This is a genomic window from Pseudomonas sp. MF5691, assembly GCF_016405645.1.
GTDB lineage: Bacteria > Pseudomonadota > Gammaproteobacteria > Pseudomonadales > Pseudomonadaceae > Aquipseudomonas > Aquipseudomonas shahriarae.
This window is the reverse complement of sequence record NZ_JAEKDC010000008.1, coordinates 57,672-114,420: the sequence shown is the minus strand read 5'-3', so window position 1 is coordinate 114,420 and position 56,749 is coordinate 57,672. Positions and strand designations below refer to the sequence as shown.

The 56,749-nt window shown below is 57.3% G+C and carries 54 protein-coding genes, 1 tRNA gene and 1 pseudogene (2 of these 56 only partly in view); 24 read left to right on the top strand and 32 right to left on the bottom strand.

All coding sequences use genetic code 11. The features are described 5' to 3' along the window. The 3 genes from hmpA to JFT44_RS13855 all read left to right on the top strand — a co-directional run. Positions 1-699: the 3' portion of an NO-inducible flavohemoprotein gene (gene hmpA, locus JFT44_RS13865; protein WP_057958353.1), read on the top strand. Its footprint begins 483 nt before the window's first position; only the last 699 of its 1,182 coding nucleotides appear in the window; the start codon falls outside the window, past its left edge; its stop codon occupies positions 697-699. Positions 700-939: 240 nt separating this feature from the next. Beyond that, positions 940-1,446, top strand: a complete 507-nt coding sequence (locus tag JFT44_RS13860) for a disulfide bond formation protein B (RefSeq protein ID WP_057958354.1) — start codon at positions 940-942, stop codon at positions 1,444-1,446. A gap of 155 nt (positions 1,447-1,601) precedes the next feature. Continuing rightward, positions 1,602-1,922 (top strand): hypothetical protein, encoded by a 321-nt coding sequence (locus JFT44_RS13855; protein ID WP_128593286.1) that lies wholly within the window; start codon positions 1,602-1,604, stop codon positions 1,920-1,922. 77 nt (positions 1,923-1,999) lie between these two features. On the opposite strand, the pseudogene JFT44_RS28990 reads toward JFT44_RS13855, so the two are convergent. Then, positions 2,000-2,214 (bottom strand): annotated as a pseudogene (locus tag JFT44_RS28990) (hypothetical protein). A gap of 27 nt (positions 2,215-2,241) precedes the next feature. Here JFT44_RS28990 and cyoA point away from each other — a divergent pair. Genes cyoA through cyoE form a run of 5 tightly spaced genes read left to right on the top strand, consistent with a single transcriptional unit; the run spans position 2,242 to position 7,066 of the window. After that, a complete protein-coding gene (cyoA, locus tag JFT44_RS13850; protein ID WP_029300208.1) occupies positions 2,242-3,180 on the top strand; it encodes a ubiquinol oxidase subunit II in 939 nt (312 codons plus the stop codon). Between the two features lie 3 nt (positions 3,181-3,183). Next, positions 3,184-5,202 carry a cytochrome o ubiquinol oxidase subunit I gene (cyoB, locus tag JFT44_RS13845; RefSeq protein WP_057444528.1) on the top strand — a complete coding sequence of 673 codons (2,019 nt, stop codon included), beginning with the start codon at positions 3,184-3,186 and terminating at the stop codon, positions 5,200-5,202. A gap of 3 nt (positions 5,203-5,205) precedes the next feature. Further along, the gene (cyoC, locus tag JFT44_RS13840; protein WP_038446230.1) at positions 5,206-5,832 is read left to right on the top strand and encodes a cytochrome o ubiquinol oxidase subunit III; all 627 of its coding nucleotides are present in this window, start codon (positions 5,206-5,208) and stop codon (positions 5,830-5,832) included. Beyond that, entirely contained in the window at positions 5,832-6,167 is a 336-nt protein-coding gene (gene cyoD, locus JFT44_RS13835; RefSeq protein WP_029300215.1) for a cytochrome o ubiquinol oxidase subunit IV, read from the top strand. The genes cyoC and cyoD overlap by 1 nt, the downstream gene beginning before the upstream one ends. Positions 6,168-6,178: 11 nt before the next feature. Next, on the top strand, positions 6,179-7,066 hold the full coding sequence (gene cyoE, locus JFT44_RS13830) for a heme o synthase (protein WP_029300217.1): 888 nt from the start codon (positions 6,179-6,181) through the stop codon (positions 7,064-7,066). A 647-nt stretch (positions 7,067-7,713) separates the two neighbouring features. Here cyoE and JFT44_RS13825 read toward each other — a convergent pair. The 8 genes from JFT44_RS13825 to JFT44_RS13790 form a co-directional block, all read right to left on the bottom strand. Then, positions 7,714-8,418, bottom strand: a complete 705-nt coding sequence (locus JFT44_RS13825; protein WP_198830811.1) for a hypothetical protein — start codon at positions 8,416-8,418, stop codon at positions 7,714-7,716. 108 nt (positions 8,419-8,526) lie between these two features. Further along, positions 8,527-9,444, bottom strand: a complete 918-nt coding sequence (locus JFT44_RS13820) for a GTP-binding protein (protein WP_057960594.1) — start codon at positions 9,442-9,444, stop codon at positions 8,527-8,529. After that, positions 9,441-11,177, bottom strand: coding sequence for an amidohydrolase (locus tag JFT44_RS13815; protein WP_198830810.1), 1,737 nt, complete (start codon positions 11,175-11,177; stop codon positions 9,441-9,443). Before JFT44_RS13815 ends, JFT44_RS13820 begins: the two co-directional genes overlap by 4 nt. Before the next feature lie 132 nt (positions 11,178-11,309). After that, a complete protein-coding gene (locus JFT44_RS13810; RefSeq protein ID WP_057960592.1) occupies positions 11,310-12,491 on the bottom strand; it encodes a pyridoxal phosphate-dependent aminotransferase in 1,182 nt (393 codons plus the stop codon). A gap of 21 nt (positions 12,492-12,512) precedes the next feature. Beyond that, positions 12,513-13,202, bottom strand: coding sequence for an ABC transporter permease (locus JFT44_RS13805; protein WP_057437876.1), 690 nt, complete (start codon positions 13,200-13,202; stop codon positions 12,513-12,515). 12 nt (positions 13,203-13,214) lie between these two features. Then, positions 13,215-13,928 carry an ABC transporter permease gene (locus tag JFT44_RS13800; RefSeq protein WP_057437878.1) on the bottom strand — a complete coding sequence of 238 codons (714 nt, stop codon included), beginning with the start codon at positions 13,926-13,928 and terminating at the stop codon, positions 13,215-13,217. Between the two features lie 18 nt (positions 13,929-13,946). After that, positions 13,947-14,720 carry a transporter substrate-binding domain-containing protein gene (locus JFT44_RS13795; RefSeq protein ID WP_057960591.1) on the bottom strand — a complete coding sequence of 258 codons (774 nt, stop codon included), beginning with the start codon at positions 14,718-14,720 and terminating at the stop codon, positions 13,947-13,949. 47 nt (positions 14,721-14,767) lie between these two features. Beyond that, positions 14,768-15,550 (bottom strand): ABC transporter ATP-binding protein, encoded by a 783-nt coding sequence (locus JFT44_RS13790; protein WP_038446245.1) that lies wholly within the window; start codon positions 15,548-15,550, stop codon positions 14,768-14,770. 234 nt (positions 15,551-15,784) lie between these two features. On the opposite strand from JFT44_RS13790, the gene JFT44_RS13785 reads away from it, so the two are divergent. The 3 genes from JFT44_RS13785 (at position 15,785) to JFT44_RS13775 (ending at position 20,593) form a co-directional block, all read left to right on the top strand. Continuing rightward, the gene (locus JFT44_RS13785) at positions 15,785-16,669 is read left to right on the top strand and encodes a LysR substrate-binding domain-containing protein (RefSeq protein WP_057960590.1); all 885 of its coding nucleotides are present in this window, start codon (positions 15,785-15,787) and stop codon (positions 16,667-16,669) included. Between the two features lie 118 nt (positions 16,670-16,787). Continuing rightward, on the top strand, positions 16,788-18,395 hold the full coding sequence (locus JFT44_RS13780) for a 5-guanidino-2-oxopentanoate decarboxylase (protein WP_170044835.1): 1,608 nt from the start codon (positions 16,788-16,790) through the stop codon (positions 18,393-18,395). A 164-nt stretch (positions 18,396-18,559) separates the two neighbouring features. Beyond that, positions 18,560-20,593, top strand: coding sequence for a c-type cytochrome (locus JFT44_RS13775; RefSeq protein WP_120731713.1), 2,034 nt, complete (start codon positions 18,560-18,562; stop codon positions 20,591-20,593). Between the two features lie 32 nt (positions 20,594-20,625). Here the strand turns inward: JFT44_RS13775 and JFT44_RS13770 are convergent, their stop codons facing one another. The 3 genes from JFT44_RS13770 to JFT44_RS13760 all read right to left on the bottom strand — a co-directional run bounded on the left by JFT44_RS13770 (position 20,626) and on the right by JFT44_RS13760 (position 24,110). Further along, a complete protein-coding gene (locus JFT44_RS13770; RefSeq protein WP_198830809.1) occupies positions 20,626-20,889 on the bottom strand; it encodes a hypothetical protein in 264 nt (87 codons plus the stop codon). Next, complete coding sequence (locus JFT44_RS13765) at positions 20,877-22,145, bottom strand: aspartate aminotransferase family protein (protein WP_198830808.1); 1,269 nt, start codon at positions 22,143-22,145, stop codon at positions 20,877-20,879. Before JFT44_RS13765 ends, JFT44_RS13770 begins: the two co-directional genes overlap by 13 nt. Positions 22,146-23,183: 1,038 nt before the next feature. Then, complete coding sequence (locus tag JFT44_RS13760; RefSeq protein WP_128593804.1) at positions 23,184-24,110, bottom strand: LysR substrate-binding domain-containing protein; 927 nt, start codon at positions 24,108-24,110, stop codon at positions 23,184-23,186. A gap of 148 nt (positions 24,111-24,258) precedes the next feature. Between JFT44_RS13760 and JFT44_RS13755 the strand changes: the two genes are divergently transcribed. After that, positions 24,259-25,287 carry an amino acid ABC transporter substrate-binding protein gene (locus JFT44_RS13755; RefSeq protein WP_057437889.1) on the top strand — a complete coding sequence of 343 codons (1,029 nt, stop codon included), beginning with the start codon at positions 24,259-24,261 and terminating at the stop codon, positions 25,285-25,287. A 3-nt stretch (positions 25,288-25,290) separates the two neighbouring features. On the opposite strand, the gene JFT44_RS13750 is transcribed toward JFT44_RS13755, so the two are convergent. After that, complete coding sequence (locus tag JFT44_RS13750; protein WP_169960768.1) at positions 25,291-26,304, bottom strand: GGDEF domain-containing protein; 1,014 nt, start codon at positions 26,302-26,304, stop codon at positions 25,291-25,293. Between the two features lie 138 nt (positions 26,305-26,442). Then, on the bottom strand, positions 26,443-28,362 hold the full coding sequence (locus JFT44_RS13745; RefSeq protein WP_198830807.1) for an alkaline phosphatase D family protein: 1,920 nt from the start codon (positions 28,360-28,362) through the stop codon (positions 26,443-26,445). A 174-nt stretch (positions 28,363-28,536) separates the two neighbouring features. Between JFT44_RS13745 and JFT44_RS13740 the strand changes: the two genes are divergently transcribed. Further along, positions 28,537-28,995 carry a transposase gene (locus JFT44_RS13740; RefSeq protein WP_057960582.1) on the top strand — a complete coding sequence of 153 codons (459 nt, stop codon included), beginning with the start codon at positions 28,537-28,539 and terminating at the stop codon, positions 28,993-28,995. Between the two features lie 172 nt (positions 28,996-29,167). Here JFT44_RS13740 and JFT44_RS13735 read toward each other — a convergent pair whose 3' ends face one another. The 3 genes from JFT44_RS13735 to JFT44_RS13725 form a co-directional block, all read right to left on the bottom strand. Further along, entirely contained in the window at positions 29,168-31,408 is a 2,241-nt protein-coding gene (locus JFT44_RS13735; RefSeq protein WP_198830806.1) for an ATP-binding protein, read from the bottom strand. Continuing rightward, positions 31,405-32,019: a biliverdin-producing heme oxygenase gene (locus tag JFT44_RS13730; RefSeq protein WP_057437896.1), complete on the bottom strand. Its 615-nt coding sequence runs from the start codon at positions 32,017-32,019 to the stop codon at positions 31,405-31,407. Before JFT44_RS13730 ends, JFT44_RS13735 begins: the two co-directional genes overlap by 4 nt. Positions 32,020-32,221: 202 nt before the next feature. Beyond that, positions 32,222-32,599 carry a response regulator gene (locus JFT44_RS13725; RefSeq protein WP_057444523.1) on the bottom strand — a complete coding sequence of 126 codons (378 nt, stop codon included), beginning with the start codon at positions 32,597-32,599 and terminating at the stop codon, positions 32,222-32,224. A gap of 193 nt (positions 32,600-32,792) precedes the next feature. Here JFT44_RS13725 and JFT44_RS13720 point away from each other — a divergent pair, with 193 nt between their 5' ends. Then, on the top strand, positions 32,793-33,725 hold the full coding sequence (locus JFT44_RS13720) for a hypothetical protein (RefSeq protein WP_057960580.1): 933 nt from the start codon (positions 32,793-32,795) through the stop codon (positions 33,723-33,725). Positions 33,726-33,742: 17 nt separating this feature from the next. Here the strand turns inward: JFT44_RS13720 and JFT44_RS13715 are convergent, their stop codons facing one another. Beyond that, on the bottom strand, positions 33,743-34,462 hold the full coding sequence (locus tag JFT44_RS13715; RefSeq protein WP_170045509.1) for an SDR family oxidoreductase: 720 nt from the start codon (positions 34,460-34,462) through the stop codon (positions 33,743-33,745). A gap of 178 nt (positions 34,463-34,640) precedes the next feature. Between JFT44_RS13715 and JFT44_RS13710 the strand changes: the two genes are divergently transcribed. Together JFT44_RS13710 and JFT44_RS13705 are read left to right on the top strand one after the other, a co-directional pair. Next, positions 34,641-35,201 carry a hypothetical protein gene (locus tag JFT44_RS13710; protein ID WP_081044300.1) on the top strand — a complete coding sequence of 187 codons (561 nt, stop codon included), beginning with the start codon at positions 34,641-34,643 and terminating at the stop codon, positions 35,199-35,201. Between the two features lie 55 nt (positions 35,202-35,256). Continuing rightward, complete coding sequence (locus JFT44_RS13705; protein WP_057437904.1) at positions 35,257-35,640, top strand: cytochrome c family protein; 384 nt, start codon at positions 35,257-35,259, stop codon at positions 35,638-35,640. Positions 35,641-35,703: 63 nt separating this feature from the next. On the opposite strand, the gene phnX is transcribed toward JFT44_RS13705, so the two are convergent. The 10 genes from phnX to JFT44_RS13655 form a co-directional block, all read right to left on the bottom strand. Continuing rightward, positions 35,704-36,531, bottom strand: a complete 828-nt coding sequence (phnX, locus tag JFT44_RS13700; protein ID WP_057960578.1) for a phosphonoacetaldehyde hydrolase — start codon at positions 36,529-36,531, stop codon at positions 35,704-35,706. Positions 36,532-36,613: 82 nt separating this feature from the next. Further along, positions 36,614-37,486, bottom strand: coding sequence for a LysR substrate-binding domain-containing protein (locus JFT44_RS13695; protein ID WP_057437906.1), 873 nt, complete (start codon positions 37,484-37,486; stop codon positions 36,614-36,616). Between the two features lie 37 nt (positions 37,487-37,523). Then, the gene (locus JFT44_RS13690) at positions 37,524-38,819 is read right to left on the bottom strand and encodes an MFS transporter (RefSeq protein ID WP_198792267.1); all 1,296 of its coding nucleotides are present in this window, start codon (positions 38,817-38,819) and stop codon (positions 37,524-37,526) included. 92 nt (positions 38,820-38,911) lie between these two features. Next, positions 38,912-40,003: an iron-containing alcohol dehydrogenase PsrA gene (gene psrA, locus JFT44_RS13685; protein WP_115127475.1), complete on the bottom strand. Its 1,092-nt coding sequence runs from the start codon at positions 40,001-40,003 to the stop codon at positions 38,912-38,914. 281 nt (positions 40,004-40,284) lie between these two features. Then, positions 40,285-40,509: a hypothetical protein gene (locus JFT44_RS13680; protein WP_120731725.1), complete on the bottom strand. Its 225-nt coding sequence runs from the start codon at positions 40,507-40,509 to the stop codon at positions 40,285-40,287. After that, positions 40,506-41,642: a colicin E3/pyocin S6 family cytotoxin gene (locus JFT44_RS13675; protein ID WP_120731727.1), complete on the bottom strand. Its 1,137-nt coding sequence runs from the start codon at positions 41,640-41,642 to the stop codon at positions 40,506-40,508. Before JFT44_RS13675 ends, JFT44_RS13680 begins: the two co-directional genes overlap by 4 nt. A 352-nt stretch (positions 41,643-41,994) precedes the next feature. Next, a complete protein-coding gene (locus JFT44_RS13670; RefSeq protein ID WP_115127478.1) occupies positions 41,995-42,237 on the bottom strand; it encodes a hypothetical protein in 243 nt (80 codons plus the stop codon). A gap of 12 nt (positions 42,238-42,249) precedes the next feature. After that, on the bottom strand, positions 42,250-42,729 hold the full coding sequence (locus tag JFT44_RS13665; protein WP_120731731.1) for a hypothetical protein: 480 nt from the start codon (positions 42,727-42,729) through the stop codon (positions 42,250-42,252). A 330-nt stretch (positions 42,730-43,059) separates the two neighbouring features. Continuing rightward, complete coding sequence (locus JFT44_RS13660) at positions 43,060-43,431, bottom strand: PH domain-containing protein (protein ID WP_057437917.1); 372 nt, start codon at positions 43,429-43,431, stop codon at positions 43,060-43,062. A 34-nt stretch (positions 43,432-43,465) separates the two neighbouring features. After that, entirely contained in the window at positions 43,466-43,795 is a 330-nt protein-coding gene (locus JFT44_RS13655; RefSeq protein WP_057437918.1) for a hypothetical protein, read from the bottom strand. A gap of 233 nt (positions 43,796-44,028) precedes the next feature. On the opposite strand from JFT44_RS13655, the gene JFT44_RS13650 reads away from it, so the two are divergent. The 3 genes from JFT44_RS13650 to JFT44_RS13640 all read left to right on the top strand — a co-directional run bounded on the left by JFT44_RS13650 (position 44,029) and on the right by JFT44_RS13640 (position 47,972). Further along, positions 44,029-45,348: a DUF6538 domain-containing protein gene (locus tag JFT44_RS13650; protein ID WP_028624202.1), complete on the top strand. Its 1,320-nt coding sequence runs from the start codon at positions 44,029-44,031 to the stop codon at positions 45,346-45,348. 291 nt (positions 45,349-45,639) lie between these two features. Further along, on the top strand, positions 45,640-46,014 hold the full coding sequence (gene mobC / locus JFT44_RS13645) for a plasmid mobilization relaxosome protein MobC (RefSeq protein ID WP_033050921.1): 375 nt from the start codon (positions 45,640-45,642) through the stop codon (positions 46,012-46,014). Between the two features lie 11 nt (positions 46,015-46,025). Further along, the gene (locus tag JFT44_RS13640) at positions 46,026-47,972 is read left to right on the top strand and encodes a relaxase/mobilization nuclease domain-containing protein (RefSeq protein WP_161781308.1); all 1,947 of its coding nucleotides are present in this window, start codon (positions 46,026-46,028) and stop codon (positions 47,970-47,972) included. A 15-nt stretch (positions 47,973-47,987) separates the two neighbouring features. Here JFT44_RS13640 and JFT44_RS13635 read toward each other — a convergent pair whose 3' ends face one another. From JFT44_RS13635 to JFT44_RS13620, 4 genes are all read right to left on the bottom strand, one after another. Next, positions 47,988-48,212 carry a hypothetical protein gene (locus JFT44_RS13635; RefSeq protein WP_143129380.1) on the bottom strand — a complete coding sequence of 75 codons (225 nt, stop codon included), beginning with the start codon at positions 48,210-48,212 and terminating at the stop codon, positions 47,988-47,990. A gap of 400 nt (positions 48,213-48,612) precedes the next feature. Beyond that, positions 48,613-50,196 carry a replication endonuclease gene (locus JFT44_RS13630; RefSeq protein ID WP_047296348.1) on the bottom strand — a complete coding sequence of 528 codons (1,584 nt, stop codon included), beginning with the start codon at positions 50,194-50,196 and terminating at the stop codon, positions 48,613-48,615. Between the two features lie 685 nt (positions 50,197-50,881). Then, positions 50,882-51,238 (bottom strand): hypothetical protein, encoded by a 357-nt coding sequence (locus tag JFT44_RS13625; RefSeq protein WP_143129379.1) that lies wholly within the window; start codon positions 51,236-51,238, stop codon positions 50,882-50,884. A 424-nt stretch (positions 51,239-51,662) separates the two neighbouring features. Further along, positions 51,663-51,747 (bottom strand) — tRNA-Leu (locus tag JFT44_RS13620). Positions 51,748-51,855: 108 nt separating this feature from the next. Between JFT44_RS13620 and queA the strand changes: the two genes are divergently transcribed. From queA to secF, 5 genes are all read left to right on the top strand, one after another. After that, on the top strand, positions 51,856-52,905 hold the full coding sequence (gene queA, locus JFT44_RS13615; RefSeq protein WP_057437921.1) for a tRNA preQ1(34) S-adenosylmethionine ribosyltransferase-isomerase QueA: 1,050 nt from the start codon (positions 51,856-51,858) through the stop codon (positions 52,903-52,905). Positions 52,906-52,910: 5 nt separating this feature from the next. Beyond that, positions 52,911-54,026, top strand: coding sequence for a tRNA guanosine(34) transglycosylase Tgt (tgt, locus tag JFT44_RS13610; RefSeq protein ID WP_162947783.1), 1,116 nt, complete (start codon positions 52,911-52,913; stop codon positions 54,024-54,026). 43 nt (positions 54,027-54,069) lie between these two features. Next, positions 54,070-54,408 carry a preprotein translocase subunit YajC gene (gene yajC / locus JFT44_RS13605; RefSeq protein WP_003175975.1) on the top strand — a complete coding sequence of 113 codons (339 nt, stop codon included), beginning with the start codon at positions 54,070-54,072 and terminating at the stop codon, positions 54,406-54,408. Positions 54,409-54,470: 62 nt separating this feature from the next. Further along, entirely contained in the window at positions 54,471-56,339 is a 1,869-nt protein-coding gene (gene secD / locus JFT44_RS13600) for a protein translocase subunit SecD (RefSeq protein WP_057960572.1), read from the top strand. Between the two features lie 9 nt (positions 56,340-56,348). Then, on the top strand, positions 56,349-56,749 hold the beginning of the coding sequence (gene secF, locus JFT44_RS13595; protein ID WP_057960571.1) for a protein translocase subunit SecF. 514 nt of this gene lie beyond the right edge of the window; only the first 401 of its 915 coding nucleotides appear in the window; it begins with the start codon at positions 56,349-56,351; its stop codon lies off the right edge, out of view.

The window sequence follows — 56,749 nt, the reverse complement described above, 5'->3', positions numbered from 1 at the left end:
AAGCGTGTGGAGGAGAGCAGTGAAATCGTCTCCCTGTACTTTGCCCCGGTGGACAATGGCCCGATCCTCGCCGCCGAGCCCGGCCAATACATCGGCCTGAAGCTGATCCTCGATGGCGAAGAAGTGCGCCGCAACTATTCATTGTCGGCGCGCACCGATGCGGGCCTGTACCGCATCAGCGTCAAGCGTGAAGCGGGCGGGCGCGTGTCCAATTACCTGCATGACCAGATGCACGTGGGCGCGACCATCGACCTGTTCCCGCCATCGGGGGAGTTCACCCTGGTGCCCAGCGACAAACCCCTGGTGCTGATCAGCGGCGGGGTGGGCATCACCCCGACCTTGCCGATGCTGGAAGCGGCCCTGGCCACCGAGCGCCCGGTGCATTTTATCCACTGCGCACGCAATGGCGGCGTGCATGCGTTCCGCGATTGGGTCGATGCCCTGGCTGCGCGCCATCCGCAACTGCAGCGCTTTTACTGCTATGCCGAAGACGACGGCATCAGCCCGGCGGCGGACAAGCTCGGTTTGCTGACCCAGGAGCAACTGGCGGCGTGGTTGCCCGAAGAGCGTGATGTGGATGCCTACTTCCTGGGGCCGAAGGGTTTTATGAGCGCGATCAAACGTCACCTCAAGGCGCTCGGTGTACCTGAGAAGCAGAGCCGGTATGAGTTCTTCGGGCCGGCGGCGGCGCTGGAATAAGCGGCCGCTCTTCAACACCGTATTGGCCTCTTCGCGAGCAAGCCCGCTCCCACATTTGATCTGTGAATACATTCAAATGTGGGAGCGGGCTTGCTCGCGAAGAGGCCCGAAAGACCACCACATTAATGTGTCGTTAACCCGCCTGCGCCTAAGATTGCGACGCCTACTGCTAAATTTTCACCACCTGTGTGTAAACTTGCGGCCATTGGCACACCCATCATTAGGCAAAGGGAAACGGGGATGATTGACGAAATGCGGTTGGGCCGTGAGCGGCGCTTCCTGGTGTTGCTGGGCATCATCTGCCTGGCGCTGATCGGTGGCGCGCTTTATATGCAGATAGTGCTGGGCGAAGCGCCATGCCCTTTGTGCATCTTGCAACGCTATGCCTTGTTGCTGATTGCGCTCTTTGCCTTTATTGGCGCGGCCATGCGCACCCAGCGCAGTGTCACGGTCTTTGAAGTGCTGGTCGTGCTCAGCGCCCTCGGTGGTGTCGCTGCCGCCGGGCACCATGTGTATACCCAGTTCTATCCGACCATCAGTTGTGGCGTCGATGTGCTGCAGCCGATTGTCGATGACCTGCCCCTGGCGAAGATCTTCCCCCTGGGCTTCCAGGTCGATGGTTTCTGCAGTACCCCGTACCCGCCGGTCCTGGGCTTGTCCCTGGCCCAGTGGGCGCTGGTGGCGTTTGTGTTGACGGTGATCCTGGTGCCCCTGGGCATTTACCGTAATCGCAAGCACAACGCTTAAATCGTCCTACAAAGCGCCCCTGTCCTGCTGATGCAGGCAGGGGCGTTTTTGTGTGTGGGCATTTTGTGAAGGGGTCATGACGCTGGACAAGATTGGCTGCGCGCAACGTGCGACACGTTGTCACACTGAGGGCGCCGCAGGACATTTCATACCCCATGGCACAGCGCTTAATCGACCATGGGTTGGGCGCTTTTGCCTGTCACTTTCCACCCTGGCCGACCCCGCGCGCGGCGTGCTCTACAGAACATCCGATGATGGGCGAATGCCTTGTTTTTAGCGGGCTTGCCTGGGGTTTGGCGACCCTGGAAGAGGTCTCTGGGTGCGACAGAATGGGCAATAACACGGCTTTTTTTGGGGTTTTTGTTGAGAATCAAACGCGATACGATCCCGAACCTTTGCAACAATGGCGCAGGATTATTGCTGGAAACGATAAAAATTATTTCTTTATAGGTCATGGTTTATACATCGCCAGCTAACTACAATCGCCCGCACTGAGTGTCCGGTGCTGCTCAACCCTGAGCAAATAGGGCGGTCGAGAGGCGGAAACAATGCTTCATGCGACCCCAGGTGCCGGCAGCCTTTCAACTATCCGCACCAAATGGAATTGGTCTGTAACAAGGCCTTTGACCAACGAAATCGAATAAGAATTCACCGCCAGACCTGGACGTGTCGATCAGCGCATGAAGCGCCGGGCAGGCCCTTATTCAATCGAAGAGAAATGCCAACCCTTGGCAGGGTGAAGTGTTGGCGATCAAAACCCAACTGCATTGCGCAAGCTGCTTTAGAGGTCGTGAGATGAGTAAAAACAGGTACACCCGATTACTAGGCATAGTGCCGCTTTTCGGCATGTTATTGCTGGGAGGCTGCAACTGGACGCTGCTCGACCCTGTGGGTCAGGTCGGCGTAGAGCAACGTAACCTGATCATCACGGCCACCTTGCTGATGCTGTTGGTCGTGGTGCCGGTGATCGTGATGACCTTCGCGTTCGCCTGGAAATACCGCGCGTCCAACACCAAGGCGACCTACGCGCCGAAGTGGTCGCACTCCACCAAGATTGAAATCGCGGTGTGGCTGGTACCTGTACTGATCATTATCGCCCTGGGTTACATCACCTATAAGTCGACCCACGAGCTGGACCCTTACCGTCCGCTGGAATCCGACGTGCCGCCAATCACTATCGAAGTGGTCGCGCTGGACTGGAAGTGGCTGTTCATCTATCCCGAGCAAGGGATCGCCACCGTCAACAAGATCGTGTTCCCGGCCAACACCCCGATCAACTTCAAAGTGACCTCGGATGCGGTGATGAACTCGTTCTTCATCCCGGGCCTGGGTGGTCAGATCTACGCGATGGCGGGCATGCAGACCAAGCTGCACCTGATTGCCAACCAGAACGCCGAGCTCGACGGTATCTCCGCCAACTACAGTGGCGCGGGCTTTACCGGCATGAAATTCAAAGCAATCGCCACCACCCAGGAAGACTTCAACGCCTGGGTACAAGAAGCCAAGAGCTCACCAAAACAGCTTGAAAAAGCTGAATACGAAGCCCTTGCCAAGCCAAGCCAGAACAACCCTGTAGAGCTGTACTCCTCGTACACGCCGGACCTGTTTCAGAAAATCATCGACAAGTATGAAGGGATGAAACCAGGCAAGCCGGTCAAGCACGAGAAGAAAGAAGTGGCTGCTGTGGAAGGGACGGACGCAAATTCGCATTCAGCTGCCGGGGCAGAGGAGTAAACGATGTTTGGTAAATTAAGTTGGGAAGCGGTCCCATTCCACGAGCCGATCGTGATGGTGACCATCGCCATGATCGCGCTGGGTGGTCTGGCACTGTTTGCGGCAATCACCTACTTCAAGAAGTGGACCTACCTGTGGACCGAGTGGCTGACGTCGGTCGACCACAAGAAAATCGGCGTGATGTACATCATCGTCGCCATGGTCATGCTGCTGCGTGGTTTTGCCGACGCCATCATGATGCGTACCCAGTTGGCCATGGCCACCGAGGGTTCGCCTGGCTACCTGCCGCCTGAACACTATGACCAGATCTTCACCGCCCACGGTGTGATCATGATCATCTTCATGGCGATGCCTTTCTTCACCGGCCTGATGAACCTGGCAGTGCCGCTGCAGATCGGTGCGCGTGACGTTGCGTTCCCGTTCCTCAACTCCCTGAGCTTCTGGCTGCTGGTTTCCGGCGTGGTGCTGATCAACCTGTCCCTGGGCGTCGGCGAATTCGCCAAGACCGGTTGGGTTGCCTATCCGCCGTTGTCGGGGCTGCAATACAGTCCGGGCGTGGGGATGGATTACTACATCTGGGCGCTACAGCTATCCGGGTTAGGTACGACGCTGACGGGGGTCAACTTCCTGGCCACCGTGCTGAAAATGCGTACCCCAGGCATGAAACTGATGGACATGCCGATCTTCACCTGGACCTGCACCTGGGCCAACGTTCTGATCGTGGCTTCGTTCCCGATCCTGACCGCTACCCTGGCACTGTTGACGCTTGACCGTTACATGGATTTCCACATTTTCACCAATGAACTTGGTGGCAATCCAATGATGTACGTGAACCTGTTCTGGGCATGGGGTCACCCTGAGGTGTACATCCTGATCCTGCCAGCGTTCGGTATCTTCTCCGAAGTGATCTCGACCTTTACCGGCAAGCGCCTGTTCGGTCACCACTCGATGGTCTACGCCTCGGGCGCGATCTCCGTACTGGGCTTCATGGTCTGGCTGCACCACTTCTTCACCATGGGTTCGGGGGCCAGCGTCAACGCCTTCTTCGGCCTGGCGACGATGCTGATTTCGATCCCTACGGGGGTGAAGCTATTCAACTGGCTGTTCACCATCTACCACGGCCGCCTGCGCTTCACCAGCCAGGTTCTGTGGACCCTGGGCTTCATGGTGACGTTCGCCATCGGCGGCATGACCGGCGTACTGCTGGCCATCCCGGGTGCTGACTTCGTGCTGCACAACAGCCTGTTCGTGATCGCGCACTTCCACAACGTGATCATCGGTGGTGCGGTATTCGGCTACATCGCTGGTTTCAGCTTCTACTTCCCGAAAGCGTTCGGCTTCAAGCTGCACGAAGGCTGGGGCAAGGCTGCGTTCTGGTTCTGGATCACCGGCTTCTTCGTCGCGTTCATGCCGCTCTATGCACTGGGCTTCATGGGCATGACCCGTCGTCTGAACGCCACTACCAACCCTGAGTGGGTGCCGTACCTGTACGTCGCCATGTTCGGTGCGGTGATGATCGCTGTCGGCATCGCCTGCCAGCTGATCCAGCTGTACGTGAGTATCCGTGACCGCAAGCAAAACGCCTGCGACTCCGGCGACCCATGGAATGCACACACCCTGGAATGGTCGACCTCGTCGCCACCGCCGTTCTACAACTTCGCTGTACTGCCGAAGGCCGAGACCATCGACCCGTTCACCGAAGCCAAGGAAAACGGTACTGCGTACCAGCGACCTGTGCGCTACGAACCGATCCACATGCCGAACAACACCGCCACTGGCGTGGTGATGGGCGCGCTGTTGACGGTCTTCGGTTTCGCGATGATCTGGCACATCTGGTGGCTGGCCATCGCTAGCCTGGCTGGCACCGTGATCTACTTCGTGATCCACGCGGCGCGTGATGATCAAGGCTACATGGTGCCGGTCGACGTGATCGAGCGCATCGAAGCCGAGCAGCACGCTCGCCTGGTAGCCGAGAAGAAGATTCCGGCCAACCGTGTTGAAACCTCGTTGGAACAGGCTTAAACCATGTCGAACTTAGTGACCAATGCTGGACACGCCCATGTCGATGACCATGGGCACGATGACCATCACCACGACTCGGGCGAGATGACCGTATACGGTTTCTGGCTCTACCTGATGACCGACTGCATCCTGTTTGCGTCGATCTTCGCGGTGTACGCGGTACTGGTAAACAACGTAGCGGGTGGCCCGTCGGGCCACGACATCTTCGAACTGAATTACGTGCTGGGCGAAACCGCCTTGCTGCTGTTCAGTTCGATCACCTACGGCTTCGCCATGCTGGCGTTCTTCCGTGGCAACAAGGCAGGCGTGCTCAAGTGGCTGGGCCTGACCTTCCTGCTCGGCCTTGGCTTTATCGCCATGGAGATCAACGAGTTCCACCTGCTGATCTCCGAAGGCTACGGCCCTAGCCGCAGCGGCTTCCTGTCGGCGTTCTTCACCCTGGTCGGTACCCACGGTCTGCACGTAACCGCCGGTCTGATCTGGATGGCGATCATGATGTACCAGGTCAACAAGCATGGCCTGACGTCGACCAACAAGACCCGCCTGAGCTGCCTGAGCCTGTTCTGGCACTTCCTGGACGTGGTCTGGATCTGCGTCTTCACCGTTGTCTACTTGATGGGGACTCTGTAATGGCTAATGCACACTCCCATGACAGCCATGATGCGAGCCACGGCAGCGTAAAGTCTTACGCTATCGGCTTCATCCTGTCGGTGATCCTGACGATCATCCCGTTCGGCCTGGTGATGTACCCAACCTTGCCGAAGGCCACGACACTGGCCATCGTGCTGTTGTTCGCGGTGATCCAGGTGGTTGTCCACCTGTATTACTTCCTGCACCTGGATCGCTCCCAGGCCCAGCGCAACAACGTGATTGCGTTTGTGTTCACGGCCATTGTGATCCTGCTGCTGGTTGGCCTGTCGTTGTGGATCATGTTCAGCATCCACACCTACATGATGGCGAAGTGAGGTAAGACCCGATGTCGCTTAAGCACTTTATCCAAATCACCAAACCGGGGATCATTTTCGGTAACGTGCTTTCTGTGGCAGGCGGTTTCTTCCTGGCCTCCAAGGGGCATGTCGATCTGGCCATCTTCCTGGCGGCAATGATCGGCACTTCCCTTGTTGTGGCGTCCGGTTGCGTGTTCAACAACTGCATCGACCGTGACATCGATATCAAGATGGAGCGCACCAAGAATCGCGTGCTGGTCCAGGGCCTTATCTCCCTGAAACTGGCACTGATCTTCGCGACCGTCCTCGGTGTTGCCGGCGTGGCATTGCTGTACACGGTGGCCAATCCGCTGGCGGCGTTGTTTGCCGTGATCGGTTTTGTCATCTACGTCGGCCTCTACAGCCTGTACCTCAAGCGCAAGTCGGTTCACGGCACGCTGGTGGGCAGCCTGTCGGGGGCGATGCCGCCGGTGATTGGTTATGTGGCTGTGACCAATAGCTTCGACATGGCTGCGCTGGTGCTGCTGGTGATGTTCAGCCTGTGGCAGATGCCGCACTCCTACGCCATTGCGATCTTCCGTTTCAACGACTACCTGGCGGCTTCGATTCCGGTATTGCCGGTCAAGCGTGGCATCCAGGTGGCGAAGAAACACATCCTGCTGTACATCCTGGCCTTCCTTGTGGCGACCTTGATGTTGACCTTCAGTGGTTATGCCGGCATGAGCTACCTCGCCGTCGCCGCGGCCATGGGCATGTACTGGTTGTACATGGCCTGGACCGGCTACAAGGCGGTGGATGACACTGTCTGGGCGCGTAAGTTGTTTGTCTTCTCGATCTTCACCATTACGGCTTTGAGCGTGATGATGTCCCTGGATTTCCAGGTGCCGAAAGAGTTGTTGCTGACTTACGCCCACTGAGTTGGGATGTCATGAAAAGCCCCGCCTTTGAGAGAAGAGCGGGGCTTTTTTGTGGGGTGGGGGTTGGTATGGGTACATATCCATTTCTGCGGTAACGGCGGCTATTGGTTCCGCTCTTACAGCGGGTCACTTTTGGAAAAGAGCCCCAAAAGTAACCAAAAGGGCTCTTGCCCCACCACTCGGTGCCTCGCCTAGGCTCGGCATGCCCGCAGTCAGGCATTGCTCCGTGGGCCCGCCGCGATCGGCCATCCATGGCCGTGTCGCGGCTACCCCGGCATCCATGCCGGGGTGCCCACTGCGCAATACCTGCCTGCGGCCATCGTGGTTTAACGGGGCGCCTAAGATCAAGATCAAAAGCCAGATCAAAAGCAGAGCAACAGCAACAGCAAAGCCGGGGTGCGAAGCTGCCTTCCCCTGTGGGAGCTGGCTTGCCTGCGATGGCGGCAGGTCAGTCAATAGATTTATCGACTGATACACCGTGGCCCCCCCAAATTAATGTCGGATGAGGGGCATGCCGAGTCTAGGCGAGGCACCGAGTGGTGGGGCAAGAGTGTTTTGCTTACTTTCGCGCTCTACAAAAGTGAGCCGCTGTAAGAGCGGAACCAATAGCCGCCATTACAAAAAACGGATATGTACTCAATCAAGACCTATTGCTGAGCAATGCTATACCCATCAAACGCCGTCTGCTGTTGCAGCGCCGTCACAATACTCTTGCGCGTCAAAGGCTGCTCGGCACCGGAGTTATCCACAAAGCTTTCACTCTCAAGCTCCGCCTCATCCCCTTCACCCACAAAACTAAAGCCCAAAAACTCCAGCGCCTCGCGGTCAACATTGAGCTTGGAGCGCGGCGTGCGCATCGGCAGGGTCACGCTGATCCCGTCCTTGCTGATCACAAACACCTCAACTTCCTTCTTCGCCCGCGCAGCCTTGCCCTTGCCGACGCTCGGGTTGCTGATGGCCTGGTGGGTCTGGTTCAACACCTTGAGCGCCAGGCCATACACCAGTTCCTGGAACTCGGGGTCGTCCTTGAAGCTGGAAAGGATTCGGCTGATCGAAAACTTGCTGCTCAGGTCTTCCAGGGCTGCGTTGTCGGCGGCTTCGGCGTCTTTGAGCTGCTTGAGCTGGCCCATCAGGTCATAGGCCTGGTCATCGTCAAAGGCATCGTGGGCCTGGCGGATGGCGACGCGCAATTCGCGGATCTGGTCGCTTTCCTTGGAGGTGTGGAACGCGTCCAGCACCATTTCACTGATGTTCTTGGCCGCTGGCACATGCTGTGAAAGATTGATGGCGTTTTCGTATTCAGCTTTGGACTGCAAAGTGACTACGGATTCTTCAGTACGGGAATCTGACATTGAAATTTCACTACTTCTGTAAGCGGGGAGACGGGAAAAACGTCGGGCATTTTCAAGGGCCGGGGTAGCAAGGTCAAGGCGGCACTCTGCCTTCATCGTCATCCGCGCTTACAGTTCCTGCATCTCCTGCAATTGCGCCTCCAGCGTTTCCCGCAGCCCGCTATCCCGTCGGGCGATAAACACCAGTTGCGCCGAGTCCTGCGCGTGCTCGCCGCTGGCCAGGCTGAACTGGCTGCGGTTGCCCACATGTTGCAACCAGAAGGGTTGCTCATTGCCCTGTAAATGCACCAGGCCTTTAAGGCGGAACAAGTCCTTGGGCAGTTGCCCCAGCCAATCGCGCAGGGCTTTGGCCGGCAGGGCCTGGGTGGCTTGCCAGGTCCAGCTTTCGAAGAGTTCGTGGTGCGGCGTCGGCACGGGAGTGAAGCCGTTGCGCGGGGTGCGCTCGCCCAGCAGCAGGGCATCGGGGATCTGCGCCTGCACGGTGCTGATCACGCGTGTGCGGGCACCGATAGTTGCGCGCAGGCTTTGCAGTTCGGCGGCGCTGACCAGGTCGGCTTTGTTCAGCAGCACCAGGTCGGCACAAGCCACCTGAGCGCGGGACAAGCGTGCGAACTCACCTTCCAAGGCGCCATAGCCGCTGGCGTCCACCAGGGTGATCACCGTATCCAGATGCAGGTGCGCCTTGAGCTGTGGATAACCCAGGGTTTGCACAATGCGTTGCGGGTCGGACACACCGCTGCACTCGATGACGATACGGTCCAGGCGGGGGCGCAGTTGGCTCAGGCTCACCAGCTGCGCCAGCAGGTCCTCTTGCACGGTGCAGCAGATGCAGCCGTTCTGCAGGCTGAACACGGCGTCGGTGACTTCGGCGATGATCGCCGCATCGATGTTCAGCTCGCCGAAGTCATTGACGATCACCGCCATGCGCCCATGTTGCGGCTGCTGGGCGATGCGGTTGAGCAGGGTGGTCTTGCCTGCGCCGAGAAAGCCCGAAACTACCGTGACTGCAATGCTCTCGCTATTCATTCGATCACCGGCGGCAGGCCTTGCCACACGGCTTGCAGCGCCGTGCCTTCAAAGGTGTTGAGGCGGTCGTACACCGGCCGACCATCGACCAGGGTCAGCAGCACCTGGGTCTGGTGGATGTAGTTGCGCGCCGGCTGGGCGAACAGGTCACGGTCGATCACGATCAGGTCGGCGCACTTGCCCACCTCCAGGCTGCCGGTGGAGTGCTCCAGGCCCATGGCGTGGGCGCCGTTGAGGGTCGCCACTTGCAGTGCCTGTTCCAGGGTGATCGGCTCGCCGAAGCAGTCTGGTTCCTGGTTCCAGGGGTTCTGCCGGGTGACCATGGTTTCCAGGGCCAGCCACGGGTCAATCGAGGCCACCGGCCAGTCGGTGCCCATTACCGCCAGGCCGCCTTCGGCCAGCACACCTTTGAAGTCGTAGATGCGCTTGAGGCGCTCGGCGCCATAACCGGAGCGGGCGCCGCTGGCAAACGGCGTCGGGTACCAGGCCGCCGGGGAGAACTCGGCGATCACATTCAGCGCCTTGAAGCGCTTGAGGTTGCCCGGATGCAGCAACGTGCTGTGGGCGCATTGGTGACGAATGCCGCTGTCACCGTTGACCCGCCGCGCTTCGGCGACCGCATCAAGGAATACATCGGAAGCGCCGTCGCCGGTGCAGTGAGCGATCACCCGCAGGCCACGGCGGTCCATGTCCACCACCATGTCGGTGATATGTTCCGGGGTCAGGTTGAGCTTGCCGCGCCAGGTGGAGTCGGCCGCCCAGGGGGTCATCAGGTACGAAGACTTGGGCTCCACGGTGCCGTCGAAGTGGAATTTCACCGCGTTGGCGTTCAGCCGCGCGCTGCGATAGTAGTGACGCTCGCCGCCGAGCAGTTCCCAGCGCCGGCGCACCGGGAAGATATCGTCCTGCCAACTGATCGCGGCTTCCACGCGCAGGCTCAATTCGCCCGCATCGTCCAGCTCCTTGAGGGCGTCCAGGCGCCGCTCGCAGACGTGAACATACTTGGTCGCGGTAACGCCACGCGAGCTCTGGAAATGCACGCCGTCGCGATAGGCCCGGCGCAGCACCGCCACCGGGGTCGGCGGCATGGCCGCGTGGATCAGCGCGTAGGCACCGTCGATCATCAGGCCGTTGGGCTCGCCGCTGAGTTCGTCGCGCTCCATATAGCCGTTGCGCGGGTCGGCGGTGTGGCGGTCGATGCCGGCCAGTTTCAAGGCGCAGGAGTTGACCATCATGGTCCCCCACATACGGTCCAGCAGCGCCACCGGGCGGTCCGGCATGATGCTGTCGAGCCATTCGCGCCCTGGGGTCAGCTCGGCTTCGCGGAAGGTGTAGCGCACCCAGTATTGGCCGTAGATCCAGCCATCGCCGGGGTGGGCATCGGCGTAGGCGTGGATCGCCGCCGCCAGTTGTTCGGGGGTGGGATCTTCGATGCCCACATCCAGGTCATCGCTGTAGCGTGGCGCCAGGGCGAGGTCGGGATGGGTGTGCATATCGTGCAGGCCGGGCATGCAGAATGCGCCCAGCAGGTCATGTTGGCGGGTCTGCGGGCCGATCAGGTGTTGCAGGTCGGCGAATGTACCGACTGCGATAAAACGTCCCCCGCGAATCGCCACCGCGTCGGCCCACGGCTGGGCCGGGTCGAGGGTGTAGAAGCGGCCGTGGTGCAGCACTAGGTCAGCGTGCTCGCCGACAACGGAGTGGGTGGAAGTGAATTGGTCGGAAGCGGTCACGGGGGAAACCTCAATATTCAGAAGCGGCGACGATCAAAGGGTGGGAGCTGGCTTGCCTGCGATGGCATCACCGCGTTGTGCCTGTGGGACCGAGTTGCCCGCATCGCGAGCACGCTCGCTCCCACATAAAGCTCAGCGGTTGGCGCGCAGGCCCTCGACAAACCCGGCAATCCGCTGGCAAGCGTCTTTGAGGGTGTCGTCGGCGACGGTAAAGGAGATGCGCACAAAGCCTTCGGCACTGGCGCCAAACGCCTGGGCATCGAGCACCGACACCCCGGTGGCGCGGAACAGCTGCCAGGCAAAGTCCATGCTCGACAGCCCGGTGCGGCGCACGTCCACCAGCATAAACATGCCGGCCTGTGGCACCCGGCAATCAAGGTCGGCGATGCCACCCAGGCCGGCCACCACCAGGTCGCGCCGGCGGCGATACACCGTGCGCGCGTCGCTCACCACCTCGTCATCCAGCTCCAGGGCCTTGATCGCCGCTTCCTGGATAAACCCGGGCAAGCCATAGAGCATGCACAGCAGCAGGTTATCCAGGTGGCCGACCAACGCGGTCGGCGCCACCACCCAGCCCACGCGCCAGCCGGTCATGGCGTGGGTTTTCGACAGGCTGTTGAGCACCACGGTGCGCTCGGCCATGCCTGGCAGCGAGGCAATGCTCAGGTGCGGCTGGTCGTAAGTGATCTGGCCGTAGACCTCATCGGAAATTACCCACAGGTCGTGCTCACGGGCGACTTCGGCCACCCACTCCAGCTCTTCACGGCTGTAGACGTTCCCGGTGGGGTTGCACGGCGTGGCCAGGGCAATGCCCCGGGTCTTGGCGGTAATGGCTTTTTCCAGGGCCGCGCGGGTCAGGCGAAAGCCGTTGGCTGCCGGTTGCTCGATGGTCGCGATGCGCGCCCCGGAAGCGTGGATGCACGCCTCATAGGTCAGGTACATCGGCTCCGGCACCAGCACTTCGTCGCCATGGCTGAACAGGCACAGCGAGGTGGCGAACAGGCCGTTTTGCGCACCGGCCACCAGGGCCACGTTATCGGCGTGTACGGCGATGCCTTGCAGACGGCTTTGCTTGGCCGCAATCGCCTCGCGCAGGGCCGGTCGGCCGAGGACATGGGTGTAGTGAGTGTCGCCGGCGCGCAGGGCGTCGACGGCGGTTTCGCAAATGGCACTGGCGGTGGCGAAGTCGGGATCGCCGACGCTCAACACAATCACATCTTCGCCACGGCCACGGGCTTCGACGGCCGCGTAGTGAATATCCCAGGCGCTAACGGACTCGCCACTAATGCGCTCGACAAACGGTGAATAACGCATCCTTGTTCTCCTAAAATTGATTCAAGCCTGGCGCTGCGGGACTTTGCCCCAGCGCGAGAAGACGTGTTCGATCACGAACGCCAGGACAATGTAGATCACCGCCACGGCCAACAGTGGCTCATACACCCGCAGCGTCTGCGCCCGCACCAGGTTGGCGGCGCCGAGCAGGTCGGTGACGGCCACGGTGGAGGCCAGCGCGGTCGCCTTGAGCAGCAACACGGTTTCGCCCACCAGGGTCGGCTTCACCAGCTCCAGGGCCCGTGGCAACCAGACCCGGCGCAGTACCATCAGGCGCTTCATGCCAAACGCCCGCGCCGCTTCCAGCTCGCCCCGTGGCACCGCACGCAGGGCGCCGCGCAGCACTTCGCCGACATACGCGCCGACACACAGAATCAGGGCCAGGGCCACGTACCAGAAGCCTTCACGCAAATACGGCCAGAGGAAGCTGCCGCGAATCAGCGGGTAGCTGGCAAACACGCTGCCCACGCCGTAATACAGGATGTAGATCTGCACCAGCAGCGGCGTGCCTCGGAACACCGCGGTATAGGCGCGCAACGGCCCACTGATCAGCGGGTTGGACGACAAGCGCCCCAAGGCCACCAGCACCGCCAGCAAAAAGCCAAACACCCCGGACAAGGCCAGCAACTTCAGGGTGATACCCAGGCCGTGCAGCAGCTCGTTGCCAAAACTGTTGATCCATGAAAAGTCCATCGGCTGCGCTCCTTAGTGCTGCGGCATCCAGCGGTTGATCCGTCGCTCGAACACCCGGAAGGCGCCGTTGGAAATCAGGGTGATGATGAAATACACCGCCGCCACCGCCAGGTAGAACACCAGGTAATGCTTGGTGGAGCCGGCCGCCTGTTTGCCCACCGAGAGCAACTCGCTGTAGCCGACGATGCTGATCAGTGCGCTGTCCTTGACCAGCACCAGCCACAGGTTCGACAGACCGGCCATGGCAAACGGCAACATGCTCGGCAGCAACACCCGGCGCACCAGCAGCCAGCGCTCGATGCCAAAGGCCCGAGCCGCTTCCAGCTGGCCGACGGGAATGGCCTGGATCGCGCCGCGAATGATCTCCGCGGAGTACGCGCCCTGAACGATGCCCAGCACCAGCACGGCGGCGATAAAACCGTTGACCGTCACGCTGTCGCGGCCCATGGCGGCCATCGCCATATTCAGCAGGTCGGTGCCGGCGTAATACAGCAGCAAAATCAGCAGCAGCTCCGGCACCGCGCGGTACAGCGTGGTGTACAGGTTGGCCAGGCGCACCATCCAGCGTGGGCCCTTGAGCTTGATCATGGCCACCAGCAAACCGATGCCCAGGCCCAGCACAAAAGCCCCGGCGGAAATCTGCAAGGTCACCACCGCGCCCTGGAGCAGCGCGTTGAGCCAGCCGTCGGCGACGAACAACTGGGTGAGTTCGGACAAAGAAATCATGGCGCGTTCCGTTGGACGTTATTGCGCGGAAATATCGACGCTGAAATAGCGGCTGCGAATTTTGTCGTAGGTGCCGTCGGCCTTGATTGCCGCCAGCGCGGTGTTGAGCTGCTCGCGCAGGCGGTCGTCACCCTTGCGCACGGCGGCACCGATACCGGAACCGAACAACGGGTCTTTGGGCGCCAGGCCCTTGTCAGCCAGGCCACTGCCGGCATTGGACTTGAGCATCGGCTCGATGGTCAGCGCGTCGGCCAGCATCACGTCGATGCGCCCGCTTTGCAGGTCGGCGGTCATGTCGTCCTGGGTGTTGTAGTAGCGCAGGGTCGAGCCCTTGGCGTAGTAGGTCTTGAGGTAGGTGGCGTTGGAGGTCGAGCCCTGCACACCAATCAACTTGCCCTTTAGACCTTCGGGGGTGGTGACCAGGTCCAGGCTTTTGTCGGCGACCCACATGGCCGGGGTCTGGTAGTAGGGGGCGGTAAAGGCGATGACCTTTTCGCGCTCTTCGGTGATGCTTAGGGAGTTGAGGATCACGTCGATCTGGCTCGATTGCAGCGCCGGGATCAAACCGTCCCAGGACACTTCCTTGAGCGGGCATTGGGCTTGCAGGCGTTCGCACAGGGCCTTGATCAGGTCTGGTTCGAAACCGCTCCAGGCGCCATTGCCGGCTTTTTCGGAGAACGGCGGGTAGGGTTCCAGGGCGATGCCGAACACTATTTTTTCGGCGGCCACTGCGCTGTGGGAAAGCACGGCGAGCACGCAGCCGGCGGCGAGGGATTTCAGAGAGTTATGCATGGCTTGACCCTTTCGAAGTTATTGTTTTGAAGGATGGAAGCGGCAGTTCAAACGCGATTGTCCTGGGCCATGACGAACTGGCGGCAACGCTCGCTGGTGGGGTTCTGGAAGACTTGCTGGGGCGTGCCTTCTTCTTCAACCAATCCCTGGTGCAAAAACATGACCTTGCTCGATACATCCCGGGCAAACGCCATTTCGTGGGTGACGAGGATCATGGTGCGGCCTTCTTCGGCGATGCCCTGGATCACCTTCAGCACTTCGCCGACCAACTCCGGGTCGAGGGCCGAGGTGGGTTCATCCATCAGCAATACACGCGGGCGCATGGCCAGGGCGCGGGCGATGGCCACGCGCTGTTGCTGACCACCGGAGAGGAAGGCCGGGAAGGTATCGCGCTTGCTCGCCAGGCCGACTTTTTCCAGCAGGTGCTCGGCGTGGGCGATGGCGTCCTTGCGGTCTTCACCCAGCACATACACCGGTGCTTCGATGACATTTTCCAGCACGGTGCGGTGGGGCCACAGGTTGAAGCTCTGGAACACCATGCCCAGTTGCGTGCGCAGGCGTGCCACCTGGTCGGGATCGGCGATCAGCGGGTTGCCGGCGCGGTCCTTTTTCAGGCGCACTTCTTCGCCATTGATGCGCAGGCTGCCGCTGCACGGGATCTCCAGCAGGTTGATGCAACGCAGCAGGGTGCTTTTGCCCGAACCGCTGGAGCCGATCAGCGACACCACATCGCCTTCGTTGGCGCGCAGGGAAATGCCTTTGAGAACATGGTGCGCGGCATAGCTCTTGTGCAGAGCATCAATGGCGACCACCGGGGTGACTGGGTTCAAGGGTTATCCCTCTTTATTTTTGTAGATTAGGCAGTTTTCTGCAGGAGCCGGCTCCTGCGCAAAGCTGCACAGGCATGCAGTGATGAGGATCGAGAATAGCCACTGGCCACATGAGGTCAATCGAGCATTTTTCGCTCGATATTGAAATTTAATTCAACTGTCCCGCTCGCCAGTGGCTATGTCTGACGGCTGATTCCGGCTATTGTGCGGGTATCTTCGAGCAGGTGAACATCCATGCGTTACCCCTCCATGACCGCCTTGCGGGCGCTGGACGCGGTGGCTCGGCTGGGCAGCGTGTCCGAGGCAGCCGCCGAGCTGAACCTCACCCCCAGTGCCATCAGCCACCAGATCAAGAGCCTGGAACAGACCCTGGGGTTTGCCCTGACCGAGCGCACCGGGCGCAATATCCGCATCACCTGGCAGGGCGAGCGCTATGCCCGGGATATCCATGGGCTGCTGGCCAATATCCTTGAAGCCGGGCAGCGTTTCGATGGCCAGCAGGTCAGCGGGCGCCTGTGTATCAGCAGCCCGGCGGGGTTTGCTACCTATTGGCTGTGCACCCATATCGCCGACTTCCAGGCACTTTATCCACAGGTCGAACTGCACCTGATATCACCGCGCACCCCGGACGACACCAGCGACCACGGCGCCGACCTGTTTATCGCCTACGGCATGGGCGACTGGCCTAACCAGCATGTGCAGAAGATCGTCTCGCTGCGTTATTTCCCGGTGTGCAGCCCGCGCCTGGTCAACACCATGGGCGGCCTGAAGAACCCGGAACACCTGGCGGGCGCACCGCTGCTGCATATGATCGACTACTCCGACTGGCGCGTATGGCTGGCCGCCGCCGGGGCGCCGAATGTGGATGTGCAGCGTGGCATCGTGTTTGCCGATGCGCACTTTGTGCAGTCGGCGTGCATCGCCGGCCAGGGCATCGCCATGGGCGACAACCTGATCAGCGGCGAGGCCCTGGCCAGGGGCTTGCTGGTGCGTCCGTTCGAGACCGAGATCGAATCCAACCGTGGCTATTACCTGGTGGCCGATCACCAGAAAGTCGAGCGCCCGGTGGTGCAGGCGTTTGGCGAGTGGGTGAAGTCGCAGCTGGGCGGTGGGCTGTAGTGCGCGGCAATCCGTGAATTTTTTTTGCCAATGGCCGGCAAATTTTTTGCTTGTCCGCCCTCGGGGCGCCCCCTAAGGTCCGACCAATCGACACAGAACAATAAGAAGGAAATGAGCAATGACCACCTGTGCCCAGTCCCTGGTTCGCCTGCTGGAAGGTTATGGGGTAGATACCGTGTTCGGCATCCCCGGTGTGCACACCGTCGAGCTCTATCGCGGCCTGCATGGCAGCCGTCTGCGGCATGTCAGCCCGCGCCATGAGCAGGGCGCCGGGTTTATGGCCGACGGCTACGCCCGCGCCAGTGGCAAGCCGGGCGTGTGTTTCATCATTACCGGCCCCGGCATGACCAATATTCTGACCGCCATGGGCCAGGCCTATGCCGACTCGGTGCCGATGCTGGTGATTTCCACCACCAACCGCCGCGAACATCTGCGCCTGGGCCACGGGCATCTGCACGAGCTGCCGGACCAGCGGGCGATGGTCGCCGGTGTGTGTGCCTTCAGCCATACCCTGCAATCACCGGAGCAATTGCCGGAACTGCTGGCCCGCGCCTTCGCGGTGTTCAAGTGCGCGCGCCCGCGCCCGGTGCATCTGGAAATCCCCCTGGATGTGCTGGAGATGCCGGCCATCGACCTCAACCTGATGCCTCGCAGCCTGCCCGGCGCCCCGGCTCCGGCGCCGGCCTCGCTGCGGGCGGCGCTGAGCCTGCTCAATGAAGCGCGGCGGCCGCTGATCCTCGCCGGCGGCGGTGCCCGTGATTGCGCTGAGGTGTTGCAGCAACTGGCCGAACGCCTGCAAGCGCCGGTGGCCCTGACCACCAATGCCCGTGGCCTGCTGCCCATGGGGCACCCGCTGTTGCTGGATGGTGTGCAGTCGTCCAGGCATGGCCGCTCGTTGTTTGACGAGGCCGATGTGATCCTCGCCGTGGGCACTGAATTGGGAGAAACCGACTACGACTTCTTCGGCCTTGGCCCACTGAAATTCAAGGCACCGCTGATCCGCCTGGATATCGACCCGATGCAAGTCATGGGCGTGCAACGCGCCCATGTCGGGCTGCTGGGCGATGCCCGCGAAGGCTTGCAGGCGTTACTGGCTGCGGTCAGCCCGCCAGCGCCGAGCGGGCGTTGGGCACAGGACAGCGTGCAGCGCGTCAACCGTTTGGAACGCGAGAGCTGGAACGCCAAGCAACAGGGGCTGCAAGGCTTGCTGGACCTGTTGCGCGACAGCCTGGTCGACCCGCTGATCGTCGGCGACTCGACCCAGCCGGTGTACCAGGGCGCGGTGGGCTACCAAGCGCCGGCGGCCAACAGTTGGTTCAACGCCGGCACCGGCTACGGCACCCTCGGCTACGGATTGCCAGCGGCCATTGGTGCCAAGCTGGCCAAGCCCGAACGGCCAGTGGTGGCACTGGTCGGCGATGGCGGCCTGCAGTTTGCCAGCAACGAACTGATCGCGGCCCGCGAGGCCGGCATCGGTGTGATCCTGGTGGTGTGGAACAACCAGTGCTACGGCGAGATCCGGGACTATATGCAGGCCCGGGAAATCGCGCCGCTGGGGGTGGATATCCTGACCCCGGACTTTGCCGCGATGGCCCGCAGCTGCCACGTCGCCTATCACACGGCCGACACGCCACAGGCCTTGCACGGGTTGTTGCAAACCCTGGTCGACAGCCGTCAACCGGTGATGATCGAGCTCGACGCCGCGCACTACCTGCAAAACGCCTGAACCGCCCTCGGCCTGATCCATATCAACGGGCTCCCCTCGAAAATCCGCTACAACAAACCGGGGCTTACAAAGCCCCGGTTGTCCGCCTGATGACCTCATAAAAACGCAGACAAACCTGTACCCAGGGGCCAACCCCCCGGCCAGGTTATTAAAGGAATAATGCGATGGCCCTTTCTCTGTCACGTTTGGCCTGGATGGGGGCGACGCTGTGTCTTGCGCTTCCCCTGCACGCCAACGAACCCGCCAAACCCGATACCGAACTGATTGCCCAGGGCAAATACGTTGCCCAACTGGGTGACTGCATCGCCTGCCACACCGCCAAGCAAGGCCCCGAGATGGCGGGTGGCCTGGAGCTGAGCACGCCCATGGGCATCATCTACTCCAGCAACATTACCCCGGACCGCGAGACCGGGATTGGTGCCTATACCTTCGAACAGTTCGACCGTGTGATGCGTGAAGGCGTGACGCCGGCGGGTATGAACCTGTACCCGGCGATGCCGTATCCGTCCTACGCGAAGATGAGCGAAGAGGACATGCGTGCCTTGTTCGCCTACCTGATGCACGCCGTCGAGCCGGTGAAACAGGCCAACCTCGAAGCCGACATGGGCTTCCCGTTCAACCAGCGCTGGGGCCTGGCGTTGTGGAATTTCATGTTCCTCGACAAGCAACCGTTCCAGCCCGACCCGGCCCGGGATGCCGTGCTCAACCGGGGCGCCTATCTGGTCCAGGGCCTCGGCCACTGTGGCTCGTGCCACACCCCGCGCGGTATCGCCTTCCAGGAAAAAGCCATGAGCGACGCCGGCAGCAGCGGCGAGCATTACCTGGGCGGGGAAACCGTCGAGCATTGGCGCGCCTTGAGCCTGCGCAACCTATGGACGGTGCAAGACACCGTGCAACTGCTCAAGACCGGGCAGAACCGCTTTGCCACGGTATCGGGCAACATGGTGGACGTGATCCGGCACAGCACCCAGCACTTCACGGATGCTGACCTGACGGCCATTGCGACCTATCTCAAATCCCTGCCACCGGGCAAGGATGACCTGCCGATGCCGGCCGTCGCCAAAGGCCCGGCCGAACTGCCCAAGGACTTGTTCACCAGCCGTGGCGGCCTGGGCTATATGCAGTTCTGCAGCGATTGCCACCGCAGCGATGGCGCGGGCGTGAAGGGCCTGTTCCCGGCATTGGCCGGCAACACCGGCGTGGTTGCCAGCAACCCGACCTCGTTGCTGCACATCACCCTGACCGGTTGGGAAACCGCCGAGACCGCCGCCCATCCACGGGTCTACACCATGCCGGGCTTTGCCAGGCTTGCGAACAACGAAGTGGCGGAAATCCTCACCTTTGTGCGCACACGCTGGGGCAACGAAGGCACGCCGATCAGCACCGCCCAGGTGAAGAAAATGCGTGACCAACTCAACCCGGTGAGCACCGACTCCTCGGCGTTCGAGACGCCGCGCCTGGCCAACCTGCTGGCAGCATCCAATGCCGATCAAGTGGTCCGCGGCATGCGCCTGCACCTGCAAACCAAGGAACTGCTGCCAGACAATGTCGGCAACGCGCTGAACTGCACCAGTTGCCATCTCAACGCTGGCACCGTGGCAGATGGCTCGCCGTTTGTGGGCGTGTCGGCCTTCTTCCCCAGCTACGCCCCACGTGCCGGCAAGGTGGTGAGCCTGGAGGAGCGCATCAACGGCTGCTTCCGCCGCTCGATGAACGGCAAGCCAATACCGCCTCAATCGGCGGATATGCAGGCGATGGTGGCGTACTTCGACTGGATGAAAAACAACACCAAGCCCGAGGATAAAGTCCCTGGCCGTGGTGTCGGCAAGATCGACCCGGCCATCAAGCCCGACCTGGCCAATGGCGAGCAGGTCTACGCCAAGCAATGCGCGGTGTGCCACGGCAGCGACGGCGAGGGCCTGGCCCGTGCCGACGGCAGCCTGGTGTACCCACCGTTGTGGGGCGACCAGTCCTTCAACATCGGCGCTGGCATGGCCCGCACCTACACAGCGGCCGCGTTCGTCAAACGCAATATGCCGATCGGCTTCCACGAGAAATTCCCGTTGGGCCAGGGCGGCTTGTCGGACCAGGAAGCGGTAGACGTTGCCGCCTACTTCTCGCAAAAGCCACGCCCGGACTTCCCGGACAAGGTGAAGGACTGGCCGAACGGTGGTAAGCCGGTGGACGCGCGTTACTGACCTCAACCCTGTAGGGGCCGACTTGTCGGCTCCTACAGCGCCAGCCTGAATTCCCGGCTCATCCGTATACCCAGGGCGTTGGCCAATGTCGGCCATTGGCGATCCGCAGGTGGCCGTCGCATTGGACGTGCGCCGCCCAATGTTCTGCCTGGAGCAATCAGCATCCGTAGCCAATCGATGCCTTTGGCGGCGATATGGGCTATGTCCGGTTCCAAACCCAGTACCTGCAGCACAGACAGACCGAGGGTGACAGCCGCAGCGCCTCGCTCCAGAGCCTGCTGGGTCATCTGCGACATGCCGGCGCGTCGAGCTGTGCCAGGCATTTCTCCAGAATATCCAAGCCTTCCTCCAACACCGCCGGCTCGATGGTCAGCGGGGCCAGTAAGCGGATGATATGCCGGGCCTTGCCGCTGGGCATCAGCAGCAATCCTGCGTCGCGGGCCAGGTTCAGCAGTTGTTGGAGTTGGGCGCTGGCTGGGCTGCCGTCGGGGTTGACCAACTCGATACCGCGCATGGCGCCGACGCCGGTCAGGCGGCCGAGGTAGGGCGAGATTTTTTTCGCCTGCCAGGCGGCATGGCGCCCGCAGATCGCGGCTTCCTGTTGTTCGCCCCAGGCTTGCAGGTGTTCGTCGCTCATCACATTCAGGGTGGCCAGGGCGGCCGCGCAGGCGATCGGGTTGCCGGAATAGGTGCCGCCCAGGCCGCCTTTGGGCAGGTTGTCCAGCAAGGCCTTGCGTCCGACCACGGCGCCCAGGGGCACGCCGCCGGCGATGCTTTTGCCCAGCAGGATCAGGTCGGGTTCGATGCCCAGGCGTGAGAAGGCGAAACGCTGGCCAGTGCGGCCAAAGCCGGATTGGATTTCGTCGGCGATCAACAGAATGCCGTGTTCATCGCACAGGCGCCGCAGGGCTCTGGCGAAGGGAATGTCGAGGGCCAGGAAACCGGCTTCGCCCTGCACCGGTTCGAGGATGAAACAGGCCACGTCGGCGATGTCGATTTCGACGCTGAACAGGCGCTCCATGGCTTTGAGTGCATCGTCTGTGGTCACGCCATTGTCTGCGCTGGGGTAGGGCAGGTGAAAAACCGGGCCGGGTAGCACGCCGACTTTTTGCTTGTAGGGCGCCACCTTGCCGTTGAGGTTGAGGGTGGCCAGGGTGCGCCCGTGGAAGCCGCCGTCAAAAGCAATCACGGCGGTGCGGCCGGTGGCGCCACGGACGATCTTCAGCGCGTTCTCGGCGGCTTCGGCGCCGCTGTTGGTCAGCATGCCGCTGACCGGGTAAGCCACCGGGATAAAGGCGCTGAGGCGCTCCATCAACTGGATATAGGGCGCGTGCGGCGCGGCATTGAAGGCGTAATGGGTGAGCCGGGTAGCCTGCTCGCGAATCGCCTCGACCACAGTCGGGTGGCAATGGCCGAGGTTGAGCACGCCAATGCCGCCGACAAAGTCGATATAGCGCTTGCCCTCGGTGTCCCAGACTTCGGCGTTGCGCCCGTGGCTCAGGCAGATGGGATGGACGATGGAAATCGACTGGCTGATGGTTTCGTGGCTCATGGATCACGGGCTCGCAAAGGGGCGGTTTGCGCCTATCTAAGCCGCGAGCGCGGTGGCCCGGCAAACGAAATAAAGTCGCCGGGTCATTCGCAAAAATCGGGATGTGGCAATGGCTTTGCGGTGGGAGTGGGCTTGCCCGCGATGGTGGTGTATCAGTCAGCAGATGGGTTGGTTGATTTGGTTGTTGGGGATGTGTACATATCCGTTGCTGCGGTCACGGCCACTTAGGGTTCCGCCCTTACGGCGGCTCACTTTGGAAGAGCGCCAAAGTAAGCAAAGCGCTCTTGCCCCACCACTCGGTGCCTCGCCTAGGCTCGGCATGCCCGCAGCCAGGCATTGCTCCGTGGGCCCGCCGCGATCGGCCATCCCTGGCCGTGTCGCGGCTACCCCGGCATCCATGCCGGGGTGCCCACTGCGCAATACCTGCCTGCGGCCATCGTGGTTTAACGGGGCGCCTGAGATCAAGATCAAAAGCCAGATCAAAAGCAGAGCAACAGCAACAGCAAAGCCGGGGCGCGAAGCTGCATTCCCCCCCTGTGGGAGCTGGCTTGTCGGGTCGCCGCATCGCTGCGATGGCGGTGTATCAGCCAATACATTTATCGACTGAGACACCGTCATCGCAGGCAAGCCAGCTCCCACAGGGGTACGCGCACGCTTCGACGATCAGGTCGGCTCTAAGGCCGCCTCGCTTTGCTTGTGATTTTGATCTTAGGCGCCCCGTTAAACCACGCTGGCCGTCATCCGATATTGATTTGGGGGGTAACCCGGCAGGACGCCGGGTTAGCCGCGCTGGGCCAGGGATGGCCCATCGCGGCGGCCCCCCAAATCAATGTCGGATGACGGGCACACCGAGCCTAGGCGAGGTGCCGAGTGGTGGGGCAAGAGCCCTTTTGGTTACTTTTGGGGCTCTTTTCCAAAAGTGACCCGCTGTAAGAGCGGAACCAATAGCCGCCGTTACCGAAGCAACGGATATGTACACATACCCAGAAGAGAGTGTGTAGATACCTATGCCGCGATGGGGGAGCATCAGGCAGCCCATCAGTTGACTGATACACCACCATCGCAGGCAAGCCCGCCCCCACAGTGAGAGTGGGTGTACTCCACCATCCACTGCAAAAACGCCTTCACCTTGGGAATCTCCCCGGCATGCTCGGCATGGGCGATAAAGTGCGCGCCACTGCTGGGCATCGCATAGTCCCATGGCACCACCAGGCTGCCCTGGGCCAATTCGTCAGCCACCAGGTAGTGCGGCACCAGTGCCACGCCGTAACCCGATTGCGCCGCGCGTATGCACATGTAGAACGTGTCGAAGCGCGGCCCGTGGTAGCTGTTCTGTGAATGCAGGCCCTGTTCCAGGAACCACTCGTGCCAGGCCTCGGGCCGGGAGGTGCATTGCAGCAAGGTGTGTTGCGATGAAGCGTCGCTGCCCTGGGCGACAAACCCCGGTGCGCACACCGGCACTACCGCTTCGCGAAACAGCTCAATGCAGGTGGCCCCCGGCCATGACCCCTGGCCGAAGAAGAACGCGATATCGGCCTTGGCCTGCAGCACGTCGAAGGGTTCGAGCTCGTTGCGCACATCCAGGTGGATATTCGGATGACGGGCGGCAAAGTCCTTGAGCTTGGGCACCAGCCAGCGGTCGCCGAAGGTCGGTTGGGTGGCGATGCGCAGCACCTCGGTTTCACCACCGTAGGTGAGGATATAGCGACTGGAGATATCCACCTGGGTCAGGATCTTGTGCACTTCTGCCAGGTACAGCGAGCCCGCCGGCGACAGGTACAGACGCTGGCGCACGCGCTCGAAGAGCTTGTGGCAGAGCATTTCCTCCAGTTGCGCCACTTGCTTGCTCACCGCACTTTGGGTCAGGTGCAGTTCTTCGGCGGCACGGGTGAAGCTCAGGTGCCGGGCAGCGGCTTCGAAGCATTGCAGGGCAGTCATCGAAGGGGTCAAGCGTTTTGAGATCATGGGAGTTCATTCCAAACAGGAAGGAGCCTTTGCCTAAACGTCATTTGTGACCCAGGTGTAAAGCCGTTGATACTGACCGGCAACACTATAAATAAACTGGCCCGGGTTTGCGGCGCCAAATAATAAAATCCAACACGGAGAGCCTTGCATGCAGCATCTGAAATCCACCCTGGCAGCACTCACCGCCGCCACTGTCCTGGGCCTGGCCGGCACCGCTCACGCAGGCGCGACCCTGGACGCGATCCAGAAAAAGGGCTTTATCCAATGTGGGGTCAGCGACGGCTTGCCAGGCTTCGGCGTGCCGGACGCCCAGGGCAAGATGACCGGCATCGACGTTGATGTGTGCCATGCCGTTGCCGCCGCCGTGTTTGGCGATGCTTCGAAGGTCAAATTCACCCAACTGACCGCCAAGGAGCGCTTCACCGCGTTGCAATCCGGGGAAATCGACGTGATCTCGCGCAATACCACCTGGACCAGCTCACGGGATTCCGGAATGGGCCTGGTGTTTACCGGCGTGACCTATTACGACGGTATCGGGTTTCTGGTGAATACCAAGCTGGGAGTGGCCCACGCCAAGGAGCTGGATGGCGCGACCATCTGTATCCAGGCCGGCACCACCACCGAGTTGAACGTCTCGGATTACTTCCGTGCCAATGGCATGAAATACACCCCGATCACCTTCGACACCGCCGATGAAAGTGCCAAGGGCCTGGAAGCCGGCCGTTGCGACGTGCTGACCACCGACCAGTCGGGCCTGTACGCCCAGCGGATCAAGATGGCGCACCCGGATGAGTTTATCGTGCTGCCGGAAGTGATCTCCAAGGAACCCCTGGGCCCGCTGGTGCGCAAGGGTGATGACGACTGGTTCAGCATCGTCAAGTGGACGCTGTTTGCCATGCTCAATGCCGAGGAAATGGGCATCACCTCGAAGAACGTCGAGGAACAGGCCAAGACCACCAAGAACCCCGACATCGCCCGCCTGTTGGGGGCCGACGGGGAGTACGGCAAGGATTTGAAGCTGCGCAAGGACTGGGTGGTGCAGATCGTCAAGCAAGTAGGCAACTATGGCGAGGTGTTCGAGCGCAACATCGGCCAGGGCAGCGTGCTGAAGATCCCGCGCGGCCTCAATGCGCTGTGGAACAACGGCGGCATCCAGTACGCGCCGCCGGTGCGCTAACGGTTATTGCGAAACCCGGTCCTTGCCCGCGGCCTTGGACCGGTACAGCGCCTGGTCCGCCCGGGCCATCAGGTCGGCGGGTGATTCGCCATCGAGGCGCTGTACCACCCCCAGGCTCAGGGTCACGTTGAAATCGCCCACGGGAGGCAGGTCGAGCACCGCCCGGCGAATGCGCTCGGCCAGTATCCGGGCGGTTTCCACGGTGCTCTTGGGCATAATCAGCATAAACTCGTCGCCGCCCCAACGTGCCAGCAGGTCGCCCTGGCGCACGCAATGCTCCAGGCATTCGACTACCCGCAGCAGGGTGGCATCGCCCACGGCGTGTCCATGCTGGTCGTTGATCAACTTGAAGTCATCGACATCCATGGCAATCACCGCCAGCGGCAGACGAAACCGCTGAGCGCGCGCACACTCTTCGAGCAGGGCTTTTTCCAGGCGATAGCGGTTGGCGATGCGGGTCAAGGTATCGCGCTCGGCCAGGGAGCGGTTTTCCTCGAGCTGTAACTGCAGTTGCTGGTTGACCCGCGACAGTTCGCGGGTGCGTTCAGCCACCAGCGCTTCAAGGGATTGGTTGCGCCGCTCAAGCTGTTCCAGGGAGCGTTTGCGCTCATGAATGCTGCGGTGGGCGCCGACCATGCGCGACACCGAGCCATCGGCATTGCGGGCAATGATGTAGCCACGGTCTTCGATCCACAGCCAGGTGCCGTCTTTTTTTCGACAGCGGTACTCGGCTTGATAGTGAGGGGTGCGGCTATTGATGTAGTCATCGAAGACTTTCATCACATGGGGGTAATCGTCGGGGTGGATCACGCTTTCCCAGGTGAAGACGGTGTTTTCCAGGGAATGGTGATCGTAGCCCAGCATTTCGTACCAGCCGGGGTTGCGATAGACAAACCCGGTGTTGGCGTTCCAGTCCCAGATTCCATCGCTGACCAGTTCCATGATGGCATGGACCAGGTCGGCGTTGACGTCGAAAAGCTCACTGTTCAACGGATCCAAATCGGATGTATCGCCCATCTGCGCGCTCCCTGCGAGGATGCTGGCTCATTGTGGCCAGTCAGGTGTTAACGCCGATACTCCGTGGCTGGGCGTACTGTACAGCGAGGTTTGCCTGGGTAAAATTGTGGCTAAACGCCATTATTGTTGATGGCCAAGCTAGAGCGGTTCCACCATGCGGGTAGGAGCCGAGCCGTTGGCGTTGTGCTGGTAAATCGCCTCCGGCTGCCCTTGCTCATTGAAAAACACCTGGCCGATGCCGGCACTGTTCCACAGACGCTCTCCCGCTTCGGCATGTTCCGGGATATACGGCACCACTTGCATGCGCCGGCGCCGGGTCAGCCAGTTCAGGGGCGAGCGTGGTGAGTAGAGCCAGCGGTTAAGGCGGTCGAACCATTCCAGCAGGCGCGGCGGGAATTGGTTCTTGATGCCGCTGCTGGTGATCTGCCAGATATTCGGCCCGCCGTTGCGATGGCGGATCAGCACCTGGTAGACGAACGAGTAGTGCACATCCCCCGACAGAATCACGTAGTTACCTGGGGTGCGCGAGTGGCGGAAGATATTCAGGATCACCTGCGCGGCGCCACGGTGGGCCATCCAGTTTTCGGCATCGACCAACAGTGGGTAACCGCACCAACTGAAGACTTTCTGTACCGTCTCGATCAGCTTGACGCCGAAGATTGGCGCGGGCGACACGATGATTGCCGAAGGGTGGTCGAGCAGTTCTTGTTGCAGCTCACTCAAGGCTTCCCAGTCCAGCAGGCCGGACGGTTGCTTGAGGGTGAATTCACTGCGCCAGCGCCGCGTACGGGTATCGATGACCACCAGCGCCGGGGTGGTGGGCAGCACGTAATGCCACTGTTGAAACTGCAGGAGTTCTTCGAGCAATTGGTCCTGGGCGGGCGCGGGTAAATGGTTGTCGTGCTGCTGGGCCGTCGTGCTCAGGGCCAGGGTTTTTTCCACAAGCGCGGCGAAGGCATCGGGGTTGTTGCCCCAGCCCTGGCAGAGCATATAGGCGAGCAGGGCGTTGCCGATGATGCGTTTGGAGAACGGGTGGCCATAGGCGGTCTGTTCCCACTGGGCGCTGAGGTTCCAGTCATCGGTGATGTCGTGATCATCGAAAATCATCAGGCACGGCACATGGGCGAACACCCGGGCCACACCGCCCAGACCGTCGCGAAACTTATCCACAGGCACCTGTTCGCGGGCGTAGCGCGCCCGTTCTTCGGCAGTGAGCCGAGTGGGCGGCTGTGTGGCGATCAGGGTCCAGGGGGTGGGCGACCAGACCAACAGGTACATGGCCATGACTTCGGCGAAAGTCACCAGGTGGTTGTCGGCGGTGCTGCTGGTGAAGATCGGCTTTTTCACCCCGCCAAAAAAGCGTTCGCGCAGGGTCTCGTTGCTCTCCAGGGCCGGCAACAGATCGGCGCGATGGTAATAGCTGGCAGGGTGGTCGTAGAGCTTGGCACTGTCGTCCACCACGGCGCCATCGAGGTGCTCATCGAACAGGCCCAGGCGCGCAATCAGCCCATGGATGGCGCGCAGCATTGGCCCGGCCACATCGTCGGCGTACACCTGGTCGCCACTCATCATCAACAACGCCGGGCGCTGGGCCAGGCTGCGGTCGGCGGCCAACAGGCGATCAGCGCAGAGCAGGCCCTCGTCGGCGTAATGGTGGGGTTTGCGGCAAGAGCCGTGCAGCAACTGGCGGATACGGCTGTGCAGGATGAAGTCCGGGGCCTGGGCGCCTGGGTACAACAGATGCGGGGCCCATTGGGCGATGCCGGCGCCACCCTCGATCAGCAGGTCATAACGGATGGGCACGTCCTGGGGCAGCGGCGTGGCCAGCGACACATCAATCAGGTGGATAAACGCCGCGCGGCCCACGGCAATGACCTGGCAGCGTGTGGCGTCGAGGTCGATATCCAGGGACTGTTCGCCTTCGTCCTGACAGAACTGCAGCCGCAAGGTCAATGCCAGCGCGCGACTGCCCACCAGCCACAACACCAGGCGGCCCGGCTCCAGGCGACGCAATAAGGGGCCGGCGAGGACGGCGGGCAATGTGTCGGGTTGCAGCATGAAAACACGGCTCTGTGCGGGATTGGACTGGGTAGGTTAACGCAGTGGATGTCGGTGTTTTGTCAAAGCAGGCTCACTGTGGCAAGCGGATACATGTGTTCACCAATCTTACGGTCATTGGCTGATATCCGCTGCTAGCCTCGACATGTACTTATTGTTCAAAGGCGCAAAGGAATGCTTCGTCAGCCAGACTCTCATTTGTTACGCCGTGGCCGGTACTCGGAGCCAGGCCGATCCTATCTGATAACCGCCGTCGTGTATGGGCGACGGCCATTGTTCCGTGATCTGCGCCTGGGCCGATTGTTGGTGGCCGAGCTTAAGCGTACCCATGACTCAGGCCAGGTCAACTCGCTGGCCTGGGTCATTATGCCGGATCACCTTCATTGGCTGTTTGAGCTGCAAGAGATGGGGTTGGCGCAAGTCATGGGGCGGACCAAGTCCCGGAGCACGCTGACGATAAACCGTGCTCGCGGTACCACGGGGCCGTTTTGGCAGCGTGGTTATCATGACCGTGCGGTGAGGGCTGAAGAGGACCACCGGAAAATCGCTCGCTATATTATTGCCAATCCGCTGAGGGCAGGGCTGGTGGAGCATATCGGTGACTACCCATTATGGGATGCGGTCTGGCTCTGAGTTTTGTGATGTGGTTGTGGCGAGCGGGCTTGCCCGCGCTGGGCTGCGCAGCAGCCCCAAAACCGGGCGCTATGGTATGCCTGACACACCGTAGAGGTCTGAAGGGGGCCGCTGCGCAGCCCAGCGCGGGCAAGCCCGCTCGCCACAGAGGTAGGCACAGTGGGCCGCGCGGTCAGCATGGGGGCTGCGTGACCTTGGGGACGGTAAAGCGGAATTCACTGCCACGCCCCAGCTCGCTTTCGGCTTCGATCCGCCCGCCGTGGGCCTTGACGATGCCCTGGGTGATGTACAGCCCAAGGCCGCTGCCCGTGGGGTTGTTTTCGGTCAGGGTCCAGTAGCGATCAAACACGTGGGGCAGTTGGTCAGGGGCAATGCCTTCGCCGGAGTCGCGCACCGCAAACACAATCTCCTCGCCATTGCTCATCGCCGAAATCCCGATCTTGCCCTGGCGCGGGGTGAACTTGATGGCGTTGCCGATCAGGTTCGACAGTACCTGGAACAAACGCTCCGGGTCGGCGTTGATCTGCAGGCCGGGTTCGGCGTTGAACGACAGGTCAACCCCCTTTTCCTGGGCCAGGGGCGCCAGCAGCGCATAGGCTTCTTCGAGGATCTGGCTGACGTCCAGGGGCACCGGCTTGACGGTATAGCGGCCCGCCTCGATCTTTGAGGTGTCTAGCAAATCCTCCAGCAACACATTCATGCGCGCGGCGGCCTGCTGCATGGTGTCGATGGCCGAGGAAATTCGCCGCGAGGTGTGGGCGCCATCAGAGCTGAACGCCTTTTGCATCATGCCGCACAGCATTGAAATCACGGTCATCGGGTTGCGCAGGTCATGGGACACCACCGCCACCAGTTCATCCCGGGCGCGCACCGCTTGTTGCTCGCGCAGGACCTGGCGGGCCAGGTCGTTTTCCAGGGCCGAACGGCGCAGGTCGTTGGCGGCGAAACGGTCGCCAGAGCTCCACTTGGTGGAGATGCCAGCCATTTCCACCTTCCAGATTTCAAACGAGGTGCGTGGGCGAAGGCGCAGGCCCGCGTCGGATTTTTCCAGGGCCAGCGGTTTCTGCGGGTCGCCGCTCCACTGGATGTTCTCTTTGACTTCCGGGCGGAACCACAGCACGCCGTTGTCCACCGGCTTGGGCAGGCTCATGGCCAGGACGCCACTGGCCACTGGCTGATAGTCGGCTGCGGGCGGGTAGACCGCTGACAGGTGGTGGCTGGCAAACACCGGTTGCCCGGTGTCCTGCAGCCATTTGTGTAAGGCGCGGATCTGCGCCGGATCCGGGCAGTTGCCATAGCGATGCAGTTGCTGGCCTTCAATGATCGCCACGCCACCGGCCAGGACCAGGTCCATCAACACCTGCGGGCATTGGGCCAGGCCGTCGAACACCGTGTCCGCTGACGCGCTCATTGCCTGGTTGAGTGTGTTCAGGGCCTCGACTTTTTCTTCACGCTGGCGGCTGATATCCAGGGCCTCCATGGCGCTGATCTGCAACGACAGCACCTGGCCGATGGTCTGGCAGGTGGTGCGCAGGTCGTTGGGCACGTGCAGCGGCTCGCGGTTGCCGCAACTGATCAACCCCCACAATTTGTCGCCTTTCATCAGCGAGATGCTCATGGACGACAGCACGCCCATGTTCTTCATGTACTGGCAGTGGATCGGCGACACGCTGCGCAGGGTCGCGAAGCTCAAATCCAGCGGTTGCCCGGTATCCGGGTGCAGCTTGGGTAGCAGCGGCACCGGCTCGTAGTCGGCATTGGGGATGATTCGCAGCCAGTTGGTGCGGTACAACTCGCGGGCCTGTTCCGGGATGTCGGACGCCGGGAAGAACAGGCCGTTGAACAGTTCCATGGACGGCGCGGACGCTTCGGCGATGACCTGGCCGTGGCCTTCCTCTTCGAAGCGATAAATCAGCACACGGTCATAGCCGGTCATGGCCTGGATTTCGCTCACGCTGATTTCGTACAAGGCTTGCAGGGTTTTCGCCGACTGCAAACGTTGCAACATCTTGCCCAGGTTGCTGGCGCGGCCGTTCACCGACTTGGGCTGGAAGTGCTCGTAGCGTGGCTCGAACTCCAGCACCAGCACGCCTTGATGGCGGTGCAGCAGGCCTTCGAACTCGCTCCCGTTGAGGGTGACATGCAGCGCCGGGGCGTCGATAAAGTTAAGTTGACTGGCGATCTGCTGCACCGTGCGCGCGTTGTCCGCGCCCAACAGCGTATCCAGTGGCTGGCCAAGCAAGGTCTCAGGCGGGTGATTGAACAGGCTGGCCACGTTGGCGCTGACTTGCACGATCTGCAGGTCCGGTTCGCGCAGGGTCAGCAGTGCGCCATGAGGCTGGATCGCGCCAGGGAAGCGGATCGGCTCGTCGGCACAGTTGGCCAGCAGTTCTTCAAAATCTTCGGGTTTCATAGCAGTACCTCCTGGCTGTCGAGCCATTGCTCAAAACAGCTGAATGTCGAGCAGGCCGCGTCCTCCGCCTGCTGCCGGCCGAGGTCGTCCAGCGGGACGTGGCCCAAGTAGTCGAGAAAGTCTTTCCAGCGCCGACCAGTCTCGGTGCCGTATATATCGAGAAAGGCGCCGCCATTGCTGGCGTCCAGCGCCAGGCGCCGGGCCATCTCCCGGCGCAGTACCTGGCCGCCGAGGGTCGCGCCTTCGAGCACATACAACACGCCCAGGCAGGCGGCCGGGGTGTCGAGGCGTGGCAGGCGAGGGCAGAGGGGCAGGGCGGCAATCGCCTGGCTGGTGAGGCCCAGGGCAATCAGGTCACTGTGTAGGGTAGGAGTTTTCACCCGCAGCGCCTGGTTGAATCCCACAGGAATCAAGGCGCAGTCGTACAGTCGTGATTCCAGCGGGTGGTAGAAACCGTAGTAAGCCTCAAACAAACGCCGATACCCGTCGGCATCCAGCTGCGGGGAAAAGAATGGCAAGCGTTTTTCCAGGGCCACATGGAGCAGGGCTGTGCCTGCGCGCAAGGCTTCAAGCAGGGAGGGCGCCGCGACGTCATGGGCCTGTGGATGCATGCAGTAAGCTCGGACTGGTCGGCCAGGGCAAACCATGGCTGACGCGTGGGTGAAGGGCGGGCAACGATTCTGTTTGTCCCGTCGTCTGTATCTGAAAAGTCAGGTAAAAAATCTGACGTTGTTGTCAGAAAAATAACCCAATATTCAAAAACAGACCCCACACCTTATCGCGAAGTTCGATTGCCGCCGTGTTGTGACGCTATCAGTGCAGGGAGGTACCCTGCACCAATGCCGACTGCACACAGTCAAGCAGGCGCTCGGTGCTCCATGGCTTGGGCAGGAATTTCACCGTATTGCCCAGTTGCGCCGCCATCACCGTATTGCCCGAGGTCAGCACCACCGGCAAGGACGGCCAGCGATGAGCCACGACCTTGCTCAGGTCATACCCGTTGAGCAGGCCGGGCATCTGGATATCGCTGACAATCAGGTCTACCGGATCACTGGTCCGCTCCAGAAAAATCATCCCTTCATCGGCCGATGGGAACGAGGTCACCACCGCGCCGAACTCCTCCAGCACATCCACCATCAACGAGCGAATTATCTCGTCGTCTTCCAGTACCAATATCGATGGCTGAGCCATGATCCTTACTCCACCATCTGGGTTGAGTAAGGTGGAGTGGCAGGCCACGGGATAGGTTCTACTGAATATTTTTTATTCGATGGGTGGTCACTTGGGCGTGTCGCCAGCGTGGATAAAACGGCCGCTGCTTGCGAGCCGCGGGTGGGATAAGCCAGGATGTGGGCCACGTAACTTCACAGCAAGGGATGCGAGTGTGAAAGAACTGATTGGGGCGTTGATCGTCGTTGCCACCGTGTTGTTCGGGTGTACCGGGGTATTGGTCGCCGTCGCGCTTACCACCCAGAAAAGCCGCCTGGAAATACTCAAGACCTTGGGCGGCATGAGCCTTGGCCGCGACCGCTTTATCGGGATCGCCCAGTTGTGGGCCAACCTCTTCCAACGGGTGTTCGGGCAAACGTACCTCGCCCGGCGCCAACTGATCAGTATCCCGCTGTACACCTTGCTCGTGTCGCTGGTGTTTTTTGTGGTGTGGCTGCTGGATCTCTACCTGTTTAAAAATCCCGAGCACGTGTTCAATGTGCCGCCGCCGCCGAATGTGCTGCAAGCCATCAAGGACTTCTACGGCAAGGGGCTGCTGGTGGCGATGGTGATCGACTGCGTGACCATCCAGTTGACCAAATGGAGCATCAACGTGGGAACGCGTCGCGGGTTTGGTTCGTGGCAGTTCCTGGGGTGCTTTTCGGCGACGATTGCCTTGGCCTACCTGTTGTTCAGTGTGGCGGTCTACTGGTTTCGCTGGTCGGACATGAACGAGCTGTACGCCATGTTGCCCGCTGACGAAGTGCGGCCGACGATCGCGTTCAACCCGTTGCGCAATGTGCTGTATTCGATCGCGCTGTTTCAGCCCGTGACGTTTATCTATGCCACCTCCGAAGGCTTTATCTCCAGTTACTTCATGCCTGAGCCGATCCTGTTTTACTGCGCTGCGACCGGAACCCTCTCGCTACTCACTATCGGCGTAGTCTATCAATTCGCCCGAGGCGCGGAGCTGTTGCGACGGCTGTGCATGGGCTTTGTCAGCCACGTCGGCACGCCCCGGACCAACGCCATGAGTGTGGTGTTCATGATGCTGCTGGGGCTGGTGTTGGTGCCGTTGTGCCTGATGGCGCTTTATCTGGCTGTCTGAAGATTCGGCCTGTTCCGTCAGAAGCGCTCGTCCAGCAGGGCCGGCAAAGTCAGCTCTTTGACAAAGCTGGCCGATGACAGGCTCAAGGCCATGCGCACCACTTGCACCACGTCGTGTACCGGGATCAACTGCCCGTCGCCACGCTGCTCGGCCTCGAGGCGGGAGGTGCTCAATGGATCCTCGGTATTCAGGTAGCCCAGGTTCAGGCAGGTCACGCCCAGGCGCTGGTGCCGATAACCTTCACGCAAGGCATCGGCCATGCCGCGCAAGGCGAACTTCGACGCGCCGAACGTCACCTCCGGGCGCCCACTCTGTGGCAGGCCTGAGGTGGAGCCGGTAAAGATGATGCGTGGGTTGGGGCTTTTTAACAGCACGGGCAGCAGGCGCTTGATCAGCAGCAAGGGAGCGGTGATGTTGCAGCTGACAATGGCTTCCAACTGCGTGTCTTCATCCTTGAGGAAGCTGTAGGCCTCATCGAACGCCTGTTCTTCCCAGATACCCAGGTTATAGATCAGCGTATCCAGGCCGTCCTGTGCCACCGCCTGCTCGATGACCTGTGCGGCTTGCGCCGGCTGGCCAAGGTCGGCTTCCACCCATGACACTTCGGCGCCGCTGCTGGATACCAAGCCTGTAGGACGGCTACGCGAGACCCCGATCAAGGTATCCCCCACGCCGCCCAAGCCTTCCATAAATGCCCTGCCCAAACCTTTGCTTGCACCGACCACCATGGTTCTCATTGATCTCTCCTTGAACTGACGCGCTGATGGAAAGTGCGCATGCAAACAGAGGGCGGGAGTGATGGCAATTGAATGGCTGTGTCCAAATGTTTTGCCAGACAGCGGGAGCGATTTGCCTTCAGTTGATTTAGAGTGATGGCTCTTTGCCATTTGTCCAGTCGACGCTAAGGAAGTAAAAATGAAACGGATCGAACGCGACTTCATCACCCTGTTCAATTGCCTGTGGTACCAGGATTTTCCGGTGGAGGTGGATGCCGTCACCAACCGTGCCGGGTGGACGATTCATGTGGGGCTGGTGATGCGCGAGTGCGCGAAATTGCTTGGCGCGCGTGCCTATTTCGAACAGGGCGGGCGTACCGATGCGGTCCTGAAATATCCCGACAAGAGCATCCTGTCCAACGTCGAATGGGAGTGGGTCCAGTCCCATAACGACAAAGTGGATGAAATCAGCAAACTGTTTAAAAACCATGAGCAGGCGGCGTTCTCCACCTTCGTGTCCTACAGCACCAAAAGCCATTTGCCCGAAGCCATCGAGAAGGCGTCCAAGCTCTGGGCCAAGGCCAGCACACCGCTGGTTTTCTTTGTCGTAACCTTTGAGTCGGTAGGGCGCGACCGGCACTTCCTGGAACTGCAAACGCACTTTTTCAGCCGTGGCAAACATAAAAAAATCCGTTCACAGCCAGCCCTGCCTTGGCAGATCAACCGGGCACGCTTCAATAACGTGGACGAGGACAAGTAAACCGCAGGCATAATTGCCGCCTCTACCGCCTGAAGCCCGTGACCTGGAGCCCCTGATGAAACCCGCTGCCTTACTGACCCTGTTACTCACGGCCATGCTTTTCAACACGTCGGCGGTGGCAGCAGGCGATGCCGAGGCAGGCGGCCGGCTGTTCGCCAAGACCTGTGGCGGTTGCCACAGTGTCGGGTTGAACGCCCGTGGCGGCTTTGGGCCACAGCTCAACGGGGTGATCGGGCGGCTGGCGGGCACCACGGCGGACTATCAGTATTCCGACGCGATGAAAAATTCGGGCGTGGTGTGGACGCGGGAGACCCTCGCGGCCTATATCGAGAACCCGAAAAAAGTGGTGAGCGGCACCCGCATGATTTTCTGGGGGATCAGTGATCAGCAGAAGATCGAGAATCTGCTGACCTATCTGGAGACCTTTCAGGCGCAATAGCGCGATACACCCAAATCCATTGCAGGAGCCGGCAAACCGGCTCCTGCAGGATTGGCAGCGATTTCAACTGCCTTGAGGTGTTTCCCCGCGTGCCAGTCGCGCATTGATATCGTCGATTACTGCCGGCAGGTCGACGATGGTGTCGATCAGGTAGTGCGGCCGTGACCCTTCAAACATCTGTGTAATACGCTCGCGTTCCTGCGCCAGTTCTTCGGCCGGCAGCGCCTTGTATTGCGCGTAGGTCCGTCCCAGTGCGTTGCCCGAGCAGGTCAGGGCGACTGTCCACATGCCGGCACTGCGTCCTTCCAGGATTCCTGGCCAGGTGTCATCGACCTTGACGCACGCCGCCACATCGCTGATGCCCAGGGCGATCACATTGGCCAGGGCCTGGGCCGGATGCGGGCGACCGTTGGGCACTTCGTCGGTGGCCACTACATGATCGGCCACATAGCCATTTTGCCGCGCCAACTCGACTACCTTGGCCATCACCACCGCCGGGTAGCCCGAGCACGAGCCGATCTTCAAACCCTTGGCGCGCAGGGTTTCAATCGCCTCCAGCGCACCGGGAATCACTGCCGAGTGCAGGGCGATTTTCTCGATCTGCAACGGCATGAAACGCTCGTACAGGGCGGTGACGTCTGCGTCGGTCGGCTGGCGGTTGAACACCGCACGATAGCGCTCGGCAATCTGCGGCTGATTGCACAGGGTGCGGATGTGATCCCACTTGCCCATGCCCATCGGCCCGCGGGCTTCCTCCAGGGACACGGCGACGCCGAACTCGGCAAAGGCCTCGACGAAAATCTGCGTGGGCGCAAACGAGCCGAAGTCGACGACGGTGCCGGCCCAGTCCAGGACCACGGCTTGCAAGGTAGAAGGTTGTTGGTAATGCATGATCAATCTCCATTTTCGGGTATGAGCAGGCCGTCCCTCGATTCACGAGGTAAGCCGGTTGAGTGCAAAAGGGTGAAGCGAATCAGGTAGCCGGTATGGGGCTGGCCTCGAACAGTTCGGCGATCATCGGTCGGTTGCGCCGGATGCCCAGGCAACACAGGTGGTAGTCGATGGAAAACGGGTGGTCGACGAAGGTGATCGGTGTGGTACCCGGCGTTTCGGCGTATTCCACCGCCGATACAAAGCCAATGCCGATACCCTTGGCGATGGCATGCACGATGGCTTCGCGGCTGTTGAGCTGCATCACGCAGTTGAGGTCCACCCCCAGGCGCTTGCAGCTTTCTTCCACCAGTTGCCGGGTGCGCGAGCTGCGTTCGCGCATGACCCAACGCTCCTGGCTGATCTGCTCGACGTGTACCTCTTTCTGCGCAGCCCAGGGATGGTCGTCGCGCACCACCGCAATGATCGGATAACGCCGGTACAGCTGCGTATCGAAGCGTTGGTCAAACTCCGAGAGGGCCAGGATTGCCACGTCGATATCAAAATTGAACAGGCGGTCGAGGGTCTCCTTCTCCGGGGAAAACGAGGTCTCCAGCGTGATATCCGGGTGGCGCTGCATCAACTCGTACGTCAGGTTCATGGCGATGGGCGGCGAAACAGCGCCCAGGCGCAACATCCCGGTCTTGCGCTGCTTGAAGCTGTGCAGCAGTTGCATGGCCTCATCCTCCTGGCCGAACAGGCCCTGGGTGATCCCGTAGAGCGCATGGCCGGCCGAGCTCATCTCGATAAAGCGCCCACGGCGGTGGAACAACTCCACCGAGAACTGCTTTTCCAGGCCGTTGACCTGTTCGCTGACAGTCGGCTGGCCGACGCTCAAGTACTCGGCGGCGAGGGTGAAACTGCCGGTCTTCGCCACCGCATGAAAGGACCGTAGCCACTTGTGGTACTGGTACATAACGCATCCTGTTCCAGGGATCAGCCGAGCCGGGTCATCAACGGCGGATAAACAGGGCCACCACCGCGCTGCACAGGCAGGCCGAGGTGACGACGATGAAGATCAGCGACGTATTGCCGGTACTGTCGAGCATACTGCCGATCAGCGGTTCTGCCAGGCCGGCGAACAGATAAGACGAGAAGTTCATCACACCCGTGGCCGTGCCTGCGCGCTTGGCACCCACCAGGTCCGGGCACAAAGCCCAGAAGCTGGACGCCGGGCCGTAGACAAAGAACCCGCAGAGAAACAGCGCCACCAGGCCGATCGCGCTATGGGGTGGCAGGCTCCACATCCACAGGCTGGTCGCGGCGCCGAGGAACATATAGAGCATGATCGCCAGGTAGCGCTTGGAGCCGAACAGCTTGTCCGACACCCAGCCATTGCTCAGGGCGCCGACGGCCATGCCCACCGGCAGGGCGACGGTGATCCACTTTGGATCGATCATGCTGTCGCCGCTTTTCCAGTTGGCGCCGAGGAAATGCACCGGCACCCACACGATCAGGCCGTAGCGCGCAGCGTTCTGGAAACCCAGGGACACGGCGGCAATGATCAGGCGCGCGTTTTTCAGCACTGCCTTGTAGCGCTGGGCCGAGGTTTCCTCTTCGCCGTGGGCCACTTCATGGCCCTTGTCCTCGGCGTTGGCCACGCCGGTATCGGCCAGGGGTTCGAAGCCCAGGTCCTGCGGGCGCTCACGGGCCACCAGGTAAAACAGGATACCCCCGGCCAACATCAACAGGACCGGCAGGCGGAAGATCCAGCGCCATTCCAGTTGCAGCACCTCCAACACCACGATGGAGGTCACATAGGACAGCACCGACGCGCAGCCGGCGGCGAACACGTAGAAGCCATAGACCCGGCCGCGCTCGCTGGCGCTCCACCAGTTGGAGATCAAGCGACTACCCGGCGCCCAGCCCAGGGCCTGGAAGTAACCGTTGATGCCCCACGGCAGGATCAATCCGGCAAAACCACTGGCAAAACTGGTGACCCAGTTGGCGCCACAGGACAGCAACGCGCCCAGGGTCATAATGCGCCGTCCGCCGAACTTATCGGCCAGGTTGCCGTTGATCGCCTGGCCGATGGCATAGGACCAGAGCATGACGGCCGAGATCCAGCCCAGCACCTCCTTGCTCAGGCCGAACTCGGCCTGGATTCCCGGGATGGCGAAGCCGAAGGTCTGGCGCCCAGTGTAGAAAAACAGGTAACAAAACATCGCCGCGAGCAGCATGCGCCACTGGGCAAAACGGAACGAGGCCGAGCGAACGGCAGGGGCAGGCAGGGTTTGTGCACGATTCATGATGTTTTCCTTATTGTTATTCGCCCCCGAAGCCGCAGCGACGGGGTGGCACCCTTTACAGGTGCAAGAGGAAAGACTGAATTGCGTTGAGCCTAGGCGGCTTTCGAACCGATAAAGTTTTTGCCGCGTGCACCTTGCAGGGCGAAGCGGATCATCGCGGCGGCCTCGGTGGGCGTGACGCCGTAATCGGCAAACTCGGTTTTTACCTCCAGGCTATGCAGGAAGTTGCGCAACCGGGTCTGGGCTTTGTCCAGGTCATCACCGAACACCCGTTGCAGGGTGCGATCCCGCGCCGCGTCATGTCCCCACGCCAAGCCAAGGACCAGCGGCAAGGTAAAGGAGCAGGCGATGCCATGGGGCAGGCCGTGGTGCAGGGTCATCTCGTAGGAAATGGAGTGGGCTAGCGCAGTCTTGGTATTGGAAAACGCCAGGCCGGCCTTGAGCGCGGCCAAGGCCATGCGCGAGCGCAACTCCTGATTACCGAGGTCGCGCCGCAGCGGTGGCAGGCATTCCAGGATGTCCTCGATGGCCGATACCGCGAACGTGTCCGAAATCGGATTGGCATTGATGTTCCAGATCGCCTCCAGCGCGTGGGACAAGGCGTCCAGCCCCGTCGACACCGTGACCCCGGCCGGTACGGTCAGCATCAATTGTGGGTCGACAATCGCCACCTTCGGCCAGGTGCAATCCAGGTGCAGGGAATACTTCTTGTGGCTGGCCGAATCCCAGATTGTCGCCCAGGGCGTCACCTCACTGCCGGTGCCCGCCGTGGTCGGCGCAGCGATCAAGGTCTTGCAGTGCGCCGGCACAAACGGCTGGCCGGTCGCCAACAATGCCAGTAATTCATCGAACTGCCCGGACTCAGTGCCGACAATCAGCGCCTTGGCCGTATCAATCGCACTGCCGCCACCGACGGCCAGCACCACATCGCAATCCCCGGCTTGCAGCCAGAAGCGCTCGTAGGTTTCACGCAATTGCGCGACATCGGGATTGGGCTGCACATCCTCGACGACATACACCAGACGCTCGCCCAGCAATCCCTGGATCCGCTCGACCAAGCCCAGGCCACGGGCCTCCGGGAAGGTGACGAGGGCGACGGTCTGCTGCGCAGTGATACTGGCCAGGTCTTGCAGGCAGCCCCAGCCGAAGCGGGTGTCTACCGGGTTATGGAATCGGGCAGTCATGGCGTGTTCCTGGTTTTTGTTGTTGGAAGTGGCGCCAATAGTCGGGGAGGGTGGGGGAGAGCTCAAATCGATAGATTGGGGGGATGGATTGGCTGGGCCGATAGTGGGAATTAAATGGTTTCCCTGAAAGGTTGCGACAGATGTCGTTGCGGGTGAAATGCGGGGTTTGTGCCTGAACTGATTGAACGGGTTTTCAGCGCTCGTCGCCTGGATCGCTATCACCGCGCCATTTATGTCGGTTGCTCTGGGGGATTTCTCTAGCGTGCAGGTTTGGTGGCTTGTCAATCGTCGCAAGCCAAGTAAATGGATGCGTTTCTTGGAAAAGACTGTGATGTGAGCTTTTCAATTTCATCTATCTGTTGGTGTGTAAGTAGGTAGTCATAGATGCATTCGTTCTCGGTTTTCCAGCCCATGATGGGCAGCAAATCCTTGGCTTGCAGGCGGAGCGGGATTTCAATCGAAACATCGTCGGATCCTACGGGGACTACATAGATCAAATGTTTCATGGCGTTATTCTCCGTTTGTCCTCTGGGCCTTTGGTGCGTGCACCAGTGATAGGGTCGAACTCTCCCAGATGCCTCCCTCGTTTGTTATATTTTTCCACCTTTCCTCGTTCAAAGTCCCACTCATAAAGATAGCCGTCCGCATCTTTCCAGCGAGGTCTAAGCCCTCCTCCGCCGTTTATCAGTGTTTTACTTTGTGCGCGGACTGCTTTTGGGAATGCAGTCAGATATTTTGGTTTTGGGTGGTATTTGTGGTCTCCCGCACGAACACTCACCACTACATAAAGCGGCCTGAGACCCGACTCTATCGGAAACACCAAAATAAAATCCCGATACTCCGGCGGGTATATCGGGTTCACCAGAATCTGCCGGGCTCGCTCCGTCGGCGGATAAATCCATATCACCGGTGCTTGTGGCGCAGCTTCCAATGCGGGGATGCCGAGGGTATCGCCAGGATCAGTGGCGGGCGTCCAGATCAACTCAACGCCATCACCCAGATCTGCCACAAACTGATCGCCACGGCTCTGTGGTTGCACCACATCAATCATCTGCCAATCGGTATGGTTACCGGTGTAAAACCCATAGCCCTGAAGTGTTCCGTCCTCGCGCTGCTCGATGTGCAAACGCATCTGCGAACGCGCCTGTTGCAGCGAGCGCAGTTGCTCATCGCTATACAGCGCGCTGTCAGCCAACGCCGATGGCCATGCCAACGCCACCAGACCTGCCAGCAGCCCACCGGCCGTGGTGCCAACAGCGGTGGCGGCTGATTCCACGACCGCAGAACGCAACGCCAACTGACCCAAGCCGACGGGCAGCGCACTGCCACTGATCTTGCGCAGGGCCACTTCGCCCTGGCTGTCCACCTCGCGCCCACCCAGCAGGCTGAAGTGTCCGTATTCGCTGATCAACTCCAGAGGTACATAGCCGGTGGGGTTGGAGTAGCGAACGATGCCGTCGGGCAGTTGGCAGGGTTTGGTAAAGACGCAGCCGGGTCGTTTTACAGGTGTCGGTATCGAGGCGGGTACTGGGCCGAGCAAGTCGATAGGCGCAGGACAGGGCGCTCGCGACGGTTTTGGCGTCAGAATCCGCTGTTTCAGCTGTTCCTCTTCGGTGATGGGATATGCGCGCTCTGGCATGACGGGATCACTTCCTTGTGCGAGGGAGTGAGCCTATGGGAGAGCATTGGTGCTGGATATGGGGGGTGTTCGATGGTGTATGTGGGAAAAGTTATCTACTAATGACAGGAACTGCTCGTCGGTATGACTCTGGCTGAGTGCAGTATTCAGATGGAAGGCAGTGGGGCGTATATCGGGTATACATCACCAACTCGACGATACCTGTTGAACCTGAACGGAGTAACGATCATGAACTACGACGACCAACTGATTGAAGATACCGGGAAAAGGGGACGGACCTATTTTCAAACAAGTCCGTCCCCTTTTACTGCTGGGGCTTTGGGGCGCTAATCAGCGCAAATTCCTGCCACCTTCACCCCCTCTGTTCGAACCGCCGCCGCTTCAGGAACAACCCCACCCCCAGTGCAACGGCAAAGATCGACAGCAGCCCCAGGTCAAACCCAAACAAACGGATTTGGCTTGCAGCCACGCAGCCGACCGCTCCGATCGCTACCAGCAGCACCCCTAGCCATTTGCGAAGTGGGTACGGCTTCAGAAACCGATCGAGCAGAAAGAACAGCACCAAGGCAATGACCAACTGGGTAATGTCAGACATGTGTTTCTCCCATCAGGTCTTGATGATCAGTGTCGAGGCGCTACGTTGTGGGCCGATACCGCCATTCACCTGCGCCTCGATGCTGACCAGTATGTCGCCTGCATGATAGGTGGGCAGGGTTTCATTCACATACATGCGCACACCGGCGCCGACAGGGGCACCCACGTAGGGGGAGGCTATATAAGAGGTGGCGCCAGCGAAGGCCGAGGCCGCGAGGTTAGCGATCTTGGTGCGTTGGGCATTGAGAACATCGCCCTGTTGCCGGGTCAGCGGCTTGGAGATGCCGATCATCATCAGGCACGGCAGGTTCTTGGCCAGCATCTTGTCGTACACCTCGACGACCTTGCGGTTGACCTCATAGTGGGCGCTTTTCGCTTCACCAAAATGCAGCTCGCCCAGGCGTCCGCGCTCGCTGTCGGTGAGGGTGATCTGCGAGACGTTGAACACGATCCCGTGATTGCCCATGTATTGGAAAGTCCCTTCGAACTTCATTGCACGCATCCTTTCGAGCCAAAGGTGGGGATTGTCTAGAAGGCGCGCGCTGGATTCAAATCATTTCACCTGCCTGGCAAGGTGCGTTGCCTGCCGTAAGGTGTTGATTGCATGAGCAGGGCTGGCATCTGTGATCCGGTGAACCGGAACAAATCGGTATGGTTGACCGAGGAAGGACCTGGAGCGCTGGGTGAGAGAGTTGCTGTAGACGGGTAGTTCGATGGTGCCGGGGTGGGCGCTATCGCAGGCAAGCCAGCTCCCACACTTGATGGCGTACAGCCGCTGAATCACACGGCTTGCGGTAAAAAGACCTTGGTTTTTACCGGCCGATCAACCCAGCAGGTGTTTGGAAATCAGCCTGGAGATTTCCACCATCGAGGTCTTGCCCGTGAACTCGAACTTCACTTTGCCCAATGAAGAGAAGTAGATCTCCAACTCCGAATCCAGGTCGAACGTGCCGGAGGTTTCCACCGAGTACGCGACAATGTTTTTGTACGGCAGGGACGTGAAGTCCTTCTTGCTGCCGGTGATGCCTTGCACGTTTACGGCGATGATGCGCTTGGTGGTAAACACTACGCCGTCGCGCATGGCTTTGTAGGCATCTACTACCTGTTCGTCATCGAGCAGCAGGGATGCAACGCGTTCGGCGTATTCATTGTTTTGCTTGAGCTTGAAGAAGCCTTTGTTGTTGAAGTCGATCATTGGGCGGTCCTTGTGGTGGGGCAGGGAGGGTGCGTTACAAGATGGCCTTGAGGTAGTCCATAAGTGCGTCGAGCGGGGTCTTTAGTTCCTCCAGCGTCGAGGCTTGCTGGACTTCAGCCGCCAGCTTTTGCAGCTCACGGCCCATGACCGTGTTGGCACCCCCCAACGTCTCCAGGGCCAACTTCATGCATTCATCCAACTTGCGTTGGATCGTTGTCAGGTCGCCAGTGCGCACCAACAACCCAAACACCTCCCGCTCATACCCATCCATGACCAGATCGTCGCGCAGGATCGGGCTGCCATCTTCCGTCTCATGCACCAGTTTGAGGGCGAACAGAGCAACGGCTTCGAGTGTCAATTCCATGGTCCTGGTACCTCTACTGTCTGGTGCGGTGGGCGATGATCACTTTTCTGCAGGCGAAAAAAAAGACCTTGAATTTCAAGGTCTTTTTTTAAGATGGTGCCCCGAGGGAGACTCGAACTCCCTCAAAAACATCATAAGACCCAGCAATGCCGCGAGTTTAAAGGCTTTCAGTGGCTTTGGGTAGAAATTTTGGGTAGAATTTTGGGTAGAAATGACTAGCGAAGGCTTTTGCTATGACCGATTTTTTAGTCCTGAAATCCGGCACCTACTACGTCCGTCTGGACGTTCCAGAAGACGCACGGGAAGCCTTTTCCGGGCGTAAGGTTTTGACTAAAAGCCTCAAAACTGGCAATCGTTCGGAAGCCCATATTTTCAAACTACGATGGTTGCAGCAGTGGAAAACCGAAATCGAAAAAGCCCGTAGGGGTGAAATCGGCAATTTCCGTGATGATGTTCTTCAAATAGTTGAAAAGCATCAAAGGGCCATAAACCAAGATAAAATTAAGGGGAAACCCGCAAACAATGAAACAAAAATGGGTTTTGAAGTAATCCAATATACACAAGATAAGAAGTTAAGCATCGACCTTGTTAATGAAGCAATTGATATTGCAGCAGGTCGTTCGGACTACTCACCAAAAACCCCATTTTTCAAAAGTCGCCTTGATGGTTTCTATAACTATGAATTAAATCAACGAAAAGTAGACTTGAATACAGTTGATAGACATATAAAGAGAATTAAAGCACTTGATGCCTTTTTGAAAGCTGAGGACTTATTGCTGGATTATGAGGCAGTTGCTTCATTCTTGATTTCAAAAAATCTGGAATCGAAGACAAAGAAACAATATTTGTTTTCGTTTAATGCCTTCTATAATTTCTTGATTAAAAAAGAACCACCATTCAAAGAACGTTATCCAATCAATCCTTTCAAAAGTCATGAATTGAGCCAAGTTAGACGTGGAACACTCAAAAAAGATGAAAGACGTGCTTTTACGGCGGAAGAGGTTGAAACCTTGCATAGTAAAGCAGTTGAAAAAGGAAAGCGTCAATTAGCCGATTTGATTAAGATAGCGGCCTATACGGGAGCACGCATTGAAGAAATATGCCGTTTAAAAACATCGTCAGTTGTTAAAGAGGATGGTGTGGATTGTTTTCATATTACAGAAGGTAAAACACAAGCATCCGTTCGTTTTGTGCCAATTCATCCGGTTCTCATGGAAACGGTCAAACGGCTTGTTAGTTCATCGGACGATGGGTATTTGTTGAAGACAAGCAAAGGTGGGAAGTATGAAACCAAATCGAAAGGTTTAGGTAATCAATTTTCAATCTTCAAGACAGATTTAGGTTTTGATAAAAAATGTGTTTTCCATAGCATTCGCAAAACTGTAATCACTACATTAGAGCGTGCTGATGTTAAGAACCTTGTCATCATTTCGTTGGTTGGCCACAAAGCTGATGGACTGCTAAGAATGACTTTCGATAGATATTCGGAAGGCCCAACCCCAGCATCTAAAATGGATGCTGTTAAACACCTACAATATAAATTCTCAGTATAATTTTTTATTGTTGTCATCATTCATGAGGCTACCTAATTAGGTGGCCTTTTTAATGCCTGCTATACGTTGCTATACGTTGCTATACACTTTCATTCTTTGTTATCTGGCTTATTGAAAGCTATACAACTTGAAAACATTTTAATATATGTTAACTTGATATTAGTAGTTCGAAAACATTACAGGCGAGCAATGTAAATGTATAGCAAGTTCACTTCGTTCACTTACTAACATTTACGCTCGATTTTTCGCACTACGTTTGAAAAATGTATAGCAATCAATATGGAGGATTGTATGAGTGATAAAGAAAGAAAAAGTAATCAGTTAAATTTTAGACTTCCAAAAGATGATATTCAGCTACTCGAAACACAAAGAGCAGCATTAAAGATGACACAGGTAAAATTTATTTCCCATATTATAAATAATGGAATAAATGAAGTCATAGAAGTATGTAGTCCAAAGTTAAGAGAGGATATAGTCACCATTGAAAAAATATTCAGTCAGATTGGCAATAACCTTAATCAAATAGCAGCAGCGTTGAATTCAGGGAAGCAACCAAACCAAGACATTTTAGATGTTCTGAGCAAATTAGATAAGAACATGGGCGTATTGACAAATAGACTTGAAAGTTTGAAAAAGGAGAAAATAACAATCAAAGGCGATATATGATAAGGAAAAGATTGAGCACCCAGAAAAGCAGGTCAGGAGTATATAAGGCTTCTAAATACTTTCACAAAGATGAGGGATGTGTATTGTTCGAAAGCAACATCTACACACCTATGAACTCATCCAAAAGACAAATTGCGAATGCTATTGCAACATCCATCGAAAATGATGTTGCTGTTAGAACAAAGGGCAGAAAGCAATCAGTTAGAAGTCAGCACGATATGGTCAGCTTTCATACCAATGATAACGTTACCCCTGAACAAGCGAAGCAGATAGTAAAAGAACTCTATGAACAAACGCACAACCTTTCAAATAGAAAGTATGCGTTGGGTGTTCACATTGATACAGATGAGGTTCATGTTCATATTGTGTGGGCTTTAAAAGATTTTAATGGCAAGTGTTACAACGTCAGCAATGACTACCGTGTTATTGAAAGAGAATGTGAAAAGCTTGAACAAAAATACAATCTAATAGTTCCCGAAAATCGAATTTCAAGAGACATGGATGAACTCGACAAAATAAAAGAGCTAACACTGCAAGATAAGAAAGACATTATCAACAAGAAATACAAAGACAAGCATCCATCAACAAAAGAAAGAATGCTTGACGTTCGTGGCGTTATTTCTAACAAGAAACAAATGAAAGACGCTTTGAGTGATTTCCTTAACAATGCTTCCAGCCCATCCGACTTCATCAACCAGATAACCGAGAATGGTTTCAATGTCATTCACAATGGCAAATCATCTTTCTCCATTCAACATGAAGACCAGATATTCAAAGCATCCGAGCTTGGCCTATCTTACAAAACACTTAAAGCGAAACTAGGTGATGACACTGGCTTTGAGCAGACTTTAAAAAATAAGCACAACGTAAAGGAATACGAAAATTGTTCAATCGCTTCAACCGAAGCAGAACCCGACTACATGAAAAAGATTAAACCAAACTCAGTGCTTGCTACTAAGTTCAAGTTTATTCAGCATAGTGACAAGGTTGAATATTTCTATAATTCAGCCAGTAGCAAGAAATCATTCGAGTATTACAAAGACCCATCAAAAGTTTCATTCCATGATTTATCAAGACAGTCAGCAAAGGCTGGCATTCAAAGACTTGTTGCCGACGCCAAACCACCACAATCATTTACAGTGAATGGCCCTGATTACTTCAAGAAGAATGTATGGCTCGAATTTCAGCTAATGGGATTGGAAGCCAAAGGCTTCAAGCTTGAAGGCTACAAACCTACCCCAGCAGATTTAGACGAATTGAAGAAAATTCAGGAGCAATATGCTTCGATGAATAAGAAGGCCGATCCTAAACCGCAACCAGCACCAGAAGCCCCTACGGTGGCCGTAGAAGCACCTAAACCAGTTGAGCCTGTCATGCCTATACCTCTTCAAAAAGCTCCTGAGAAGCCACCAGAGCCTACAAAGCAGGTTGAACAAGAACAGGTAGCACCTACCAACGATGACTTGATTGATGACTTGATGAAAGAGTTTGAGCCATCCAACCCTACACCTGTCGCAGAAGCTCCTACAAAGGCCTTAGAGACACCTACACCAGTAGAGCCTGCCGTAGATGACATTTACGCACCGATGACACCGGAGCCGATTCCAGAGCCTGAAAACCATAAGATTGATGGCGACTATTCAACATATTCGAATGATGAAATTGTTGAAGAATTTGAATGGTTGCAACCGAGACTAACGAAAAGTTTATTTCCGGGCAACAGCACACGAGACATCGCGGGGCATAGAGAAATGGACAACATTCCAGACAATCGTAATGGCATAAAAACTGGAGAGGTTAAGCGTCAATATGAATTAAGACAGAAATTATATAATCTATTTGATGAAATTAAAGAAAGAGACCCGTCAGCCGCAAAACAGCTTGAACAAGCTTTTAAAGCACAGATGGCAAACAAAAGAGCGGTTACGTTTGACTTAAAACCACAGTTAACAAAATAGCCCTATCAGGGCTTTTTATTTGTCTTGGATTTGAAAGTTTCTAATTCCAACTTGTAGCGTTACATCTTTGTTGAACCCGTTAACTTTGCTTACATTTAAGTATTCTTTCATACAATCATTTATAAAGCGTGACAACGGAAATTTGTGAGTATTGGCAATTTCTCTAAATTGATTATGTGTTTCAGCGTCGAGTGTGATGGTGCAAACTTTAAGATTTGCTTTTGCTTTTGGTTTTTTCATTAGTGTCCCTTTCTTATTTATATATATTTATTAGAGCACAAATAAAAGCAAAGTCAAATAAATACATATTTTTCTTGACAAAATTCAGGCACAAAAAAACCAGCATTAGCTGGCTTTGTTATAAGTCCCTTATACATTCGTCTTGATATTCGTAAGGAACTCTACTTTGGTCTACCAGCACCTTGAATGTGTAATCTAATGGGTCAAAAATCAAATGACAAACACTTTTGTCATGTGCATTCTTAACATCTTTATATAAACCATAAAGACCTAGTTTTTTTGTATATTTTAAGATTTCTTTTCTTTTGCTAGTTACCCTTATTAGTTGCATGCTCATAATCTCCTGTTCTTGATAACAATATAACATGCGATTATAAATAATCAATAGATAAGTATTTATTTATTGCAACTCGGCAGCATCAAGCAATGCAGTATCAACAATTTTGTAATTTGCTTTTATATCAATCATTTCTTTTGTGCTCAAATCAATTATGTATTTACCTATTAGTCTTTTTCCGAAAACATCACCGAGCAGGTCATTCTTAAATACTTGTATTTTGCTGTATAGCCTCATTATTTTTAGGTTTCCATTTACAAATATAGAGAACCCAATGAAATCGTTCTTGTCCACAAATGCGAACGCCTTATCAATAACGTCATTCTTGCCTTTCAAGAATGATTTTCTTTTCAGCTCTCTCCACAATGAAAGCGTATTCTTAACGCCGAACATTGCATATCTACGCACAGACCACAGTGCTTGAACTGCTCTAACTTTTTTGTGATTTGAGATTTCCAACTTATCTACATTTAGGACGCCGCCTTTTAACTCGAATTCCAAATTGAATGACTTAGTTAGATACTTCATCACGTATGATGTTGCCTTGCTTTTCTTTGCGTCAATTTCTTCAATTCTTACGGCGTTTTCCGAGTGTCTAAAATGCTTGTTAATCAAGATTACTAATTCGTCATAATGTTTCTTATTAACATACATTAAAGCGTGCTTATGAAAGCACTGGTCTTTGTGAGGTTCGACTGCCCAGAAACCATTCATCTCAATCTTATGTCTATGGATGTCTTTTCTAAAAGCATTCCATAAGCCTTTCAAGTAATCATTGCTATCCTTTGGGGTTGAACCGTCCCAAGAACTAACGCCTTTCGACGGCTTTGGATGAAATCTTGCCGGAGCGGTAAAAGTTATGAAAAGAGGCTTATAGTCAAGTTGTTTGGCATAGGCGTCCAACGATGAGACTTGGATAAATATCTCAGCAAATCTTTGCTTTTCAGTGCTTGCTACTTTCCATAGTGGGATTTTCTTGTTGTTTTCATTAACAAGAGATTTCTTCATTATGTAATCAAGCTGGCTGGCTTCGTCAGCTTCTCTATTGCGAACAACTTCATCACTACAAATCTCAAATGCTCGACCGGAACCAATCAAACCTGAGTGCAGCTTTAAAAGTTCGCTTCTTTGTTTTTGTATTCTTTTTATTTGTGATTTAAGTCTTTTCTCATCAGCAATGTTGATGAGCTTGTCTTTTATAGTTGACCCTTTAATGTCCTTTATTTTGATACCATAACCGATATCCCAATCATTCTTTATGCGTGAAAAAATACTCTCGCCGGATTCATCGTTTTTAAGATTTCTTTGCTTTATTATTAGTTGTTCTTGAATTCTCCCGAAAACAAACTCGATATTTTTGACAATATCGTTCAAGTCGCCAGCAAGAGCATATTTATGCTGTATCTTCCAGCATCTATATTCACTGCAAGTGGTAACCCAATTGAAGTTATCCTTAATATTCATTATTTCTTTGGCCAAGCTTGCACGCTTTCTTTTTGATGAGTTATTTAACTTATTTTCAAGATATTCCTTTGCAGCCATCTTTTTTTCGATAGCTTGCTCAAAAACATACTGTCTTTCACATTCTGCAAAGAAAAATTCGGGAGTAAGATTTTTAAGGATTATGCGTTGTGGAATAAATATCATGCAAATTATTATTGTTTGTTACTAATACAAATACCATGCCGTGCATGATTGTCAAATAAATAAATATTTTTACTTTCTACCCTGAAAAAACTGAATTTTTTAAAAATCAAAAGCGTCCAAAAAAACCTATAAAATCAACTTGCGACACTTATTTAAGAGTTATCCAAGAAGAGCAAAAGCAAAAGCCCGCCCTAACAGGCGAAAAGCATCTGGGTATTGCGAACAAAGTTCGCATATCAAAATCAAAAGCGTAGAACTCAAATTTTTATATTCAATAAATTTTGAGTAGCAAAACTTTCAAAAATCAAAACCTTTGAAATTGCCGTTTTTAGACGATTTACCATCTTGTGCGTATGGTAATACCGGGAATTAAAACACGCCGTTTTTAGCTTGTTTCTGTTGACGCACTAGAAAAGTGCATTGAGTTTTTTCTACGTTTTTTGTCGGTTTTTTGAGTTTCAATTTTCTTGGATAGTCGTTTTTTGGCTTAAAATCAATGAAAAACGTTGTCAATAGAAAACCGAAAATATATTTAAGGTGGGACCTTAATTATCAAATAGAGGTCAACCATATTCTTTAAATTTCACAGAATATGAAATGACCATCCACCGCGTTCATCTGGTAATTTTTCAAGCTTGAACAACTTCAACCGCTAAAAACGACCTAGCAGGCCAATATGTTGTATTCAGTCTTTGGTAGGCAGAACATAACTTGATAGCCCTGTATTCACGTAATTCCAGATTTTTTTTGATATTAAGCCGCGATCTAAAAAATACTCAGCAGCAAATAGAACTCTTGGAGCTAATTGTTTTGCATCTTGTATATGGCCATTGGCTGCCAAGTTAACACAATATCTGGTCACAACTTTTAATGCGACCTCTTCATCATTTATCTCATCACGAACAGCTTCATCAACTATGCTTTTATAATCGGATAGCGAAATAAAATTTGGATTCAACTCGTTATCAACTTTATAGTCTTGCCATAATATCTGTTTGACTATTTCGTAATGCTTCTGTCTATTTTTATAGTGCCCAAACATATTAGTTACCTACACCGATGAACCCAGCGAAATAACACAAACACTAACCCATGGCATGTCATTTTACCATCATGCTTTTTGTCGCTTTTTATGTAGAGGTTTTTGCAGAGCTTAGTGGCAATCTAAATAGTAAATGGTCTGATAATCATTCTTAGGCTAATCCTCACCTGAGTATGAGACACATTCGATCCATGGTTGACCCTTTCCCGCACTGCTGCAGAGCCGCAGCACGTCAAACGGTCTGGATAAGAAGGATAGCTTCAATACACCGTTTCAGGTGTGCAGAGCGAAGCCGAAGCGGACGCCACCGGGAGGCGGTTTTTCCCAAGAAAAGGGTATGAGAAGGGTAGATTTTTTGGATAGAAAAAGGGGTAGAAATTTCTTTCTACCCCTTTTCTAAGTCCTTGATTTACAAGGAAAATTATGGTGCCCCGAGGGAGACTCGAACTCCCACTCCTTTCGAAAACGGATTTTGAATCCGCCGCGTCTACCAATTCCGCCATCAGGGCTCAATGGCGGCGAAGTATAGAGAGGTGATTACCGTTGGTCAATCACGTTTCATGGTCTATTTTCACTATTTCCGCTAGACTTCCCGGCCCTGCTAGACGAACCCCATCATGCGCGTTGCTGACTTTACTTTTGAACTCCCGGATTCGCTGATCGCCCGCCACCCTTTGGCCGAGCGTCGCGCCAGCCGACTGTTGACCCTGGACGGGGTCAGCGGTGCCCTTGCACACCGTCAATTCACTGATTTGCTTGAGCATTTGCGCCCAGGCGATTTGATGGTCTTCAACAATACCCGGGTGATTCCGGCGCGGCTGTTTGGCCAGAAAGCTTCCGGCGGCAAGCTGGAAATTCTCGTCGAGCGGGTGCTGGACAGCCATCGTGTGCTGGCCCATGTGCGCTCCAGCAAGTCGCCGAAACCGGGGTCGAGCATTCTGATTGATGGCGGTGGCGAGGCCGAGATGGTCGCGCGCCATGACGCGCTGTTCGAGCTCAAGTTTGCCGAGGAAGTGTTGCCGCTGCTGGAGCGTGTCGGCCATATGCCGTTGCCTCCTTATATAGACCGTCCCGATGAAGACTCGGACCGCGAGCGCTATCAGACGGTTTACTCCGAACGCCTCGGCGCCGTCGCCGCGCCGACGGCCGGGTTGCATTTTGACCAGCCGCTGCTGGATGCGATTGCCGCCAAGGGTGTCGAGACTGCCTATGTGACCCTGCACGTGGGGGCCGGGACGTTTCAGCCGGTGCGTGTGGAGAACATCGAAGATCACCATATGCACAGCGAATGGCTGGAAGTCAGCCAGGCCGTGGTGGACGCGGTCAACGCCTGCAAGGCGCGCGGTGGGCGGGTGGTCGCAGTGGGCACCACCAGCGTGCGCTCCCTGGAGAGCGCGGCGCGCGATGGCGTGCTCAAGCCGTTCAGTGGCGACACCGACATCTTTATCTACCCAGGCCGGCCGTTTCATGTGGTCGACTGCCTGGTCACCAACTTCCATTTGCCGGAATCCACGCTGTTGATGCTGGTGTCGGCCTTCGCGGGTTATCCCGAAACAATGGCCGCGTATAACGCAGCCATTGACAATGGATACCGCTTTTTCAGCTACGGTGATGCGATGTTTATCACCCGTAATCCGGCGCCGCGCGGCCCAGAGGAACAACTATGAGTCGTATGTCGTTTGAATTATTGGCCACCGACGGCAAGGCCCGTCGCGGCCGCCTGACCTTCCCTCGCGGTACCGTGGAGACCCCGGCGTTCATGCCGGTCGGCACCTACGGCACGGTCAAAGGCATGCTGCCGCGTGACATCGTCGCCACCGGCGCCGAGATCATCCTTGGCAACACCTTCCACCTGTGGCTGCGCCCGGGCACGGAAGTGATCAAGAAGCACGGCGACCTGCATGACTTCATGAAGTGGCAAGGCCCGATCCTGACTGACTCCGGTGGTTTTCAGGTGTTCAGCCTGGGCGCCATGCGCAAGATCAAGGAGGAGGGCGTGACCTTCGCCTCGCCGGTGGACGGTTCCAAGGTGTTCATGGGCCCGGAAGAGTCGATGCAGGTCCAGCGCGACCTGGGCTCCGACATTGTGATGATTTTTGACGAGTGCACGCCGTACCCGGCCGATGAAGACGTGGCGCGGATCTCCATGGAGCTGTCGTTGCGCTGGGCCCAGCGCTCGAAGAATGCCCACGGCGAAAACACGGCGGCGTTGTTTGGTATCGTTCAGGGCGGTATGCACGAAAGCCTGCGCAAGCGCTCGCTGGAAGGCCTGGACAAGATCGGCTTTGATGGCCTGGCCATTGGCGGTCTGTCGGTGGGCGAGCCCAAGCATGAAATGATCAAGGTGCTGGACTACCTGCCAGGCCTGATGCCTTCTGACAAACCTCGTTACCTTATGGGCGTTGGCAAACCAGAAGATCTCGTAGAGGGTGTGCGCCGCGGTGTGGACATGTTCGATTGCGTGATGCCAACCCGTAATGCCCGCAATGGGCATCTGTTCATTGATACAGGCGTGCTGAAGATCCGTAACGCGTTCCATCGCCATGATGATTCGCCGCTGGATCCCACCTGTGATTGCTACACCTGCCAGAACTTCTCCCGTGCTTATCTGCACCATCTGGACAAATGCGGGGAAATGCTGGGTAGCATGTTGAATACCATCCACAATTTGCGTCACTACCAAGTCCTGATGGCTGGTTTGCGCGAGGCTATTCAACAGGGTACATTGGCCGCCTTTGTCGATGCCTTCTATGCCAAGCGCGGGCTGCCCGTGCCGCCCTTGGACTGAGTTTCCCGACCCTAAGATTCACTATTTGCAACTGGAGTGCTAAATGAGCTTTTTTATCTCTAACGCTATGGCTGACGCCGCTGCACCGGCCGCTGCCGGTCCTATGGGCGGTGGTTTCGAGTGGATTTTCCTGGTCGGCTTCCTGGTCATCTTCTACCTGATGATCTGGCGCCCACAGGCCAAGCGCGCCAAAGAGCAGAAAAACCTGCTGGGTAGCCTGCAAAAAGGCGACGAAGTGGTCACCACCGGCGGTATCGCTGGCAAGATCACCAAGGTTTCCGATGCTTTCGTGGTACTGGAAGTCTCCGACACCGTTGAAATGAAGTTCCAGAAAGGCGCCATTGCCGCCACGCTGCCAAAAGGCACGCTCAAAGCGATCTGAGTAACAACTTTTACCAATCGACGGGGCGCGCAAGGCGCCCCGCGTCATAAGCGGGCGGCGTGATGCTGAACAAATACCCTCTGTGGAAATACGTACTGATCCTGGCGGTGCTGGCGATCGGCTTTATTTATTCCGCTCCCAATCTCTATCCTGATGACCCGGCGATCCAGATCACCGGTGCCAGCACTTCGCTGCAGGTCAATCAGGCTGACCTGGACCGTGCGAGCAAGGCGCTCATCGACGCGGGTATCCAGGTTAAAGCGGCAACATTGGCAGCTGATGCGAAGGGCGGTTTGCTGCGCCTGACCAAGCAAGAAGACCAATTGCCGGCCAAGGATGTTGTACGCAAGGTCATGGGTGATGACTACGTCGTTGCACTGAACCTGGCTCAGACCACGCCAAAATGGCTGAGCAGCATTGGCGCGCATCCCATGAAGCTGGGTCTGGACTTGTCCGGTGGTGTGCACTTCCTGTTGGAAGTGGACATGGACAAAGCCCTCGACGCACGCATGAAAGTCTACGAAGGCGATGTGAAGAGCCTGTTGCGTAAAGAGCGCCTGCGTTATCGCAGCCTGCCGCAGCTCAATGGTGCCATCCAGCTGGGTTTTGCTGACGAAGCAAGCCGCGAACAGGCCCGTGCACTGATCCGCAAAAACTTCAACGATTTCGACATTGTTCCGGCCGACCTCAATGGTCAGGCGGTACTGCGTCTGGCGATGACCCCGGCTAAGCTGGCGGAAATCCGTGAATACTCCATCAAGCAGAACTTGACCACGGTACGTAACCGCGTCAACGAGCTGGGTGTGGCCGAGCCTCTGGTTCAGCGCCAGGGTGCCAATCGCATCGTGGTTGAGCTGCCGGGCGTGCAGGATACTGCTGAAGCCAAGCGCATCCTCGGCAAGACTGCCAACCTGGAGTTCCGCCTGGCGGCCGAGCCGGGTGCTTCCAGGGCCACTTCCGAAACCTTCGAGTTCCGCGAGGGCAACCGCCCAGCCGCGCAGATCGAGCGTAGCCTGATCATCACCGGTGACCAGGTGACGGATGCCAAGGCTGGTTTCGGCGAGCACGGCACGCCTGAAGTGAACATCCGTCTGGATGGTCATGGTGGCGAACTGATGAACCGCGCCACGCGCAGCAACGTCGGTCGCAGCATGGCGGTGATCTTCATCGAGCAACGCCCGGTGACCACCTACACCAAGCAAATGGTCAATGGCGTCGAGAAAGACGTGGCGGTACAGACCTTCAAGGAAGAGAAGAAGATCATCAGCCTGGCGACCATCCAGTCGCCTCTGGGTGCTCAATTCCGCATCACCGGCCTGAACGGCCAGGGTGAGTCTTCCGAGCTGGCGCTGCTGTTGCGTGCCGGTGGCCTGGCGGCACCGATGTACTTCGCCGAGGAGCGCACCATTGGTCCAAGCCTGGGTGCTGACAACATCACCAAGGGTGTCGATGCGGCGCTGTGGGGCATGCTGTTCGTTTCGCTGTTCATCATTGCCATCTACCGCTTCTTCGGCGTCATCGCCACCGTAGCCCTGGCGGGCAACATGGTGATGCTGCTGGCCCTGATGTCGCTGCTGGGGGCTACACTGACCCTGCCGGGTATCGCCGGTATCGTGCTGACCATGGGTATGGCGGTAGACGCCAACGTGCTGATCTTCTCGCGGATTCGTGAAGAGATTGCAGCGGGCATGAGCGTGCAGCGGGCAATCAACGAAGGCTTCGGCCGGGCATTTACCGCGATTCTCGACTCCAACCTGACCACATTGCTGGTCGGCGGGATTCTCTTTGCCATGGGCACCGGCCCGGTCAAGGGTTTTGCGGTGACCATGTCCCTCGGTATCTTTACCTCGATGTTCACGGCCATTTTGGTGACCCGCGCAATGGTCAACCTGACCTTTGGCGGGCGTGACTTCAAGAAGTTGTGGATTTAAGGGGCTGCCATGTTACGTACAATCAACTTCATGGGCGTTCGCAACGTTGCGTTCGGCGTCACTGTGCTCCTTACCGTCCTGGCGCTGTTCAGCTGGTTCCATAAGGGGTTGAACTACGGCCTGGACTTCACCGGCGGTACGCTCATCGAGCTGACCTACGAGAAACCGGCCGACGTCACCAAGGTGCGTGCCCAACTGAACGAGGCCGGGTATGACGAGGCGATCGTGCAGAGCTTTGGTGCGACCACCGACCTGCTGGTGCGGATGCCCGGTGAAGACCCGCAACTGGGTCACCAGGTAGCTGAGGCCTTGCTCAAGGTCGGTGGCGACAACCCGGCTTCGGTCAAGCGCGTCGAGTTCGTCGGCCCGCAGGTGGGTGAAGAGCTGCGCGACCAGGGCGGCCTCGGCAT

Bases quoted from the DNA above. Each gene is read 5' to 3' on its own strand.
- JFT44_RS13735 (WP_198830806.1), bottom strand. From the start codon at position 31,408: ATGAAACCCGAAGATTTTGAAGAACTGCTGGCCAACTGTGCCGACGAG.
- JFT44_RS13820 (WP_057960594.1), bottom strand. From the start codon at position 9,444: ATGAATAGCGAGAGCATTGCAGTCACGGTAGTTTCGGGCTTTCTCGGC.
- JFT44_RS13695 (WP_057437906.1), bottom strand. From the start codon at position 37,486: ATGTACCAGTACCACAAGTGGCTACGGTCCTTTCATGCGGTGGCGAAG.
- JFT44_RS13855 (WP_128593286.1), top strand. From the start codon at position 1,602: ATGGCACAGCGCTTAATCGACCATGGGTTGGGCGCTTTTGCCTGTCAC.
- JFT44_RS13745 (WP_198830807.1), bottom strand. From the start codon at position 28,362: ATGCTGCAACCCGACACATTGCCCGCCGTCCTCGCCGGCCCCTTATTG.
- JFT44_RS13800 (WP_057437878.1), bottom strand. From the start codon at position 13,928: ATGATTTCTTTGTCCGAACTCACCCAGTTGTTCGTCGCCGACGGCTGG.
- JFT44_RS13715 (WP_170045509.1), bottom strand. From the start codon at position 34,462: ATGAGAACCATGGTGGTCGGTGCAAGCAAAGGTTTGGGCAGGGCATTT.
- cyoA (WP_029300208.1), top strand. From the start codon at position 2,242: ATGAGTAAAAACAGGTACACCCGATTACTAGGCATAGTGCCGCTTTTC.
- phnX (WP_057960578.1), bottom strand. From the start codon at position 36,531: ATGCATTACCAACAACCTTCTACCTTGCAAGCCGTGGTCCTGGACTGG.
- tgt (WP_162947783.1), top strand. From the start codon at position 52,911: ATGTCGTTTGAATTATTGGCCACCGACGGCAAGGCCCGTCGCGGCCGC.
- JFT44_RS13825 (WP_198830811.1), bottom strand. From the start codon at position 8,418: ATGTCAGATTCCCGTACTGAAGAATCCGTAGTCACTTTGCAGTCCAAA.
- JFT44_RS13860 (WP_057958354.1), top strand. From the start codon at position 940: ATGATTGACGAAATGCGGTTGGGCCGTGAGCGGCGCTTCCTGGTGTTG.
- JFT44_RS13730 (WP_057437896.1), bottom strand. From the start codon at position 32,019: ATGCATCCACAGGCCCATGACGTCGCGGCGCCCTCCCTGCTTGAAGCC.
- JFT44_RS13775 (WP_120731713.1), top strand. From the start codon at position 18,560: ATGGCCCTTTCTCTGTCACGTTTGGCCTGGATGGGGGCGACGCTGTGT.
- JFT44_RS13810 (WP_057960592.1), bottom strand. From the start codon at position 12,491: ATGCGTTATTCACCGTTTGTCGAGCGCATTAGTGGCGAGTCCGTTAGC.
- JFT44_RS13770 (WP_198830809.1), bottom strand. From the start codon at position 20,889: ATGTCGCAGATGACCCAGCAGGCTCTGGAGCGAGGCGCTGCGGCTGTC.
- JFT44_RS13635 (WP_143129380.1), bottom strand. From the start codon at position 48,212: ATGAAAAAACCAAAAGCAAAAGCAAATCTTAAAGTTTGCACCATCACA.
- JFT44_RS13785 (WP_057960590.1), top strand. From the start codon at position 15,785: ATGCGTTACCCCTCCATGACCGCCTTGCGGGCGCTGGACGCGGTGGCT.
- JFT44_RS13625 (WP_143129379.1), bottom strand. From the start codon at position 51,238: ATGTTTGGGCACTATAAAAATAGACAGAAGCATTACGAAATAGTCAAA.
- secD (WP_057960572.1), top strand. From the start codon at position 54,471: ATGCTGAACAAATACCCTCTGTGGAAATACGTACTGATCCTGGCGGTG.
- JFT44_RS13740 (WP_057960582.1), top strand. From the start codon at position 28,537: ATGCTTCGTCAGCCAGACTCTCATTTGTTACGCCGTGGCCGGTACTCG.
- JFT44_RS13755 (WP_057437889.1), top strand. From the start codon at position 24,259: ATGCAGCATCTGAAATCCACCCTGGCAGCACTCACCGCCGCCACTGTC.
- JFT44_RS13655 (WP_057437918.1), bottom strand. From the start codon at position 43,795: ATGGAATTGACACTCGAAGCCGTTGCTCTGTTCGCCCTCAAACTGGTG.
- JFT44_RS13765 (WP_198830808.1), bottom strand. From the start codon at position 22,145: ATGAGCCACGAAACCATCAGCCAGTCGATTTCCATCGTCCATCCCATC.
- cyoC (WP_038446230.1), top strand. From the start codon at position 5,206: ATGTCGAACTTAGTGACCAATGCTGGACACGCCCATGTCGATGACCAT.
- JFT44_RS13675 (WP_120731727.1), bottom strand. From the start codon at position 41,642: ATGCCAGAGCGCGCATATCCCATCACCGAAGAGGAACAGCTGAAACAG.
- psrA (WP_115127475.1), bottom strand. From the start codon at position 40,003: ATGACTGCCCGATTCCATAACCCGGTAGACACCCGCTTCGGCTGGGGC.
- JFT44_RS13650 (WP_028624202.1), top strand. From the start codon at position 44,029: ATGACCGATTTTTTAGTCCTGAAATCCGGCACCTACTACGTCCGTCTG.
- yajC (WP_003175975.1), top strand. From the start codon at position 54,070: ATGAGCTTTTTTATCTCTAACGCTATGGCTGACGCCGCTGCACCGGCC.
- JFT44_RS13660 (WP_057437917.1), bottom strand. From the start codon at position 43,431: ATGATCGACTTCAACAACAAAGGCTTCTTCAAGCTCAAGCAAAACAAT.
- JFT44_RS13690 (WP_198792267.1), bottom strand. From the start codon at position 38,819: ATGAATCGTGCACAAACCCTGCCTGCCCCTGCCGTTCGCTCGGCCTCG.
- JFT44_RS13750 (WP_169960768.1), bottom strand. From the start codon at position 26,304: ATGGGCGATACATCCGATTTGGATCCGTTGAACAGTGAGCTTTTCGAC.
- JFT44_RS13725 (WP_057444523.1), bottom strand. From the start codon at position 32,599: ATGGCTCAGCCATCGATATTGGTACTGGAAGACGACGAGATAATTCGC.
- queA (WP_057437921.1), top strand. From the start codon at position 51,856: ATGCGCGTTGCTGACTTTACTTTTGAACTCCCGGATTCGCTGATCGCC.
- JFT44_RS13630 (WP_047296348.1), bottom strand. From the start codon at position 50,196: ATGATATTTATTCCACAACGCATAATCCTTAAAAATCTTACTCCCGAA.
- JFT44_RS13710 (WP_081044300.1), top strand. From the start codon at position 34,641: ATGAAACGGATCGAACGCGACTTCATCACCCTGTTCAATTGCCTGTGG.
- JFT44_RS13780 (WP_170044835.1), top strand. From the start codon at position 16,788: ATGACCACCTGTGCCCAGTCCCTGGTTCGCCTGCTGGAAGGTTATGGG.
- JFT44_RS13670 (WP_115127478.1), bottom strand. From the start codon at position 42,237: ATGTCTGACATTACCCAGTTGGTCATTGCCTTGGTGCTGTTCTTTCTG.
- JFT44_RS13795 (WP_057960591.1), bottom strand. From the start codon at position 14,720: ATGCATAACTCTCTGAAATCCCTCGCCGCCGGCTGCGTGCTCGCCGTG.
- cyoD (WP_029300215.1), top strand. From the start codon at position 5,832: ATGGCTAATGCACACTCCCATGACAGCCATGATGCGAGCCACGGCAGC.
- JFT44_RS13680 (WP_120731725.1), bottom strand. From the start codon at position 40,509: ATGAAACATTTGATCTATGTAGTCCCCGTAGGATCCGACGATGTTTCG.
- mobC (WP_033050921.1), top strand. From the start codon at position 45,640: ATGAGTGATAAAGAAAGAAAAAGTAATCAGTTAAATTTTAGACTTCCA.
- JFT44_RS13705 (WP_057437904.1), top strand. From the start codon at position 35,257: ATGAAACCCGCTGCCTTACTGACCCTGTTACTCACGGCCATGCTTTTC.
- JFT44_RS13760 (WP_128593804.1), bottom strand. From the start codon at position 24,110: ATGATCTCAAAACGCTTGACCCCTTCGATGACTGCCCTGCAATGCTTC.
- cyoE (WP_029300217.1), top strand. From the start codon at position 6,179: ATGTCGCTTAAGCACTTTATCCAAATCACCAAACCGGGGATCATTTTC.
- JFT44_RS13665 (WP_120731731.1), bottom strand. From the start codon at position 42,729: ATGAAGTTCGAAGGGACTTTCCAATACATGGGCAATCACGGGATCGTG.
- cyoB (WP_057444528.1), top strand. From the start codon at position 3,184: ATGTTTGGTAAATTAAGTTGGGAAGCGGTCCCATTCCACGAGCCGATC.
- JFT44_RS13805 (WP_057437876.1), bottom strand. From the start codon at position 13,202: ATGGACTTTTCATGGATCAACAGTTTTGGCAACGAGCTGCTGCACGGC.